Raw genomic sequence first — 57303 nt, 5'->3', positions numbered from 1 at the left:
GATTCCGCACATTGCCTCGCTGTTCACCGTGTATTTCACGGAAGCGCCTCTCATGGACTTTGCGAGCGTGCAGACCACGGATCAGAAACTTTTCGAGACCTTCTACAAGCAGATGCGCGAGCAGGGCATCTTCATGGCGCCTTCGGCCTTTGAAGCCAACATGCTTTCCTTTGCGCACAGCGACGAGGATTTCGCCAGGGCGCTGGACGCGGCCCGCAACGTGAAGTTCTAGTCGTCAGACGCTTCAACAAAAAAACGCGGAGTTCCGTTGCGGAGCTCCGCGTTTTTTTGTCGCTGCTGAGAAGTGCTGTTCGGTCGGGCCGAGTGTGACAGAAAGGGGAAAACGCGCGGGAGCTCGGAGCAGAATTTTTTGAGCGCGGCGTCTGTTTCCAGAGCGAGAGGCCGGGGCGACGGCGGGGAATGCGGTTTCGTTCCCGGCGTGGTCGGCGTCGCGGTAACGGCGGAAGCGCAAAAAACACGCTCCGGCGGACTGTCGGAGCGTGTTTGGCAACATGCGCGGGGAAATGCGGGGCGCGGTCGTTTCGGGCGGGAGAAGGTCAGCGGGAGGTCTTCTTTCGCGCGGACTGGCGCTGCGCGGCCGCGGCGGATTTCCGGGAAGGACGTTTTTTCTGCACCTTGCGCGGCGGGGAATAGCTGGTGGATTTTTTGAGCTGCCGGGCCTGCTTGGCCGAGACGCCGAGCTCGGCGATGGCGGTGCTTTTCTTTTTGGCCACGGCGGCGAATCCGGCGTTGAGCAGGCGGCGTGCTTCTGCGGCGCGCACGCCCGTGTTGGGCGCTCCGAGAATGACGGCAATGAGCTTGTGGCCGCGCTGGCGCGCCGTGACGATGATGTTGTAGCCTGCGGCGGTGACCCAGCCGGTTTTCAGACCGTCGAGACCGGCGTAGTGGCCGACGAGGGGGTTGTGGTTGGGTTCCGTGCGGCCGCGGTGCGTGACGGAGCGGGCAAGATGATACTTTCGGGCTCTGGGATAGTGAGCCTGATAGGCTCTGGCAAGCTTGAGCATGTCCCGCGCCGTGGTGATCTGCCCTTTGGCGGGCAGACCGTGCACGTTGACGAAGCGGGTGTTTTTCATGCCCAGGCGTCTGGCCAGCGAGTTCATTCGGGAAACAAAGGCGGAGGTGGAGCCCGCCACGTGTTCGGCCACGGCCACGCTGGCGTCGTTGCCCGAAGCCACGGCCATGCCGTAGAACAGCTTGTCGAGCGTCACCCGTTCTCCGGCCCGCAGGCCGAAGCGGGAACCGCCGGTGCGGGCGGCCGCGGCGCTGATTTTAACCTTGTCGTGATAATCGACCTTGCGGCTGCTGATGGCGTTCATGGCCACGTACATGGAAATGACCTTGGTGAGCGAGGCCGGGGGAATCTTCATGTCGGCGCGCTGTTCGTAGAGAATGCGGCCGGTGGTCACGTCCATGAGAATGGCGCTTTTGGCGTTGATGGGCCGGGCCAGCGCGCTGGAGGCGCAGAGCAGACAGAAGGCGACAGCGAGGGCAAGGATGCGGCGGAAGCCGTAAAACGGGTGTTGGCTGGGCATGATGATTCCTGATTCAGCTCATGAAATTGCGCCTTCCAGACTGCGGCTTCCGAAGAAACGGAGATGGGCGGCACGTTCCGGAAACGTTTTTCGGAACAGGATGCGCGAGCTCCATGTGAATTTTTTAGACAATTTTTTCCTGAGCGGCAAGCCTGCAACGCCTTTTGTAACAATTTAGTTCCGTGACCTCAGGAAGATTTTTTTGTGATGGAAAAGAAAAATATTCAGGAAAATCAGGAGAAAAAAAGAGAGGTCGCAGCGAGGTTCAGATGAACTCGCTTCCTGGCGCCGTCACGGCGGGGAGTTTCGGCTCGTAGGGCGAGCGTCCGGCGCAGGCCGGGCAGAGCGCGCCCATGCGGGCGGGGTGCGGTTCGCCGCAGCTTATGCAGGCGGTCATGGGTTCCGGGGGCGTTTCGCGCAGGAAGGCGGCGCGCACCTGCACCGAGGATGTCGAGAGCACGGCAATGCCGGCCTTGCGTATTTCGCTCTCCAGCCGCACGAGGGAGCGCTCGTCGGCCATCGGTTCCTGGAGGGCCCAGCGGCGGATGTGGGGCCAGCCCGCCGTTTTGACGAGGTCGAGGTACACGCGCACGCCTTTGCCGCCGGGCGTGCGGAAGAGCGTGAGGGCAAAGCGTCCGAGATCGAGCACGTGCAGGCGTCCGTTGCCCGCGGTGCAGGGCGTGAGCAGCTGAACGGCGTCGGGAAGGTCGCGGTCGGTTTCGCAAAGGGCGTGAAAGTGCTTTGTTCTGCCCATGGAATGCAGGGCAAGTTCGGTCATGAAGGCGGCAAGCATCATGCCGGGAGTGGCCGCGCCGTGGAAGCTGCGGGCGGTGTCCATGAAGTCGTCGAAGGAAGTGAAGGGAATCATGAGAGTTGCGCTCGTGGTTGACGTTGGCCGCAGACGATGCGTACCGGGCCTTTTTTCTTTTTTAGAGCGCAACGTCGCCGTTGGGTATGATAAGATGCGCGTAAAAAAGGCCGCTTCCTTGCGGAAGCGGCCTCTGAAAGCCGGTTGAGAGCGGAATTATTCCATGCCCATGGCTTTTTTGACCTTGTCGAAAATGCCGGGCTTGTTCTGTTCTTCGGTAAGCTTTTCAAATTCCCTGAGGAGCTTTTCCTGTTCGGCGGTGAGCTTGGTGGGGGTTTTCACCACCACGCGCACCAGAAGGTCGCCCGTGCGCTTTTCGCCGGGATATTTGAGACCCTTGCCGCGGATCTGGAAAATCTTGCCGTTCTGCGTGCCCTTGGGAATGTCGAGATCGAGCGTTTCCCCTTCGTTCAGGCTGGGAATCTGGATGCGGGTTCCGAGCGCCGCCTGCGGGAAGGTGATGGTGGCGGTGTACACGAGATTCTGTTCGTCGCGCTCGAAGACGTCGTCGTCCTCCACGTGGAGCACCACGTAAAGATCGCCGGGAGGGCCTCCGTGGACGCCCATTTCGCCTTCGCCGCGCAGGCGCAGGCGCGCGCCGTCGTACACGCCGGCGGGAATGCGCACGGACAGTTCGCGCACGGTTTCCACAATGCCTTCGCCCTTGCACTTGGGGCAGGGCTTGGGAATGGTGAAGCCGCGGCCGTGGCAGGCGGGGCAGGGCTGCACGAACTGCATGAAGCCCTGACGGATGGCCACCTGACCGGAACCGCCGCACTTTTTGCAGGTTTCGCGCGAAGAGCCTTTGGCCGCGCCGGAGCCGTTGCACTCGGGGCAGGTGACGTGGCGGGGAATCTTGATGGCCTTTTCCGTGCCCTTGGCGGCTTCGCGGAAAGAGATGGTCATGTTGTAGCGCAGATCATCGCCCTGCTGGGGACGGGGCCCGCGGGAACGGGAACCGCCGAAGCCGAACAGATCGCCGAACACGTCGCCGAACTGCGCGAAGATGTCCTCGGCGCTGTTGAACGAGGAGCCGCCCATGCCGGGATCGGCGGTGCCGAAGCGGTCATAGTTGGCGCGACGCTCGGGATTGCGCAGTACGTCGTAGGCTTCCGCGGCTTCCTTGAACTTCTGTTCCGCCTCGGGATTGTTCGGATTGTGGTCGGGATGATACTTGAGCGCCAGCTTTCGGTAGGCGTGCTTTATCTCGTCGTCCGAAGCATCTCTGGAGACGCCCAGAATTTCATAATAATCGCGCTTGCTCATGAAAATGTTCCGTACAACAGGGCTTAGTCGTCAAGATCGGGCGTGGTTTCGCCTTCCACGGGGGTGTAGAAGCGCTTGTCTTCAGGCAGCACCTTGCCCGCGGCGATTTCGCGCAGGGCCGTGACGACTTCCTTGTTTTTGCTGTCAACCAGAGGTTCGTAGCCTTCGCGGAACTGACGTACACGCTTGATGGCCATCTGCACGAGAAGAAAACGGTTGTCTACGCGGCGCTGGCAATCTTCAACGGTAATACGGGCCATGAAATGCCTCCAGAAAGTTTATCCGGGCGATCCGGGTGATATCAGAAACAGGTGATGACCCGCGCCGGAAGGCGCAGGGAAAATACGACTTGCGGCATGATGCCGAACCATTTTTTTTATCTGGAGCGGCAAATGTTGTCAAGTATTTGAATGCGAGTCCAGACCCGGGAAAGCACGTCTTTCCCGGGTCTGGAGATGCCGGATGCGAGATCGGCATGCCGCCGCAGCTACTTTTTGCGGCGACCGAAACGATGCGTCGGCGCTTCCGGCTCCGTTTTGATGGCGAAAAAGTCGTCGGGCGCGCCGTGGAAGCCGTCATGATCGCGGTGAGCGCGGCCCTTGCCGGGACGGAAGCTGTGATCGCGGAATCCGCGCTCTTCGCGGCGACCGTCGAAGCGGCGTTCCCGGTTCTCGTCGTCACGGGAACGGAAGGAACGGCGGTCTTCATGGAAGGAGCGTTCTTCGTCGTCGCGGTCGCGGCGCTTCGGGAAGGGACGACGCGCGCGGTCGAAGGGCTTGTCGAAGCGTCCGCTTCTGCGACCGTGTTCGTCTTCGCCCCGTCCAGAGCGGAAGAAGCGGCCTTCTTCCCGCTCTTCCCCTTCCTCGTGGAAGCGGCGGCGGGGACGGAAGGAACGGCGTTCCTCATCGCCGCGGCGGAACGAACGTTCCTCGTCGCGGAAGGGGCGTTCTTCACGGCGTCCGTCGAAGCGGCGTTCGCCGTGCTGCTCGCCGTCGGCAAAGCGATCCTCGTCCCTGCGGAACGAAGGCTTTCTGCCGAACGGCTTGCGTCCGGCGCGAAAATCGCGTTCGTCGTCTCCGTTTTCGCGGCGGCGATCCCTGTTCCAGGGCTTGCGGGGGGCGCGTTCGCGGAAGGATTCTTCGCGCGGGCTCTCTTCGTCCCAGGAGTCGGAGGCGTAGCGGCGCTGACGCTTCAGTTCCTCGTCGTCGCGGCGCGGGCGGAAGCCCTTTCTGTCGGCAAAGGCGCGGCGGCCGGAACGGTGTTCCCGGCCATCCCTGTCTTCAAAGCGGTCCTTGCGGGACGCGTTTCCGTCACGGCGACGGAACGGACGGCGTCCTTCTTCATCTTTCTGATATTCCAAGTCTATCTCCAGTCGGCCGACGTGTACGCCGGTCAGTTTCACGGTCACTTTCTGTCCGAGGCGGAACGCTTCGCCGCTGTGCTCGCCGCGCAGCTCCTGCCTTTCCTCATCAAATATGTAGTAGTCCCGGCCCAGCGTCTCCACCCGCACCATGCCTTCCACCGGCATGCCGTCGAGCTCCACGAAAAAGCCGAAATTCATGACGCCGCTGATGACGCCTGCAAACGTTTCGCCCGTGCGGCCCGTCAGCAGCAGGCAGCCCATGCGCCTGTCGATTTCCCGCTCGGCGTCGGTGGCGACGCGTTCGCGGCTGTTGCACTGTTCGGCGGTTTCCAGCAGCTTGTGTCCCGCGGGCAGGGGGCCGCCCGTATCGAGGCCGAGAACATAGCGCAAGGCGCGGTGGTTCACAAGGTCGGCGTAGCGCCGTATGGGCGAGGTGAAATGACAGTAGCACGCCGAGCCGAGGCCGAAGTGCCCGTCTTCCTCGGGCGAGTAGCGGGCCTGCATCATGGAGCGCAGGGCAAGGCGGCTCACCACGAAGGCCTGATCCGTGCCTGCGGCCGCATCCAGCACATGGGTGAGCCAGCCGGGAACCGTGGCCTTGGCCGCCTTCGGCAGGGGCAGATCGGCGTCGGTGGCGCGCAGGGTGTGATAGAGTTCCTCCAGCCTGTCCGGGCCGGGCGCGGGGTGTACGCGGTAGAGCAGAGGCGCGTTCTTACGGGTGAGAAATTCCGCCACGGCCTCGTTGGCGCGCACCATGAAGGCTTCGATGAGCCGGTGACTGAACAGCCGCTCCCTGTTGCGGATGCCCGTCACGCAGGAAACGCCGTTCTTTTCTTCCACCACGAACTCCGCTTCGGGAATGTCGAAGTCCAGTCCGCCCTGACGGTGACGCCGCTCCATGAGCACGGCGGCAAGTTCCGCGGCCTCCCGGAGCATGGCGGTCACGCCGGGGGCCCGGCGCTCGATGCTTGCGGCGGCTTCACCCTGCGGATCGTCCAGCGCGGCCTGTACTTCGCGGTAGGTCAGGCGGGCGCGGGAAATCATGAGGCCGTTGCAGAAACGGGAATCCGTCAGATTGCCGTTTTCGTCGAGGCGCATGTCCACTGCCATGCAGCGGCGCTCCTCGTTTGGACGCAGACTGCACACGCCGTTGCACAGCGATTCCGGCAGCATGGGCTCCACGGACATGGGAAAATAGTACGAGTTGCCGCGGTCGCGCGCTTCCTTGTCCAGCGCCGTTCTCGGGCGCACGTAGTGGGAGACGTCCGCAATGGCCACGAGAAGACGCCAGCCCTCCGCCGTGCGGCAGGCGCACACGGCATCGTCGAAGTCGCGGGCGTCCTCGCCGTCGATGGTGACCAGCATTTCCCCGCGCAGATCTTCAAGAGATGCCTTGTCGCTCCACGGCGCGGCGGCCGCCGCTTCCGCTTCGGCCACCACGTTGTCGGGAAATTCCGTGGGAATGCCGTTGTTCAGCTTGGTGAAGCGCTCCTGCACCGCGGCGTCGTTTTCCATGCCGAGATCGGCCACGGCCCGCCCCGACCAGAGATGTCGTTCGCCGTGCTCTTCCAGCTTGTCCGCGATGCTCACGCGGAGCAGTTCGCCTTCCTCGGGCGTCTTTTCCAGCGCGGACACGTCGGCCAGCACGTCGAAGGTCAGGCGCGAATCCGCAGGACGACAGAGTGCCGTGCCTTCGGTCTTTCCCCTGCGCAGCACGCGCGCCACCACGTCGGTCTGACCGCGGCGCACCACGGCGATGACCCGTCCTTCCTGCTTTTTGAAGGCTCCGCGCTTGCGGGGCAGCAGCATGACGTCCACCAGATCGCCGTTCCAGGCGTCGCCCACGTCGTCGGGCGCAATGTAGATGTCCTGTCCGGAGCGGGCCTCGGCGTCTTCGGGCGTCACGAAGGCCGCGCCGGAACGCTGTGTGGCAAGAATGCCGCGGCGTCGTTTGAGCGCGTCGGCCATGACCCAGCTTCCGCCTTCCAGACGGACGATCTCGCCGTTGCGGGCCAGATCGTGCAGGGCTTCCAGAATGTCCCGCTTGAGCTTGCGGGAAAAGGCTCCGATGCGGAGAATGTCGTCGAGACGCAGGGGGCGTCCGGCTTTTTCGAGAATGTCGAACAAGAGCTGTTCGTCGAAATCTTCTTGTTTTTTCATGATATTTCCAGAGGCATTTCAGGAATGCCGCAATGATGCGCCGCAAAAGGGCGCGTTCAGCCGAGGTGTTTGCGCAGCCAGGCGCTCCACCAGGTTTCAAAATCCGGCCCGGGCGCGGCGCAGTCGCCGGTCAGCGCGTCGGCGCTCAGGGAGGCGAAGAACCGGGCCGAGACTTCCAGCGAAAAGCAGGGAACGGAAAGCCCCAGCGGACGCAGTTTGACGGCGTCCTTGGCGGTGCAGACGACGGGCAGGCGCAGGGCTTCAAGACGGGATTTTTCCCCGGAAAAGTCGTGGTGATCGGGGAAGGTCAGCATGCGTTCCGGGCTTTTGCCGAGAAAGGCGGAAACCGTGTGCAGAGCCTGGGAAGGATCGCCGATGCCGCAGGCAAAGACGTAGGCTCCGGGCACGGCGGACGCGTCGGAAAGCGGCGCGGCGTCCGCGTTCAGGGGGCGAAGACCCGCAGGCTCCATGCGGAAGGCGAAGACCGGGCGGGGATACTGCCGGAGGCGCTGTTTCAGCGCCGGAACAAGTTCCGGCCACTCTTCCGGTTCGGCCTTGATGAGATAGGCTCCGGCGTCGCGCAGGCCGGATTCCGGTTCGCGCCAGCTTCCCGCGGGAATGACGCGGTTCCAGTTGGAGGGGGGGCGGCCCGGAGCGGGGGTGAGGCGCACGTCGTCCTTGTCGAGGAGCACGAGATCGAGATCGCGCCCCGTGGAGAGGTGCTGAAAGCCGTCGTCGAGCAGGTAGAAGTCGGGAGAGAATTCGGATTCCACGCGCTCTCCCGCGCGGTTGCGGTCGGGATCGACCATGATCACGGCGTCGGGATGGCGCGTGGCCAGCATGAGCGGTTCGTCGCCGCATTCGGCAGGGGGCACGCCGGGGGCCGCCCGCAGGGGCAGAGACGAGGGATGCGCGCCGTAGCCGCGCGTGAGCACGGCGGCGCGAAGGCTGTGACGCGAGGCGTGATCGAGCAGCCAGTCCGTGACCGGCGTTTTGCCCGTGCCGCCCCAGGAAATGTTTCCCACGGAGGCGCAGGGCCGGGGCGGTTTCCACTGACGGAGCAGTCCGCGGCGCGTCATGCGGCGGCGGAGGCTGCCCCCGAAGCCGTAGAGCAGGGAGAGGGGCAGCAGAATCGGCGCGAGAATGTTTTGCAGGGGGTGGCGTTCTGCCATGGCGGCACCGGGCGGAAAGACGTTCAAGCCCAGACGGATTCCGTGGGCAGGCATCCGTCGGTATGCGGGTTATTCGTGCCGGACGGGCGTGTAGTCGATGACGGCCTCTTCGTCCGTGCGTTCCAGCTTGAAGATGACGGGGCGCAGACCGTCGTTGCAGCTCACGATGGCCACGCCCGGCGTTTTTATCCAGTCGCCGTAGTAGAAGAGTTCGTCGCCCGTGCCGTGGGCCAGCGCGAACACGTACTGATAGACGGCCTTCCACGCTTCATCGCAGAAGTGCGCGGGCTTGGCGTAGTCGGCGTAAAAGACCTGTCCGGCCTTGAGCATGGGGCAGGGGCCGAGGCCTTCGACGCCGTATTCTCTGGCAAGGGGTTCGTCGAAGGTGGTTTTCAGAACGGTGATGCGCACGCGTTTCATGTCGGAAGCCCCGTTGCGGTCAATGGATGGCGTACATGCGAACGGCCGGCGAAAAGCCGGCCTGAGAAAAGAGGGAAGAGGAAGGCCGCGACGTTCAGCCGCGGCCTTCCATAAGCGTCAGCTGTTGCGGTTGCCGAGAAGGCGGAGCAGCATGAGGAACATGTTGATGAAGTCGAGGTACAGGGTGAGCGCGCCGAGCAGCGCGCCGCGGCGCATGGCAAGGCTGTCGTCCACGGGAGCGCTTTCGCCCATCATGCGGAGCTTCTGCGTATCGTAGGCGGTGAGGCCGGTGAAGATGATGACGCCGAGCACGCTGATGGTGAGGTCAACGGCGGAGTTGCCGATGAAGGCGTTCACGAGGCTGGCGAGCAGGATGCCCCACAGGCCCATGATCATGAAGCTGCCCATGCCGGAAAGATCACGCTTGGTGACCATGCCGAACACGCTCATGCCGCCGAACATGCCCGCGGTGACGATGAAGGCCTGAGCCACGGAAGAGCCGGTGTACACCAGAAGCACCGGGCCGAGGAACACGCCCATGAGCACGGAATACAGCAGGAACAGGCCGGTGGCCGTGCCTGCGGAGAGCACGTGCATTCTGGCGGTGATGAACATGGAAAGACCGATGACGGCCACCATGAGCAGAATCATCATGATGGTGTTGGTGAACAGAAACTGCATGATGGCCATGTTGGAGGCCGTGAACACGGCGGCGAGCGCAGTGACGCCGAGAGCCGCCGTCATCCAGAGATAGACCTGCTGCATGTAAACGGCAACGCTGGAGCGTCCGTAGCTCTGCACCTGGTCGCGAGACGTGTTATTCATGAATGTTTCCTCCCGAAGGGGTAAATGGCGAGGTTTGCCGCAATAATTCTGCGAATTCAGGATAACAATAAGGCTTCTTGCCCCTTAATGCAAGGCGCTGAGGGAAAAGAAAATTTCCGAGCTTGACGCAAGGTGTCGTTTTTTTTATGTTCGCTGGCGGAGGCGTCTCGTAACCGGTGTTGCGCCTGGTCTTCAAAACCAGTGTCAGGCTGAGAGGTCTGAGGTAGGTTCGACTCCTATACGCTTCCGCCAAAAGACGCGCATAAAGCCTCATGAAGCTTCAACGGCTTCGTGGGGCTTTCCTTTTTCTGCGCTGCCTTGCGCGCTCTTATGGCGTTTCTTTGCCGAAGTGGGCGGCATGCGGCGGCAGCGTCGGGCAGCTCGCGGGCGGCGTTTTTCTGGATCATGCCGGATGAGAGGCGACTATGACGGAAGAAGAAAAGATTTTTGCAGGAAGGCTTTTTGATGCGAGATGTCGGGAACTCAAGGACATCAAGCATGTGGCGCACGAGCTGTGCCGGAAGTTCAACGCCATGGATGAATATGATCCTGAAAGGCTGCCGCTCATACGAAAATTCATAGGAAGCATCGGCAGCAATTATTACTTTCAGGGGCCCATCCAGTTTAATTACGGCTGCCACACGTTCATCGGCGACAACTTTTTCGCGAACTTCAATCTGCTCATCTTTGACGACGGGAAAGTCGTCATCGGCAACAATGTGATGTTCGGGCCCAACGTCAGCCTTCTTTGTTCCAACCATCCCCTCATTGCGGATGAACGCATACGCATGACCTATCCTGACGGCCACGTGTCCACGTCGGAGTTCGCGGGAGAAATTCATATTGAAGACGACGTCTGGCTGGCGGCCAATGTTGCCGTCATCGACGGAGTGACCATAGGAAAGGGCGCGGTCGTGGGCGCAGGCAGCGTGGTCACGCACGACATTCCCGCCGGATGGCTGGCCCTCGGCGTTCCTGCAAAGCCGGTCAGGAAGATTTCCGAGCGGGATTCCAGGATGCACCTGCTGAGCTAGGCGTCTCTCCCCGCGCTGCCGTCCTTGTCCCGCAGGGAAGGAAACGTTTTTTTGCCGACGCCGTCCGGGCCCGCTGCCGTGAAAGGCGGCGGGCTTCTGTGTTAAATGCTCCGGCGGTTCGCGTCCAAGGAACGGCGCATCCGCGGGACGGATATGTTTTGATGAAAAGAGGCCCGGGGCTTGCGCCGGGGCCTCTTTCGTCGTCTCTGCGGCCGGGCAGAGGGGGCCGGGCTTGATTTCCCCGGACGGCTGCTCCTTGTCAGGGAAGCGAGATGCGCGAGCCGCAGGCAAGGTAATGGAGCCTGTCGCCGAGCGTCTGTTTCAGATAGTCAAACGGGCCTCGCCCCGTGCAGTGGCAGGTGTAATACTCGGTCGGAAACGCCGCCAGATGCCGGGCGGCGAAATCGAGCGTTGCGCGGCCCTGCTGATCGGGCTTCAGCGACCTGAAGTGGAATCCGCCCACGAGCACGTCGGGCCGCAGCCATTGCACGATGTTCAGTATGCCCTTGTGGGAACAGCCGCTGATGACCACGAGTCGTCCGCGTTCCCGGAGGCAGAGATACTGCTCGTGCGTGAAGTCGTCGGGCTCGGGATGCCCGTTGCGCACCATGAGCAGATCCTGACTGTACGAGGGAAAGGGCCGCGCTTCTTCGTTGCAGGAGCACAGCCGCATGTCGTCGTCCAGAGACAGCACGTCGTCCGTCGGCACGATGCGGGGATTGCCGGCCAGCGAGGGATCCATGCCTATTTCCCGGCCGTCTGCGGCGAGGTGGCGTTCAAAGGCACGGCGATGCACATAGACGGGCGCGTGATCGTTCACGGCGAGGAAGCGGGCCAGACCTCCGGTGTGATCGTAGTGCCCGTGGGACACGACGGCCATGTCCACAAGGCGCAGATCCACGCCCAGACGTTCGGCGTTGCGGGCAAAGGCGTCCGTCTGTCCTGTGTCGAAGAGGATGCGGTGCCTTTCCGTTTCGATGTAGAGGCTCAGACCGTGCTCGGCGATGAGACTTTCGTCGGACGCGGTGTTTTCCAGAAGCGTGACGATGTGCATGTCGGACTCCTTGTTGCGGGCTTGCGTTTCGACAGTAAGCCGCGCCGCAGGCGCTGTCCATCGGGAGAGCCGTGCATGGAGCCGGGAAGGATGAGTTTCCCGTGCATCGGTGCCGTCCAGAGGAAAAACGGCATTCCGATGCACGGGACGGCTCTGCACTTCGTCCGAAGTGTTCGGCCGGAAAATATCAGAAGGAACGGCAGGCCCGGATCAGCAGGATGACGGCAATCATGATGAGGATGAGAAGGATCAGCTTGCGGAACATTTCCTGATCGATTTTCTGCCCGAGATACACGCCGATTTTCGTTCCCACGTAGCAGCTGATGACGCCGGCGGCCGCCAGCTTCAGGATCGGTACGGTATAAAATCCCGACAGAGCCTGAAAAAATACGCTTCCGTAATTGGGGAACATCAGAAATACGTTGATGTTTCCCCGTGATCTGTCCGGCGACCAGTGCTTCAGCAGAGCGTAGATTCCCAGAGGCGCTCCGACCATGGCCACGGAGGCGTTGACCGCTCCGCAGATGACGCCGGTGGCTATGCCCGTGAAGACGGAATCGGGAAGCCTGTAGCGGCAGATAGTCCTGCACGACTGCATGAACACGAACGCGAAGAGCACGATGCACAGAACAAGCTGAAGCACGGCCATGGAAGCGGAACGCAGCAGAAGAACACCGAGGAAGCACCCCGGAGCGGCTCCGAGAATCAGATATTTGATGTCGCTCCACCGGCAGGCGTGGCGGTAGTTCAGGGCCAGCTGCGTGGAGGCGAATATGCATATGAGGCAGGAGATGAGAATGGAGTTTTCCGTGGACAGGGAAATCATCATGATGGGAATGGCGATCATGGCTCCGCCGATGCCCGTTACGCCTCCGGCTATGCCTCCGAGAAACCATCCGATGGCCACCATAAGAAAACTCAAGGGAGCCTCCTTGGAAAAAGCTCTTGCAAAGAGCCTCCGTCGCGATGCGCTGATCGCGGCGGAGGCTCTTCATCTCCGATTATTTCGTGATCTCAAAGACGGCGCAGCAGTCCTTGTCTCCCAGACCCTGACTGCTTGCCTCCGTGTAATAGCGGCAGGCCTGTTCCATGAGCCTGGGCTCATAGCCCCAGTTTTTGGCCATGGCGCAGCCGAGCTTCACGTCCTTGAGCGCCAGATCCACGCCGAAGCGGGCCGCGTAGTCTCCTTCCGCAATCCACGGGCCGCGCACATCCAGCTGGAAACTGCGGGCTCCGGTGTCCTGAAGCAGTTCCACGAGCAGCTTGGGATCCATGCCGGCCAGACGGCCGATGCGCATGCCTTCGGCCAGAACGGCGAGGTTGGTCATGCCCACAAGATTGCTCAGCAGTTTTACCGCACAGGAGGCGTCCACCGTTCCCACATCCCGGGGCTGTCCTATTTTCGAGAACAGAGGCATGAGTCGTTCAACGGCCTTGCGGTCGCCGCCGATGAACAGGGGTTCCTGGCAGTGTGCGGCCATCTGCGGGGTTTTGCCTACCGTGGCCTGCACGTAGGCTATGCCCTTCTCGGCGGCTGCGGCCGCCAGCTTTCCGGCGGTTCCGGGGTCGATGGTGCTGAATTCCACATGGACGGAGCCGGCTTTCATATGGGCATAAAGGCCGTTTTCTCCGAGCACCGTTCCGGCAACGTGCTCGGGCAGCGGAAGGCAGGTGCAGAGAACGTCGCAGACCGCGAGATCCGATATTTCGGCGGCTACCTGGGCGCCTGCCTCACGGAAAGGTTCGAGCCGTTGCGGCGTGCGTCCGTACACCATGAGCGACTCGCCTGCCGCCATGATGTTCTTTGCCAGCGGAGCTCCCATATTGCCGAGACCGATAAACGAAACCAGCATGATATGCCTCTCTCTTTCCAGGGTTTTTATTAATGTTGAAGCTTAAGAAGGCCGTTATCCCTGATAGGCGTCCAGTTTGGCCCGAAGCTCTTTCATGAAGGCTTCGTCGGCCTTGGCGCCTTCGAGAAGATACGGGCGTCCCAGATAGCCGTACTTGGGCTGACCCATGCGGTGATAGGTGAGCGCTTCGTATTTGATGTTGGGACGCAGAGGAATCATGCGGCGGATGGCCATGATTTCCTCTTCCGTATCATTGAAGCCGGGAATGACGGGGGTGCGGATCAGAATGGGCAGAGAGGGGAAATGTTCAAAGACATGCTGGATGTTCTGGAGAATCTGCTTGTTGCTGCTGCCGGTGAACTTCTTGTGCTTTTCGTCGTCCAGAGATTTTACGTCGAAAATAAGCTGATCGAGATAGTGACAGGCTTCGTCCAGCACTTCGGTCGGATAGCAGCCGCAGGTTTCGATGGCGGTGGAGAGTCTGTGATATTTGGCTTCCCGCAGCATGGCGAGCGCAAATTCGGGCTGAGCCAGGGCTTCGCCGCCGGAGAGCGTGAGACCTCCGCCGGATCTCGTGTAGAACACGTCGTCCTCTTCCACCTTTTTGATGACCTCTTCCACCGTGGTTTCATATCCGTAGAAGGACTGGGCGCCGGAAGGACAGGCGTTTACGCAGGCTCCGCAGGAGGTGCACAGGGCCCGGTTGTAGCAGTTCATGCCGTCGACGACGGTGATGGCTCCCGTGGGGCAGGCTCTGGAGCAGCGACCGCAGACGGCGGCCGTCAGACATCTGGTGGGGTTGAAGGCCCGCTCAGGAGTAAAAAGCTGGGATTCGGGATTGCTGCACCAGCGGCAGCGCAGGGGGCAGCCCTTGAAGAATACGATGGTACGTATGCCCGCACCGTCATGAACGCTGAACTTCTGGATGTTGAAGATTATTCCTTTTTGTTTGCTGTCCTGCATGACGTTCTCCTGGCGAAGTTGGGAGACTGAGGGTGGCGGAAAAGAGAATGTTCACACTGTGCCGGGACGGCTGCATTCCGACGCCGGAGCCGGAATGCGCGGCGGGAATATCTGTTTTGTCTCCGAAGGAAAACAGAAGCTGTACGAACACAGCGCGGGCGCAGAAAAAAAACGCAGGATAAAGCTCCTGCGTGTTGCCGGGGAGGAACCCCTCCCCGGCAGGCTGTTTTACTCCATCAGACTACACTTCGGAGTGTTCGGTACGTTCGATGACGTCGTTCTGCAGGTCGCGGGACATGTCGCAGAAGAAGGCGCTGTAGCCGGCGACGCGGACGATCAGGTTGCGGTAGTTGCTGGGATCCTTCTGGGCGGCTTCAAGCGTGGCGCGGTTGATGATGTTGAACTGCAGATGCCACAGCTTCAGGTCGCACCAGGTGCGGATGAGGTTCATGATCTTGTGGGTGCCTTCCTCACCGGCCACGGCCTTGGGCGAAAGCTTGATGTTCAGGAGGCGGGACGCACGGTTGATCATGCCGTAGTTCTTGGAATGGAAGTTGGAGAGCAGGTCGCCGGTCGGGCCCTGATGGTCGGCGCCGTGAGAGGCGGAGGAACCGTCGGACAGAGCGGTGCCGGCCTTGCGGCCGTTGGGCGTGGCGCCGATGATCTTGCCGAAGGGCACATGGGAGGTGATGGGCACATAGCGCACGTCCACATGGATGCCGCGTTCACGGCTGCTCTTTTCAGCTTCGACCTGGGTGAATCTGTCGATGTCCTTGGCGATGCTGTCGGCATAGGGATCGTTGTTGCCGTAGGCGGGAGCGCTCTTCAGCATCTGCTGGATGGGTTCGTAACCCACGAAGTCGGCCTTCAGGGCTTCCAGCAGTTCCTTCATGGTAAGCTTCTTTTCTTCAAAGACGAGCTTCTTGATGGCGGCCAGGGAGTCGGTGACGGTGCCGTAGCCGAGGAATTCAAAGTAGGAGAAGTCCACGCCGCCGGGGATCTTCTGGGTGTGCAGATCGAGGGCGTTTTCCATGCAGAGGTTGTGGAGCACGGAAGAGAGCGGAGCGGCGAAGTGCTGGGGACGCAGGCAGTCAACGATGTGCTGCTGCTGGAAGGCCTTGTGCAGCAGGTTGATGTGCTGCTTCTTGTAGGCTTCGTAGAATTCTTCCCAGGTCTTGAATTCGCAGGGATCGCCGGTTTCCAGACCGAGCAGCTCGTCGCCGTAGTGCAGCATGCGGCCGTTGTAGAGCAGCATTTCGAGGGCGGCGCCGAAGTTGATGTACACGCAGCCGGAGGTGTAGGTGTCGCGGTTGGGATGACGGGTTTCGGTGCAGCCGGAGATGGCGTAGTCCAGAGCTTCATTGACCGGAACGCCCTTGACGGTGTTCAGGAACACGACTTCTTCGTCGTTGATGAGCTTGGGGAAGCCGGAACCGTCCTTGATGGTAAGGGCGATTTCGTACATGAAGCGCTCAGGCGTGCGGGCATGGATGCGGGTGGCCAGGTCGGGGTAGTTCAGCGGGAATTCTCTCTTGGATTCCAGGAACAGGTAGGACAGATCGTTGGTGGCGTCTTCGCCGTCGGGGGTCTGTCCGCCGATGGTCACGGCTTCCCAGTGAGCGTAGCCTTCCTGGAATTCGTTGCCGGTGGGGTTGATGTACAGGTCGATGAACTGCGCCATGTCGACCCACATGCATTCCAGAAGTTCCTTGGCCTGTTCGCGGGTGATGCGGCCTTCTTCGATGTCCTTCTTGTAGTAAGGATAGAAGTACTGGTCCATACGACCGTTGGAGATGATGGCGCTGGCCTTCTGTTCAATGCGGGAGAACATCTGCACGAACCACTGGCACTGCACGGCTTCGCGGAAGGTGCGGGCGGGGTAGGCGGGAACGCGTTCGCAGATTTCGGCGATTTCAAGCAGTTCGGCCTTGCGCTTGGGATCGGCTTCGGTGGCGGCCAGGCTGCGGGCCAGTTCCACATGACGATGAGCCCAGATCATGATGGCGTCGCACACGATGATCATGGCTTCGTAGAAGGGCTTCTTTTCCCACAGATCCACGGAGTTGGTGAGGTCGAGCTTGCTCAGGCGTTCCTTGGCTTCGTTCTGAATGTCGATGAAGCCGCGCTTGATGACCTTTTCATAGTCCGGCACCCACTGAAGGGCGGAACGATAGGAGGAAGTTTCGGAAACGATGAACTTGGACTTCAGGCCGCGTTCGTCGTCGTAGGTCACTTCGCGGATTTCTGCGGGAATGACCTTGTTCAGATGTTCATGATAGGTCTTTCCTTCCCAGTAGGGCGCAATCTCTTCCATGACGATGCGCTTGTCTTCGGGAGAAATGATGAAGGGGCTCTTTTCACGATGATCAAGGTCGGCCAGCACTTCACGGTAGAAGTCGCCGTCGATTTCAGGATACAGAATGCCGTAGCGGCCGAGCTGACCGACGCGGCCGGCAAGAAGCTGATCGGGGGTGATGTAGACGGTGATCTTTTCCGCGACGTTCTTCAGAGCCTTGGCCCAGCGGAGGGTGAGCAGTTCGCCCTCGGTGGTCTTCATGGATTCAGTGAAGTACTTGGCGCGTTCGACGTCCACGTGGGGAACGGTGAACTGAATGCGGTCGAGAATCTTGTAGACGCGTTCGCGTCCCTTGCGGTTGACCGTCTTGCTGTTGAGGCGTTCTTCCTGGGGAGAAAGGCAAGCGCAGCACTGGGACATGGTATCCTCCAAAATTGTATGTTTGAAAGGCGTCGCGCCTTTCGTGTTTGCTTGCCTCTCACTATGCATGAATCGTGCCAAAAAATTATCTTGTTGTTTTTATTGATAATTTCTATTTTTCGAGGTTTTTGTTTCTGATTTGTTTGCGAAAAACAGTGTGCATTTTTGCGACTTTTATATTCAATATACTGTTTTTATTTGTATTTTAAAATGAGTAAAAAAACACAAAATCAGGAAAGGAAGCCTTTATCGTGCATTTTTGCACAACAAGGCTTTTCCGGGGTGCTGCCGAAGAGGCGGACCGCCGGCAGGAGATAAAAAAATTCATTTTTTAAATTCGCGCTGTTAGAGGAAAAAGGACGGTGCCTGACCTGCGCATGGATGGGGGCAAAACCGCTGAAAAGATGGCATGTTTTTTGCATATATTTAGGAAGGGAAAGATTTTTTCCTTATGACGGCGCGCCGGACGAATGATCCGATGCCGGAGCTTGTGGGCCGAAGGCAGAAGATCGGGCCGTCCCTGCACCTTGCGCCCGGAAATTGTTTTTGAAGGACTTTTTTATGGTTATCGAAGAAGAAAAGGAAAGTCTTATTAAGGAAATCGTCGAACGGGAACTGAACATGTTCCTCGCCACTCCCAATGAAGGCGGCACCAGTCCCTGCCAGACCCGTCCGCAGTCCTTCCGCCTCATGCGTCGCATGAACCACTGCACTCATGACAAGGCTACGCTTGAATCGTATCTTCAGGATCTGCGCGAGGCCGAAGAGGCGGGACGCAATGTCATGATCGAGAAATACGCCCGCATGGACGACCGCATTCCTCCTCTTTCCGAGAGTCCTTTTCTGGATGCGATTGCCGACATGGAACTCGAGTTTCTCATTGAGGCCGCCGAGCGGTATCCTCATGCGATAACGGTGGGCGATCACACCTTTTTCCGTAAATATATGCGTTGCGAGCTGGAGACGCTGTCTGACCGCACGCTGGAACTGTATGCCGGAGAGCTGAAAAAGGCCCGCGAGGAGTCCAGAAATCCTGTTCTGGAGCGCTACGACTATCTGTGGTCCACGCTCGGCGAGGGCTCCTTGGCCGAGTATGAAAACAGGCTGGCCGCAAAGCGGTAGGCCAAACAAAGGAGTATGCCAATCATGAGCTCATTTTCTACCATAGCCTGCTGCATCGATCTGACCGAGAACAACGAGGATATTGTTTCGTACTGCCGCGAAATGGCCGAACTGACCGGGGCGAAAATTATTCTTGTCCATGTGCTTCCTCCTGTCGGCAGTTTTTCCAACTACGGCTCCGGCTACGACAAGCTCAAGAAGGTTGCGGAAGACAGCCGCAGCGAAACGGAAAAGCATGTGCGTGAGTTTGCGGCCAAATACTTCTCCGATCTGCCCTGTTCCCCGCTGGTGCTGACCGGCCGGATTGATGAGGCCATCAACGAACTGGTGGATAAAAAGTGCGCCGATCTCGTCATCATGGGCAGCCTCAATACCCACGGTCTGTTCAACTTTTCCGGCAAGACGTCCGCCCGTCTCATAAACAGAAGCCGTGTGCCCGTCATGATCATTCCCAATGATCTCAGCCTCGAATGTTCGCCTGAAGAAGATTTCTAGCCGTTTCTGATACCGCAATTTTTACTGTTCCATATCGGAGAAAGTTCCATGATATTCGATTTTCGTCTTCGTCCTCCCTACAAGGGATTCAAGAATCTCGGCATTTTCAGCCCCATCTGCAACGAATCTGCCCCTCAGAAGTATCACGGCATTCCCAGCGAAGCCGCGCGCAAGAAGGATCTGGACCTGTTCTGGAAGGAAATGGCGGACGCGGGCATTTCCAAGGGCGTCATCATAGGAAGACAGGTGCCCAATGATGCCGCTTCCGTTCCCAATGACGATATCCTGGCCATGGCGCGCGAGTTTCCCGACAAGATCATTCCTTTCGGCAGCCTCGACATTACCCGCGGCGTTTCCGCCACCATGGACGAGCTTGAGCGCTGCATCGAAGGCGGCATCAAGGGTGTTGCCATGGAACCCGCCTATGCCATGCCGCCCAGAAAGGCCGACGCCAACGTGCTTTATCCTCTTTACGCGCGTTGCGAAAAGGCCGGCATTCCCATGGTGCTGACCATGAGCTTCTTCCAGGGCACGCTGGAATATTCCGATCCCAGCGCCGTGCAGCATGTGGCCAACGACTTCCCGAATCTGCAGATCGTCGTTGCCCACGGCTGCTATCCGTGGATTCCCATGATCTTCCAGGTGGCCATCACCAACAAGAACGTGTGGCTGCTGCCCGACATCTACATGCTGAACCCCACGGCTCCCGGCAACCAGATGTTCGGCGAAGCCATGAAGTGGCTCGACGGCGAGCGCATTCTCTACGGTTCCGCCTGGCCCTGCTACAACATGAAGCAGGCCATTCAGGATCTGGAACGCTTCAACTTCTCTCAGGAACACAAGGAAAAGTTTTTCTATAAGAACGCCGAACGTCTCCTTAATATAAAGCTGGCCTGATAGCGCATCTTCCGTCCTGTCAGTCTGTGGCGACCGGCGGTCATGACGTCATTGAGAACGTTGTGACCGCCGGTCTTGTTTTATCGAGAGAGGCGCGGCCGCTTGAAATGCACAGTAGGGCGATTGTGTAAGGAAAGCCCCTGGTCGGCGGTTGTTTCGGAAAGCGGAGGCGGGTGTCGGAGATGATTTGTGATGTATTGCACATGAAGGGGGCCGGTTCAACCGGAGGGGGGAACGGTTCCCGGTTCGTCTGCGATTTCGTGAAGGCGAGGCCCTCTGCCTCTGGTGAAACCGCATGCGTTTCAGTACGTATTTTTGTAGAAAAAATAATATGTTGCCGATGAGAAACCGGAAAAGCGCATTTTCAGGGGAAAAAGTGCACATTTTCCGCCTTACGGAAACGTGTAGTGCAAAAATGCACACTAAAAAATTATATATAGAATAAAAACAATGGGTTGATTTATATTTTTGATATGTGCAAAAAAGCTCAATATTGTATTTTTACACAAATAGCCGTGCAGAAGGAGCGTTTTTCGGGGAAAAAGGCGTGTTGCACGCCCAAGTTCGGGAGGGGGAAATTGTCAACAATAATGTGTAAATGTGAAGAATATAATAAGTTTAAAGAAGTTGACGAAAAAGCCGCTGGAAAGGCCTTGCCTGTAAAATGTTGGTACGGTTTTTGCAGAGATAAAGAAGAATCCGAAAATTTGTGAAAAATTCATACATGTCTTTGCAACGGGGTATGACCTGTGCCGGGTATGAACAGAATGTTTCAATGAGTTTTCGTGATTTTCCATCAGAAAGCATAGTTGTTTTTCCATTGCCCTCGCGTCAGGGATATTCACAGGTTGTCATGCTTGTGATGCTATTATAGAAGTGTAAATTCTATAACAAATTAATGGAGGAGGAGTTTATGAAAGGTTTGATTTGCGGACTGACTGTGCTGGCCCTGCTTGGGATGGTGAGCACGGGCGAGGCTGTCGAATACAAGAAGATGAATATTCGCGTGGCTACGGCCAATCCGCAGGGAAGCCATCATGTAACGGCACTGGAGAAGTTCAAGGAAATTATTGAACGTGAATCCAACGGCGCCATCAAGGTGCAGACGTTCTACGGCGGCTCCCTCGGCGACGAGCAGGCCAACGTCAAGCAGTGCCGCGACGGCGAACTCGACATTACCGTTACTGCCTGCGGCAACTTCACGCCTGCTGCTCCTTCTGCCGGTGTTCTTTACATGCCTTATATGTTCCCCACGCCCGAAGATGCCAAGAAGCTGCTTTCCAATGAAGCCTTCATGAACAAGCTGACCGACATCATCGTCAAGGAAAGCCGCACCCGTCCTCTCGGCTGGCTCATCGGCGGTTATCGTCACATTACCAACTCCAAGCATCCCATCACCAAGCTGGACGATCTCAAGGGCCTGAAGATCCGTGTGCCCGGCGTGACGCTTCAGCTTGAAACCTTCCGCGCCTGGGGCGTGGAACCGCATCCTCTTGCCTGGTCCGAAACCTTCAACGGCCTGCAGCAGGGCGTTGTGGACGGTCAGGAAAACCCCCACACCATCAACCGCGACCAGAAGTTCTGGGAAGTTCAGAAGTATGTGACGGAAGTTCACTACCTGTACTGGGTCGGACCGTTCCTTGCCAGCGAAAGATGGTATCGCAAACTTGATCCTCAGACCAAGGAACTCGTGAACAAGGCCGTCAAGGAAGCCGTCGCTTATGAATGGCAGTGGTCTGAAGAACAGGATTCCATTGCCCGTCAGGAATGCATCGATCACGGCATGGTCGTGAATCAGCTGACCGATGAGCCCAAGTGGATCGAAGCCGCCCGCTCCGTGTGGCCCCAGCTCTACGATTCCGTCGGCGGAAAGGCCCTTGTGGATGAAGCCGTGGCCATCATCTCGGCCAAGTAACGGATTTCCCCGGAAGGGGGGCTCTCGGGCTTCCCTTCCGAAAGTTTCCTGATTTTATGTGCATTTTTCAGCTTTGACGGAACTACGATGAGCATACTGAAAAAAGTCTATGACTATTTTGAGGAAGGGCTGTGCTGCATCATGTTGAGCGCCATGATTCTGTGTCTCATGGCGCAGGTTGCAGCCAGAATGACTCTGGGAACGTCCATCGCCTGGACCGAGGAACTTTCCCGCTACACCTTTCTCTGGTCGGTGTTTCTGGGAGCGGCGCTGGTTGCCAAGCGCGGAGCCCACGTACGCGTTACTGCCCAGTTCCTGTGGATGGGCGACAAGGCGCGCATGTTCTTCCGTGTGATCGGCGACATCATCTGGGTCTGCTTTCTTATTTTCATTGCATTCAGCAGCCTCCCTGTCATCGAAGAAGGCTTTGAATTTCCCGAAATTTCTCCCACCATGGGATTTGCCAAGGCCTGGGTGGAATCCATCATTCCCTTCAGCTTCGTGCTTGTGGCCTGGCGCATCGTGGCAGACTACTACATCCGCTGGAAGAACGGAACGTTGAACGGTCTCGTCCGCTTTGAGGAGGATGTCTGATGTCTACGCTGGAAATTGCACTCTGCACCCTGTTCCTCATGCTCCTTATGGGGCTGCCCATCTTCATGTCGCTCATTATCGCCTCTTCGGCGGCCCTGCTTCTGGGCGACAGCATGCTTCCGCTTTCCGTCATTCACAACTCGCTTTTTGAAGGCATCAACATCTTCACGCTGTTGGCCATTCCCTGCTTCGTTGTCGCCGGCGCGCTCATGGAGTACGGGAACATAACACAACAAATTATCAACGTGGCGAAAATGCTGGTCGGCCGCATGTACGGCGGACTCGGCATCACCACCATTCTTGCCTGCACGTTCTTTGCCGCCATTTCCGGTTCCGGCCCGGGCACCGTGGCCGCCGTGGGCACCATCATGGTTCCCGCCATGGTCAGATGCGGCTATTCCAAGGACTACGCAGCCGCAGCCGCTTCGTCCGGCGGCACCATCGGCATCATGATTCCGCCGTCCAACCCCATGATCATCTACGCCATTCTGGGCAACCTTTCCGTGACGGCCATGTTCACCGCCGGCTTTATTCCCGGCTTCCTCGTGGCCATGTCCATGATGACTACGGCGTACATCATCGCCCGCCGCAAGGGCTTCAAGGGCGACGACAACCCCGAACCCTTCAATTTCAAGGTATTCTGCCGCACCTGCGGAAAGAGTACCTTTGCCCTGATGACTCCCGTCATCATTCTGGGCTCCATCTACTCCGGCTATGCCACGCCCGTTGAAGCCTCCGTGGTGGCCATTGCCTACTCGCTGTTCGTCGGCTTCGTGATCAACCGCTCCCTCAAGCCCCGTCATATTTATCTCGCCCTCATCGAAGGCGTCATGACCTGCGGCGCGGTGCTCATCATTGTCGGTTCCTCCACGCTGTTCGGCAAGATCCTTACCTATGAACAGGCTCCTCAGAAGCTTGCCCAGCTGATCTTCGACTTCACCAGCAACCCGACCGTCGTGCTGCTGCTGATCATCGTGGTTCTCTATATCCTCGGCATGTTCATGGAGACGCTGTCCACCCTGATCATTCTGGTGCCGGTGCTCCTTCCCGTCATTGTGCAGCTTGGAATCGATCCCATCCACTTCGGCATCATTCTGGTTCTTACCAATGAAACGGCTCTGCTGACGCCGCCTCTGGGCGTAAACATCTTCGTCTCTTCACGAATAGCGGGCATTTCCGTGGAAAGAAACGCCGTGGCCGTTCTGCCCTATGTGGGAACGCTTACCATCTGCGTGCTTCTCATAACCTTCTTCCCCGGCATTGCCACATGGCTTCCCCGCTTCCTCGGATACGGCGTCTAGCTGAACTTTTCTGAACCTTTTCGCAGCCCGGAACATCACAATGTTCCGGGCTGTCTTTTATGTAACACAGTTGCGTCTGCTAATTTTTCGTGCCATGCCTGAAAGTCGTGCGTTGGCCTCTGAAATCGGCGGCGCAGCACGATGCAGTTGCGTCGTTTTTGCAGATCGGCATATGTCGTATTTTTTCGACATGTGCCGATTACTTTTCGGCTTTTAATGTTCGACATGTATTTCCATGTATTGAAATAATGTCTTGTCATCATGTATGAGATATATATTTTTTTAAAATGTTTTACAATTATGTAAATGTGTTTCAATTATTAAAGTTTTTTGTTTTTTTTTAAACTTTTCTGAGATGTCATGCTATTATATGATAAGAAATGGAATGCTTATGTTTTTTTTGTTTTGATATTAAATACAAGTAATAGAAAAAAATTCAATAAAAAAAGAAAAATTTGACTCAAAAAATCAAGTGTCCTATCATAACTGAAATAATTTTTGAAACTGTAGGAAAGTTTTTCATTTTATTTTGCGGGAATCGCATGTTGAGCATATTCATATATTGAATATTGTTTTTGCGGATGCGTATTATATAAAATATTCATAATTAATGTATTTTATTTATATTTAATTATATTATTAATACTTTTTTAATATATTGATAACGTATTATATATAAATTGAATTAATAAAAGTTATTATATGTTTGTTTGTGTAATTATAAATGTGGATTTATCAAGAGTTGTTGCTGGTAAAAAGATCAGGGTGAAGTCACAATGAACTACATTCAGGTGCTGGTATGACGTCTGATATTAATGAACTTACTATGCTGAGAGATTATCTTGCTCAGGTCCTGGATGTGTTCAGTGACGGTGTTTGCGTCACTGATGCGCAGGGTAAGGTGCTGTTCCTGAATGCCATGCATGAAAGCATGACCGGCGTGCAGCATGACAGCATGATAGGACATGATGTTCATGAATTTACCAGCAAGGGCGTATTTGATGTAGTTCTGAATCCTGAAGTCTTCCGCACGGGAAAAATGGTGACCCGTGTGCAGACGTTGTCCAATGGGCGCAGACTGGTGCTTGAAGGGCATCCCATTTTCGACAGTCATCATAATGTCGTTTTCTGTGTGACGTTGCTTCGGGACGAGAGTTCTCTCCAGGAGCTTCAGAGTCGGCTGCTGTTTCAGAAGGAGCTGCTGGATGTGTTTTCCAAGCTCAGCAACTCCCCGCAGAATTCGGCCTTTACCCAGATGCCGGAAATCGTGCAGAGTTCTGTCATGACCCGGTTGAGAAACAAGGTGAGCGTTATTGCCAAGACGGATGCTCCCGTACTGATTTTGGGAGAAACCGGGGTGGGCAAGGATGTGCTGGCCCGAAGAATTCATACCGAGAGCGGTCGGGCCGAAAACGCGTTCATCAAGGTGGACTGCGGCAGCATTTCTCCTCAGCTCATTGAAACGGAACTGTTCGGTTATGTGGGGGGAACGTTTTCCGGCGCAAACAGAAACGGCAAGGTGGGGCTCATAGAGGCAGCCAACAACGGCACCATGTTTCTTGACGAAATAGGTGAACTGCCCATAGCCATGCAGACGCGTCTTCTGCGTTTTCTGCAGGACGGCGAGGTCTTGAGAGTCGGCGCCACCACGCCGAAGAGACTGGACGTGCGCATTATTGCGGCCACCAACAAGGATTTGGAAAAGGCCATTGCCAACGGTGAATTCCGAAGTGATCTGTATTATCGTCTGAAGATTGCCGTGCTGACCATTCCTCCGCTGAGGGATCGCAGGGACGACATTCTTCCCATGGCGCATTTCTTTTTGGATTTTTTTGCGCACAAGTACGGACGCAAACTGGAATTTTCTCCTGAAGCGGAAAAAGCTCTGCAGAACTATCCCTGGCCGGGCAATGTGCGGGAGCTCAAAAACATGGTGCAGGGGATTGCCGTCACCTGTTCGGACGGCGTCATTCATCCTTCGCAGCTGCCGCTGGGAAATTCGCTGGCCGCGGGCAGAAGACAGGAAGGCGGAGCGCAGCCTGCCGTCAACTTCGACGGGCGCAGCTATAAGGAAATCATGAAGGAGATGGAGGGCATTGTTCTTCAGGCCGCCATGCACAAGTACGGCAGCATTGCGAATATCGCAAAGGAACTTAACGTGGACAGGAGCACGATATTCCGCAAGGTGAAGGAACTGGAGAAAAGAGGCGTCAAGTTCAGCTGAGCTTTTCACCCTTCGGCAGGAGCGCAGCTTGCGCCGTCGGCATACCGGCGGAGCGGGGGCCATGAATATATGACGACGGAGCATGTCCCGTCGTCTTTTTTTATGAATTTTTTCGGTGAGGCGGCGTGAAGACGCAGCGCGCCCCGTCGATGTCCTGCCTGCCAGAATCGGTAATTTTTTGAGAATGTTCGATGAGTATTCGACACAGGCCAGAAGCCTGCGCCTGTTTTTCCCGAAGGGAAAACGGCTTTGCACGGGTTAGAGACGCTTCGCGACCGTGCTTTGAGAAAACACGGTCGCGAAGGACAATTTCATGCGGATCAGGGCGCTGCGGATTACTTGTTCAGATCATTCTGCAGCATGTCGCGGATACGAAGCGCCAGCACTTCGTCTTCCGCCGCCGTGCGTCCGCTCACGCCTATGCCGAGCAGGATGCCGCCTTCTTTGTCGATCAGAGGCACGCCGCCGGGCATGGAGGTCATGCCCGGATCCATGAAGTCGGCCAGCGTGATGTTTTCCCGGACCAGTCGGTCATGAAGAGCCGAGGTGGTGCATCCCATTTTGACCGAGGTATAGGCTTTGCCCTTGGCCATGTGTTCGATGCGGCCGGGAACTCCCGGCATGCGGAGCAGCGCGGCCAGCGCCCCATCGTTGTGCATGATGGCCAGGCAGACGGGCGCTCCGTCTGCCGCGAGTTCGTCGAGGCTGTTCAGAATGTTGCGGATGCTGTGATACAGAGTGACATCGACCATGGAAACCTCCTGAAGACAAGAAACGGTGAAAAAGACGCTTCGAGCGGTACGGACTGCTCCTTTGGACATGAAAGTACGGCAATGCGATGTGTTCGGAATCTCCGACTGCCTGTTCGGCAACATGCTGCGGGTTCTGTATATCGATCTTGGCAGGTATGAAGCGGGAATCAGTGTACGTTGTGAAGATGATGATGCCCGGTGTCCATAATTAATAAATGGTATGGGACCAATAATCAAATGAAATATGGATTGCCGAACGGATCCGGCATGGCGTTCCGGGAAGAATTTTTTCAGGAACCGGCAGGCTGCGTTGCGAAGCGGATCTGACGCACCGGACGGCGCGGAGGCGGATGCGGAGCGACATGCGGCAGAAGTGACGGCGGGAATGACCCTGAGAGCGGGCGGAGGCCGCTTTCCGGGACGGGACCTGTCGGGGGAGCGGGGCGGAAGGACTACAGTTCCCGGATCTTCAGAATATTGTAGGAAATATCCGTGTCGTAGGCGTCCGATTCTTCGATCTTCTTGAGGAAGTTCACCACGCGGATGGTGACCGGCAGCACGACGATTTCATACGCCGTTTTGGCGAAGATCTGAATGGCCATCATCTTGATAAGTTCCTGAACGGGCACGAGACCGCCGAAGGCCAGAGGAAAGAAGATGAGCGAGTCCGCGCTTTCTCCCGCGAGGGTGGAGAGCACGGCGCGGGCGGAAAAGTGTTTGCCGCGGCTGGCGATTTTCATGCGGCTCATGACGTAGGCGTTGAGAAAGGAGCCGAGAAGAAAGGCGGCGAGGCTGGCGGCGGCGATGCGCGGCGCCAGACCGAAGATGAAGCGGAAGGCGGCGTCGCCTTCCCAGAAGGGGGCGGCGGGCAGGGCCACGGCCAGCTGAAACAGGGCGACCATGGCGAAGTTGACGGCAAAGCCCAGCCAGATGATGAGCCGCGCCTTGCGGAAGCCCCAGACTTCGGCAATGCAGTCGTTGATGATGTAGGAGATGGGAAAGACCAGGAATCCGGCGGTGATGGTGACGGGGCCGAACTGGAGGATTTTGGTTTCCAGAAGATTGGAGGCAACGAGACAGGCGCAGAACACGACGCCGAGCAGCATGAACGAGAGGGAGACGGTAGCTTTCATGACTTGTTTTTTACGTGGTTTTCAAGCACACGGTTGAAGGAAAGGGCCGACGCCGGAAGTAACCTTTTGAGGCGGAGGGCGTCAAGCGGCGCGGGCCGGAGCGAAAGTGCGGCGTGTTTCTGAATGTTGCGGCGTCGCGGAAAGGCGAGTCCCCGCGTCGGCCGCGCCTTCGGCGCGGCTTCAGGGGAATTTCAGAAGCTGCTGCACAGCTTTTTTGCGGACACGGGAAGCGTCGCCGCGCCCGGGAGCATGTTCCCGAGCGCGGCGGCGCGCTTTGCTTTCTGCGGTGTCTGACGGCTGTCAGGTCCGCGCCTGATCAGCGATGCTCGCGGATGAGCGCAGCGATGCGTTCGATGCCTGTTTTTACCACGTCGCGGGAGGGGCCGTAGGAGAAGCGCACCCAGGAGCGGTAGGGTTCTTCGGCGGGACGGGTCCGGTAGGGGCGCACGTCGAAGAAGCGGCCGGGCACGGTCATGACCTTGCGGGCGAGGCAGGCGTGGAAGAAGGCGTCGGCGTCGTTGAGGGGTGCGGGCAGGTCGCGGATGCAGGCCCACACGTAGAAGGTGCCGCGGGGCTCGGCCGCCGGGCGGATGCCGAGTTCGGCGAGGCCGTCGAGCATGAGCTTGCGCTTGTAGGCGAATTCGGCGCGCAGGGCGGTGGTTTCCTGCTCCACGCGGGAAGGTTCGAGGGCCGCGAGGGTGGCGCGCTGGGAGAGCATGGAAGGGCCGCCGTCCACGGCGCTGGCCGCACGGTTCAGCATTTCAATGATGTGCTTCGGGCCCACGGCCCAGCCGGCGCGCCAGCCGGGATAGCGGTGACTCTTGGTGAGGCCGTCGAAAATGACGACGGGATCCTTGTCCACGTCTTCCACGAATTCCGCCGCGGAAACGGGGCCGGACGCGGGAGAGCCGTCGGGATTGTAGATGAAGTGGGAATAGAATTCGTCGCTGCCGATGAGGCAGTTTTCCCTGCGGGCCGTGGCCACGTAGCTGTCCAGGGTTTCGCCGGAAATGATTTCGCCCGTGGGGTTGCAGGGATTGGAAAACACAAAGACGTCGGCGCGTTCCTGATGAATGAAGCTTTCCAGCGTTTCTGCGGGAATGGAGAAGGCGTCTTCCTCCCTGGCGCGGATGGGAAGCAGCACGCAGCGGTTGCGGAGGCTGTAGAGATAGTCCTCGTAGGCGGTGTAGTCGGGATTCTTGTAGGCTATGCGCGCGCCGTCGGCCAGAATGGTGTAGAGGCGGGTGAGGGCCAGACGGCCGCCGCTTGCGAAGCTGACGTTGTCCGCCGTGTACTTCGACTTGCCGCGGCGATAGGTTCTGTTGACCATGTCGGCAATGGCTTCGCGCACTTCGCCGGTGCCGCCCACCGGGCCGTAGGCGTGATCGGCGGGATCAATGTCGATGTGATTGATGCGTTCTGGCGCGCCGGGCATGTCGCCGACTTCGGGCTGTCCCTGACCGAGGTTGCACCAGTCGGGATTTCCGTTCCAGAAGCCGAGTTTCGATGCCTCGTGAACAACCCAGATGACGCCCATGTAGGGAACGTCCCTGACCATGGGGAAGGTGGAGGATATCTCCGTATCCATGTTGATAATCTCCTTGAATTATTGGATATTATTCAAAACATAGCGTAAGCGTGAAGAGTGCGTCCGCTTTCGGAACTCGAAAGGGAGCGCGAGGGTGCAGGTGCGGAAGTCGGCGTTTCAGGAAGCCGGGCGGAGCGTTGCGACGACCGCCCTGCGAGGCGGGAAAGGGGAGTTGTTGCCGGACGGCCGCCCGGAGAGGCGGACGGAAAAGCTGTGCAGGTTGTCCGCGCTGCGGGCGGCCGTCGAAAGAGAGAACGCTAGTCGAGCTTGTCGATGGGGGTGTAGGTACCGTCGGGATTGGGACGGAAGACGTAGTGTTCCTTGAGATAAATGATGTCCTTGCGGTGGACGGACTGCAGTTCGGCCAGAATGGCGGCGCGGGCCACCACCTCGGCGCCGGCGGTGCGGGCCAGGGATTCGATGGCTTCGATGGATTCGCCGGTGGCGATGACGTCGTCGATGAGCGCCACGCGCTTGCCGCGGATTTTATCGGCTTCGCAGCCGTCGAGCCAGAGGGTCTGTTCCTTCTGGGTGGTCACGGAGAAGACGGAGTGGGAAATGGGGTTCTGCATGTAGGGCTTGCGGCTCTTGCGGGCCACCACGAAGTCCTTCATGCCCATGAGGCGGCTGATTTCGTAGGTGAGGCAGATGCCCTTGGCTTCGGCGGTCATGAGCACGTCCACCTCGGGCAGACGCTTCATGAGCTCGGGGGCGACGGTCTGGATGAGTTCGGTGTCGGAAAGTACGACGAAGCTGGCAAGAGCAAGATTTTCTCCGATCTGGACGAAGGGAAGCTTGCGCTTGAGTCCCATGATTTCAAAGTCGAAGTATTTCACATGGCCTCCTGAGTTGATTTTGACGAAACGTGTCGGAAACGCGGGAGCCGTCGGCGGGAACGCGGTTCTGCGCCGGACGGCGAACATGCGAATCCCTCCTTCGCGGACGATCGTACAACGTTATCCGCAAAGGAGGGAAGGGGTGATCTACAGGAAAACGGGAGCGCCGGGGCCGAGGGGCAGATCCATTTCCATCCAGAAGATGAGGAAGAGGCCCCAGAAGAACAGGATGCCGAGCGCGTAGGGAAGCATGAGCGAGATGATGGTGCCGAGGCCTACGTTTTTGGCGTACTTCTGCGCCACGCCGATGATGAAGGCCATGAAGGGTTCAAGCGGAGAGATGGCGTTGGTGGTGGAGTCGGCCACGCGGTAGGCGGCCTGCACGAAGTAGGGCGAGAGCTGCGTCTGCATGAGCATGGGCACGAAGATGGGGGCGAGCAGGGCCCACTTGGCCATGGCGCTGCCGATGAAGAAGTTGATGCAGGCGGTGAGAATGAGGAAGCTCACCACGAGCGGAATGCCGGAGAAGCCGGTGTTGTTGAGGAAGGCCGCGCCCTGAATGGACAGATACATGTCCAGATGCGTGTAGGCGAAGCTGGAAACGAACTGACCGGCCGCGAAGCAGAGCACGATGAAGGAGGAGAATTCCTTCATGGCCTTGCCCATGAAGCGGACCACGTCCTTGTCGTTGCGGATGACCTTGGTGCTCACGCCGTAGGGGATGGACACGGCGAGGAAGAAAACCAGCAGGATGGGCACGAGGGAGTCGAGGAAGGGGGAGGGGACGATGCTGAACGTCTTGGGATTGCGCAGAATGCCGTGTTCGGGCACCACGGTGAGCAGAATGAGGCAGATGTAGACGATGCCGCCGATGAGGGCGGCGCGCAGACCGCGGCGTTCTTCGGGGCTGACGGTCATGTCTTCGCTGCCCAGCGCGCCATCGTGCATGGCCACGCCTTCGAGACGGGGTTCGACGAATTTTTCCGTAAGGAAGACGATGACGGCCGTCACGATGAAGGTGGAAGCCGACATGAAGTACCAGTTGACGGCGGGATGCACGGTGAAGTTGGGATCGATGATCTGAGCGGCCTGCTGGGTGATGGCGGCAAGGCCCACGTCGGTGCCCACGACCAGCAGGTTGGCGTTGAGGCCGGCGGCGCAGCCGGCAAAGCCCGTGGCGAGACCGGCCAGCGGATTGCGGCCGAGGCCCTTGAAGATCATGGCGCCGAGGGGCGGCACCACCACGAAGGCCGCGCTGGAGGCCATGTTGCCCATGACGCCGCAGAAGGCGATGATGGCGGTCACCATGCTGCGGGGAGCGCTGAGAATGGTGGCGCGCAGCACGGCGGAGAGCAGGCCGACTTCTTCGGCCACGCCGAGGCCGAGCATCATGACGAGCACGAGGCCCAGGGGCTTGAAGCGGACGAAGTTGTCCACGCAGTTCTTGAGGAACCAGGTCAGGCCGTCCACGGAGGCGAGGCTCTGCACGACCAGGGTTTTGCCTTTGGGATCCACCATGGTGATGCCCTGCAGCAGGTAGGAAAGCACCATGACGACCAGCGTGAGGATCAGAAATATGGTGACGGGATGCGGCAGTCTGTTGCCGGCTCGTTCGATGAAGCCGAGAACGCCGGAGAGGTTTTCAATCTGTTCTTTAGCCATTGGCTCAAGCTCCTTGGGCGTGTTGCGGATGGGTGATGGCCTTTATACGCAGCATCACGGCGCGGAGGCGTCCGCGCCGTGATGCACGGGGGAATTACTGGATAGGGGTATTAGTTAAGATCGTCAAGGTTTTCAAAGGCCTGACGGACCTCTTTGCGCAGCGCTTCGTTGGTGAGCACGTCGTAGCCGGTGAGGCACATCGAGCGGGCCGCAAGAAGCATGCCCTTGAAGCCGCCTTCTCCGTTGCAGGCTTCGGCAAAGGCGGGGGTGTGTCCGACGAGGTGCGCGCCCCCGATGGAGATGTAGGGATGGATGGACGGCGCCTTGAAGCTGACGTTGCCCATGTCGGTGGAGTAGCTGCTGGACACTTCGTCGATGTAGCTTTCCCCGAGCAGATCGAGGTTGGAGGCAAAGGCGTGCAGCAGGGGCATGTTGTGGCGCATGGTGTAGTAGGGATGCGCGGAATGGCGGTAGGAGAACTGGCAGCCGAGGGCCATGGCGCAGCAGCGGGCGCAGTTGACCACGCGTTCAATGGCGTTGTCGAGGGTTTCGGGCTTGCGGGCGCGCACGCCGTAGCGCAGGCGGGCGAATTCGGGAATGGTGTTGATGGAGGTGCCGGTGTCGGTGAGCAGGCCGTGAATGCGCACGTCGGGAGTCATGTGCTGGCGCAGGCTGTTGATGCCCATGACGGCAAGCGCGGCGGCGTCCATGGCGTTGATGCCCTTTTCAGGCGCACCGGCGGCGTGAGCGGCCTTGCCCTTGAAGTCCATTTCCAGGTTGGCGCGGGAAATGAGCTGCTGCTTGAGAATGGTGCGGCCTTCGGCGTGGGCGGCAATGACGGCGTCCATGTGATCGAAGAGGCCCGCGTCGGCCATGGGCACCTTGCCGCCGGCGTCCCGCACGTTGCCTTCTTCGGCGGGCGTGCCGAACACGTGAACGGTTCCTGCGGGAAGATGGCGGGCCAGCGCTATGCCGGCGGCGCAGGCCGCCGTGCCGAAGAGGTTGTGTCCGCAGGCGTGGCCGAGCCCGGGCAGGGCGTCGAATTCGGCGAGGAAGGCCACCTGCGGGCCTTCGCCGGAGCCGTACACGGCATGGAAGGCCGTGGGCATGTCGAGCAGATTGCGTTCCACCTTGAAGCCGTTGGATTCAAGAAAATCGGCAAGACGGGCGGAAGACTTGAATTCCTGATAGCCCAGTTCGGGTTCGGCGAAAATGGCGGAGGCAATTTCCTTCATCTGGGCGGAAAGATTATTGACTTCATCCAGTAACTGGCTTTTTTCACGAGAGATTTCAGGCATGTTGCCTCCTTTGAAGTTCACAGAAACTTGCGCGTTCTCCGCACCTTACCTGTTATTGCAGGGGGAAGCAAGAAAAAGCGCAAACAAAATGGGGAGTTAAAATGAAAAGTCCGGCTAATTCCCTGTGCCGCAGGCGTTTTCGCCGGATGCGGACTGCCGGCATTATTTTTTGCCGTGCTTTTTGCCGTCGGATTTTTTGAGCGCCTTTTTCAGCGCGTCGCGATAGGCGCGCAGCACGGTGAGACGGGCGTGCTTTTTGTCTTCGGCGGCCACGATGCGCCAGGGCGCATACTCCGTGCTGGTGCGCAGGAACATTTCATCCGCGGCGCGCACGTATTCGGGCCACTTTTCCCGATTGCGCCAGTCGTCGGGCGTGATCTTGTACTGTTTCCACGGGGTGACTTCCCGCTCCCTGAAACGGCGCAGCTGTTCCTCGGGGGAAATGTGCAGCCAGAACTTCATCAGCACGTTGTTGCCGTTTGTGAGCTGCTCCTCGAAGAGATTGATTTCCGCAAAGGCGCGGCTCCAGTCTTCGCGGGGCGTGAGCTTCTCCACCCGCTCCACGAGCACGCGGCCGTACCACGAACGGTCGTACACGGTGATGAATCCGGCGCGGGGCACGTGCCTCCAGAAGCGCCACAGATAGTGATGCGCCAGCTCTTCGTCCGTGGGCACGCCGATGGGAATCGCGCGGCTGATGCGGGCGTCGATGCCGTCCATGAGGCGGCGGATGCATCCGCCCTTGCCGGCCGCGTCCCAGCCCTCGAAGACGAGCGTGCTGGAAATCCCCCGGCGCCAGGCGTGATAGGTGAGTTCGTGCAGTTCCTGCTGCAGGTCGGCCAGTTCCTTTTTGTAGGCGTCGGGATCGGCTTTGGCGCTCAGGTCGATGGCGTCCAGCGTGGAGACCACGTTTTCCTGTTCCGCGTCGTTCTGATTCTTCAGGCGCGCGGCCCTGGCGTCCTGTTCGGCGACGGTGCGCTCCACGGCGGCGATCACGGCGCGGGCCACGGCAAGGTTGCGATAGTTCGCGTCCGCGGCGTCCACGATGGTCCAGGGCGCGAAGGCCCGGTCGGTCAGGGTGATGGCGCGCGAGGCGGCTTCGGCCAGACCGTCGTAGTTTTCGGAAACCTTCTTGTCGTAGGGCGTGAAGTGGAGCAGCTCCTTGTGCGCCAGCCGCTTCTTGAGTCGTTCGTCGTGCTCCTTTTTGTCCAGATGCAGCCAGATCTTGACGATGGCCATGCCCGACGCGGCCAGACTTTCCTCCAGACCGCGGCAGTGATGCATGTGGGCGGTGAATTCCGCTTCGCTCATGTCCTTTGTGCAGAAACGGCGCAGCTCAAGGCCGTACCAGCCGCCGAAGAACACGCCGGTGGAGCCTGCCGCCGGCAGCCGACGCCAGAAGCGCCAGTCGAGCGGGCGTTCGCGCTCTTCGTCGGTTTCCATCCAGAACACGTGGTTGTGAACGTGCTTGCTGTCCATCCACTCCGACAGCAGGTTGATGACGGCTCCGCGCCCTGCGCCGTTGACGCCGTCGACGATGACGAGCAGGGGAATCTTGCGGTCGATGCACTGCCGCTGCGCGTCAAAGAGCTTCATGCGCAGTTCGGGGGCCTGCGTCCGGAAGTCCTTGTCGCTGCAGCGTCTGCCGAGAACAACGTTTTCAAACATGCGAGCCTCGCTTTTTATCGGAAATGAGAAGGGCCGCGCCCGAAAGCGCAGGCCTCGCCGTACCGGTACAATGTAGGCTTCCGCAGGAAAAAGGCAAGTTGTTCAACAAATTAGATAAGGTACGGAATTGTTTCGCTGCTGAGGCGTGAAAACGGAAAAGGCGGCGGAGCTCGGAGGCGTCGCGCGGCTCCCGGAAAAGACTGAATGCGCCCGGCCTCATGCCAGGATGCCGAAGGCGGGCGTGCGAAGCATGGCGCGGTGAAACAATAATGAATCGCTGCGGCGTTGCGCGGAGCCGCTTTACCGGCAAACGGGGATATGGCATATTCGTCACAAGCGTGCCCAAGGAGTCTTCCATGTCCGCAGTCATTGTTCCCGAGCATTCCCGGCGTCTTCTGGAGGCCATTTCGGCAGGTCGCTCTTTCGAGCTGGACAGCTTCATTTTCGTGACGGCCGACGACTGGCTCATGGCCATAGGTTATCCGCAGGAAGGGGAGTTTTCCGTAAGTCGCTTTGAATCCGCGCTGGATGAAGCCGTCCGCAAGGTGAAGCCTTCCGACTGCTTTGCCATTGCGCCCCAGATGCCGGAGCGGCTGGAAAGTCATGTGGAGGATCGGGACGTGTACTACACGCTGGATGCGTCGTCTCCGGTGCCGTCCAAACTTCGCGGCCCGGTGCGGCACGCCCGCGAACGCCTTTTAGTGGACGAAACGCGCGAGTTCACGCCGGAGCATCGTCGGCTCTGGGCGGAGTTCATGGGACGCATGCCGCTGCCGCCGCGCATCCGTCAGCTGTATTCGGGCACGGCCGCCGCGCTTCAGGGCCCGGCGGATCTGCGCCTTCTGAACGCCTGGGACGCCGAGGGGCAGCTTGCGGCCTGTCTGCTCATGGACTATTCCCTGCCGCATCATGTGAGCTACGTGCTCGGCGCGCATTCCAAAACGCATTACGTGCCTCATGCGCCCGATCTGCTTTTTGCCGAAATGCTGGAGCGCGCCCGGGCGGAAGACAAGCAGACCGTGCTGCTCGGTCTCGGCGTGAACGAGGGCATCACCCGCTTCAAGAAAAAATGGGGCGGGGTGCAGAGTGCGCCCTACGAGCTCGCGGTGTGGCAGGAATCTTCGGGAGCGGGCGGATTTTTCGACATGGCGGCGTACCTTGCCATCAGCATAGGCACGTCGTCGGGCAACTACGAGATGTCGCGCTGGAAGTTCTTCGATTCTCTGCCCGAGCAGCGGCCGTGCGCCATGCTCTGGCGTCTCGACAAGAACGGACGCACGTCGTGGATAGGCGGCTCGGCGCACTTTTTCTGCTATTCCTTCGAGCATTCGCTGCGTCGTCTTTTTGAAAACGTGGACACCGTGCTTCTGGAAGGCCCCATCGACTCGGACAGCATGGACGAGGTGGCGCGCATCGGCCGTTCCCCGGAGCCGGACGCCCCGCGCGTGGCGCAGTTTCTTTCGGAAGAGGACGTGCGTCGCCTTGAGCGCATGGTGTACGGTCCCGAGGGCTTCTGGGCAAGGCTTGTGGGCGCACAGCAGGAACGCAGCATCGACGTGCGTCAGGTGCTGGCCGAAAGCCGCCAGTGGTACGCGTTCTTCTCGCTCTGGACGTCGTATCTCGAACGCAACGGCTGGACGAATTCCGTGGATCTCGAAGTGTGGAACATTGCGCTCGACATGGGCAAGTCGGTCATGGGCATGGAGAGTCTCGCCGAGCAGATAGCCTCGCTGGAGTCGGCGCCCATGACGCGCATCGTGAAGTTCATGAAGGAGTGCTCCTTCTGGCCGAAGCTCATGAAGAGCAATCGTTCGCGGTATCTGGCGGGCGATCTCATGGGCATGATGGGCACGAGCGCCGAATTTCCCACGCGCACGGGCACCATCATCAGCGTGCGCGATCAGCGCTTCCGCGAGCGCATGCGGCCGTACATCGAGCGGGGCGGAACGGCGGTATTCGTGGGTTCCGCCCACATGATCAATCTGCGGCACATGCTCGCCGAAGACGGCTTTACCGTGACGCGCGTGCTGCCCACGTGGAAGCATCGCTTTTCCGCCTGGATACGGCGCGACGATTCCGTGGTGCTGCCCGGCAATCCCGATGCGCCTACGTGGGAAAAGGCTCCGGAAAACATTCGCTCCTCCGCGCTGCGCAACGAGCCTTCCGGTCATGCTGCGCGATCTTCCTCCCGCGGCCCGTCTTCGGGCAGGGCGCTCGCCGATCTCGGCGCGCGGGCCGTCGTGCCGGAACAGATTCCCGCCTACGTGCGCGCGGTTTCCGGCCGCACGCTGCGCTCCTGCGAGGGCTTTGCCGCCTGGACCACGGCCGACAGCTGCACGCTGGTGGCCTTCCCTGCGCAGGACGAGCTCGCCTCCTGCGGCCTGCACAGCGCGGCCTACGCGGACAGGCTGGAGAGCGCCGTGGCCTGTGCGCTGGCCATGCCGAATCTGCGGCGCATCACGGTGCTGGCTCCCGTGGTTCCGGCGTGTGCGCCGGACAAGGCCGTGGTGGAGCGCGACGCCTGGTGGTGCGTGAACGTGCCGCACGCTCCGGGGCAGAAGCTGCGCAACATGCTGAACCGCGCGCGGCGCGAGGCTGTGGTGGGCGTGGAAGAGTGGGGGCCGGAACACGACGCGCTCGTGGATCACTATCTCAAGGTGCGCACGCTCGCTCCGGGCACGAGGCATATTTTCGGCAAAGTGGGGGCGTACGTGAAGGCGTCGCCCGAGGCCGTGCTCTTCGGTGCGCGGTCGGCGTCGGGAAGGCTGCTGGCGCTGGCCGTGGGCGATTACAGCGCGCTCAGCACGGCGTTCTACATGTTCGCCTTCCGGCAGGACGACTGTCCTCCGGGCGTGAGCGACGCGCTGGTGCAGGCGCTGGCCGACGAAGCCGTGCGCCGGGGGCAGAGCGTGCTGAATCTGGGCCTCGGCATAGACGGAGGCATTGCCTTCTTCAAGAAGAAGTGGGGAGCCTTCGAGGCCATGCCGCATCTGGAAACGAGCTGGATGGTCTAAAAGTTCGAGCGGATTTTCGCGGCGCGGAGACGAAAAAACGGCGTTTCCGGCGGCCGGTGTTCCAAAACAAAACGCCTTTTGGGGAGAAACGGCATGACTTCTGACGTCGAACGGCTTTTCGCGCAGTTTCGCGCGCCCGGATTCCTCCAGGAATTTCGGGAGATGTTTCAGCCCCGGGCGCTGGAATGCCTGCAGGTGGAAGTGACTTCCTGCTGCACGGGCAAATGCACCTACTGCCCGCACACCACGCGCGCCGACGTGTGGAAGAGTCGGCACATGAAGCCCGAGACCTTTGCGGCGCTCTGGCCGGTCATGGTCAAGACCGGGCGCGTGCATCTTCAGGGCTGGGGCGAGCCTTTTCTGAACCCGCACTTCATGGATTTTGCGGAGCTGGCCAGAAGGGCCGGATGCGCGGTGTCCACCACGACCTACGGGCTCGGCATGACCGAGGATCTGGCGGAGCGCATTGTGGCGAGCGGCATGGACATCGTGGCCTTTTCCCTGGTCGGCACGGACGAAGCCAGCAACGGCGCTCGGGCGGCCGTGCCCTTTTCCCGCGTGAAGGAAGCGGTGCGTCTGCTTCAGCAGGCGCGGCGGAAGAGAAACGCCGTGCATCTGGAAATTCATCTGGCCTATCTCATGCTGGCCTCCAATGTGGATGCGGTGCGGAACCTGCCGCAGCTCATGGACGAGTGGGGCGTGCATGCGGCCGTCATCAGCACCATGGATTACATTCCCTCGCCGGACATGGCGAAGGAGGCCTTTGCGCCTCATGAGCGGGAGAAGATAGAGGCCGCCCGCGCGGTGCTGGAGGACGTGGGCGCGAAGGTGCGCGCCGCGGGACGGGATTTTTATGCGTCGCTCCCTGCGCCGGAGCCTGCGCCTTTTTGTCGCGAACGGGCGCACAAGACCCTTTACGTGGACGCGGAAGGATATATTTCTCCCTGCGTGTATCTCAACGTGCCGCTTCGCGAGCCTCAGCCGAACCGCACGGTGTTCGGCAACGTGCTGGAAGAGAGTCCGCTTGCCATATGGACAAAGCCCGGGTATGCGGAGTTCCGCGCCGCGGTGCAGACGGCGGATCCGCCGTCCGCCTGCGTTTCGTGCGCCAAACGTTTCGAGGCTCCCTGCGCGCAGTAGCGGAGCCCGCGCCTCAGGCCCGTGTCCTTTTGGGAAACAGGCGGGCTTCTGCGGCGATGCCGGAGGATTCATGCTCATAAGAAATGCGACCCTGGCCGATCTTGCGGCCGTGGCCGAGGTGGAAAGGCGCTGCTTCCCTGCCAGTGAGGCAGCCACGGAGGAGGAATTCCGGGAGCGTCTGGCGGCGTATGCCGACTGCTTCTGGCTGCTTTTTGAGGACGGGCGTCTGGCGTCGTTCATCGACGGCATGGCCACGGACGAAGCCGATCTGCGCGATGAAATGTACGCGGACGCCTCGCTGCACAGGCCGGATGGCCGCTGGCAGATGATTTTCGGACTCAACACGCTGCCCGAGTATCGCAGAAGGGGCTATGCCGCCATGCTGGTGCGTCATTTGACGGAAGAGTCGCGGAAGCGGGGAAAGCTCGGCGTGGTGCTTACCTGCAAGGAGAGGCTCGTGCCCTATTACGCCTCGCTCGGCTTTGAGAACGAAGGACTTTCCTCGTCCACGCACGGCGACGTTTCCTGGTATCAGATGCGTCTGACCTTCCGTTGAGGCTGAATTTTTTGTCGGCAGAAGGAGGCCTTCGGTCGGGCGCGGCCTTTTCAGGCCCGAAAGGAAGGGAGGGGCTCTTGTCCGGCGTTCGGCGCAAAAGGCGTCTCGGACGCGAATCGTCTTTCTGCATCGGGCCGGGCGCGCGTGTTTGTTGTGCTTCAAGGCGAGCCAACGACGCCGCAGCGCGATTTTCGGCCTGTGCGGAGGATTCGGAAGAACGTCTTGTGCCCGGACGACGGCCTTCAAAAAAACATATTAAATAAAGATATGTGATATGGCCCGATTAGAGCTTTTTTTCTCAAAAAGCTCAAGGGTCGGTCAATGTATCGCCTTGCATAAATTTGTCAAGTGGAATACTTGCCTTCTAGAATCTTCGGCGCCTTCCCTGCATGAGGGATGCATGGAGAGGACGCCGACACTTGAGAGGTTGTTTGTATGGTTAGTTTCTTTCTGTGCCTGGCTCTTCTGATCATAGGCTACTTTACCTACGGCAAGATGGTAGAGAACACCTTTGGTCCGGACGACCGGGAAACTCCCGCCGTCGTCATCAACGACGGCGTTGACTATGTGGTGCTTCCCCAGTGGAAGCTGTTCCTCATTCAGCTGCTGAACATCGCCGGTCTCGGACCCATCTTCGGCGCGCTGCAGGGCGCGCTCTGGGGCCCCGTGGTGTTCCTGTGGATCACCTTCGGCACCATCTTCGCCGGCGGCGTCCACGACTTCTTCTCCGGCATGACCAGTGAGCGAAACAACGGCGCTTCGGTCTCCGAAATCACCGGCATCTACCTCGGCTCCACCATGAAGACCGTCATGCGCGTCTTCTCCGTGGTGCTGCTCGTCATGGTCGGCACCGTGTTCGCCGTTGGTCCCGCCGGCCTCATCGTCAAGCTGTGCAGCGAAGCCGGCGCTTCCGGCATTCTGCTGAACGCTTCCTTCTGGCTGACCGTGGTGCTGGTGTACTACTTCATCGCCACCTTCATTTCCATCGACAAGATCATCGGCAAGATCTATCCCGTCTTCGGCATCTGCCTCATCATCATGGCCGTGGGCGTGGGCGCCGGCATTGTGATCAATCCCGCCTATCAGATTCCCGAACTCTGGGATCACTTCACCAACATGCATCCCAAGGGCACGCCCATCTGGGCCTTCATGTTCATCACCGTGGCCTGCGGCGCCATTTCCGGCTTCCACGCCACGCAGTCGCCCCTCATGGCCCGCTGCATGAAGAGTGAACATCAGGGCCGCTTCGTGTTCTACGGCGCCATGGTGTGCGAAGGCATCATCGCCCTCATCTGGGCCGCCGCCGGCTGCACCATCTATGAAGTCACCAACGGTCAGACCACCGGTCTGCTCGCCAGCCTCGGCGCCGGTCAGTCCGCCGCCATCTACGACGTGTGCAGCAAGACCATGGGCGGCATAGGCATCGGCCTTGCCATGGTCGGCGTCATCGCCTGCCCCATCACCTCCGGCGACACGGCCTTCCGTTCCGCCCGTCTGGTGCTGGCCGACTGGTTCAAGGTCTCCCAGACCAGCTACAAGAACCGTCTCCTCTTCTGCGTGCCGCTGCTCGGCGCGGGCGCGCTCATCAGCCAGCTCGACTACACCATCGTGTGGCGCTACTTCAGCTGGACCAACCAGACCCTGGCCATGATCGTGCTCTGGGCCGCCTCCATGTACCTCTTCCTGAACAAGAAGAACTACTGGATCACCGCCGTGCCCGCCACCTTCATGAGCGCCGTGTCGAGCACCTACTTCTGCATGGCCCCCGAATGCCTCGGCCTTGTGGTGAAGCTGCCCACCGCCGTGGCCTATGTGATCGGCGTGGTCGTGGCCGCGCTGTTCCTCAGCCTGTTCCTGCGCGCCACCCGCAGGCACGCGTAACGCTGCGGCCGCTTTTCAAAGGCGGCGCGGAAAAACTTCTGAAAGAGGCTGCTGCCTTCTTTTGAACATGCAGTGACGGAACGCCGAGGCGCTCCAGATCCCTCTGTTTCAGAGTGCGAGGGGGCCGTCCGCAGAGACGGCCCCCTTTTTCTTTGTTCTGCGCCTGGCGCATGAACCAAACTTCATCTCTCCGGGAGTTGTGATGCTGTATTTCAAACCGGCCAGACTCGGCAGCGCAGGGCTGAACGACAAGGATTTGAAGGAGGATAGAAAGTCCTGCCTTGTCTTCGGTCCCTGCGGCGTCGGGCAGAAGGCGCTGTACCTGAACAGTATTTTCATGGAGCGCCGCTTCTACATTCCCGCGTCCAACATTCAGCGCGCCTACAAGCGCGTGGCCATGAGCAAGGGCGGCTTCACCGGCAAGGGCATCTTCGGCTCCATTCCCTATCTTGTGGTGGAATACGACAACGGGGAGCATGTGCAGTGTACCTTCAAGCATGAAAGCCATGTGGACATGATGCTTGCGGAGATTCAGCATCGCTTTCCGCACATCAAGACCATGTCCGAGGCGGCGGCCCGAAAGCTCGCCGAGGCCAGGGCCGCGGAAGAGGCCAGATATGTGAAGCATCTTTCTCCCGCGGCGGAGAAAAGCCTCAATGAGCTGCGCCAGGCCCGGGAATTTCTTGAAAAGCGCCCCGATCTGACCACGCGGCTTGCCGCGGCGAGCAAGGCCAGACGCGTGGATCAGCTCACCAATCCCGCGCACAAGTGGGTGGCGCTCGCCATTTTCTGCCTGGCGCTCGCGGCGTCCGTCTACGGCGCCTACACGTGGCTGACCGGGTCGGGCGATTACGGCATGTACGTGACGCTCATCGGTCTTGCCGCGCTGTTCTTTTTTGCCAGCGCTCACGTGCTGCCCACGGCGCGCAACAACAGTCGCGCCATTGCGGCCGCGCTGGACAGCGCCCGGGCCGATCTGGATGCCTACCTGCGCGACTATCCCGACTTCCCGCTGCCCGCCCGCTACGCGCATCCGGCCACGCTGACGCGCATGATGCGCTCCATACGCGAAGGCCGTTCCGAAACCATTCCCGAAGCGTATGAGGATATGAAGGCCGTGCTTCGTTCGCTGAATTCGGACGTGAAGGTCAACCAGACGGAATACGACGAGGTGGTGGCCATCAAGCCCATGTTTCTGCTGGAAAATTATCGGTAGAACCGTCGAGCGGTCATAGTCCGCGGCATTTGCTCGCAAAGATTTTTAGGTGTGGTTGCAGAAAGAGTGCGGCGGAAATTCTCCTGACGGCACGAAAGAAGAGAGATGATTTGCCGGGATTGGACGTCCGGCGCAGAACATGTTGTTCATGCAGAAAAAGGGCTCCGTTCTGTGCAGGACGGGGCCCTTTTCTTGCAGGCTGAGCTGTTTTCGGCGATTGTGCCCCGGGCGCGGAGTCTCTGACGGCGGGGGGCGGGAAGGGAAAACGCGGCTTCGGCGCTCAGGCTCCGGCCTTGGCCAGTTCCTGCTTCAGCCGGGCGGCGGCTCCCTCGTTGAGCTTCTTCAGGCGATTCAGGTAGGCGGCGCGGTTGACGAGAGGATGAGGATCGGAAGGCTTCAGGCTGCGCAGCGCGGGAATGAGATCCGCAAGCCCGGAGGAGAAGGGATGGGCCGCGAGGTCCACTTCAATGTTCAGTGAAGGCTGACCGAGGCGTTCCATGCTTTTGATGTAGGCTCGGACCTGGTCGGGCCCTTCAATGGCGTTCAGCCCCTGTCCGCCCACGGTGACGGCCTTGTAGCTCTTGTCGCCCCGGCGCACGTCGTACATGTACGAAGCCGTGCCCCAGGTGTGTCCCGGCGTTTCAAGCACGGTGAACACGCTGTCGCCGCAGCGCAGCTGATCGCCGTCCTTGGCCACGACGTCCTTTTCTTCGAGCATCTTCCATTCCTTGGGAGTTCCCCTGCTTTCGCCTGCGTAGCGGAAGGCTTCGTTCCAGCCGCGTTCCGTCATGACGAAGCGGGCGTTTTTCAGCAGCGGCTTAAGACGGTAGTAGCCGCCCACGTGATCGAAATGCCCGTGCGTCATGAGCACCAGTTTGACGTCCTCATGAGCAATGCCCACGGTGCGGAGATTCTCGATGAGAAAATCCACAAAGGGCTCGTGCGTGGTGTCGATGAGCACCCAGCCGTCGCTGGTTTTGACGGCCCAGGAGGACACCCAGGCGATGCCTACCTGCCAGACGTTGTCGAAAGCCTGATAGGGAGCGATTTTCTGGGCGGCGGGGTCATGAATCCATGCGTCCAGTTCCTTGGGAGCCTTCTTTTCGGCTCCGAGCTTCTGGAAGAGACGGTTGACTTCGGCCGTGCTGAGCGTTGCGGCCTGCGCCGGGGAGACAAGGGCGGGAAAAAGGGAGGCTCCGGCCGCGCAGCAGCTCAGGGCCAGAAAACGGCGACGAGAAATATTGTTCATAATACCTTCTGTGACATGAGGTTGATTGCAGACGCAGTATAGCGGAAAAGGCGCGTGCTCAACAAGATGGTGCAACACTTTGGCAGAATTGTAAGATAACGTAACACAAAGGCGTTGCTTCTGTGCAGGGCGCACAGGCGGAAGCTGCTCGGCGCGAAGCCGGGGCGTGGAGAGGCGGAGGTGGAAAAGGAAAACGGCGGAGGGGAGTGCACGTTCGGCGCGTGCGAGGGATTGGAGCGCTTCGCCCGGCGCGCAGGCGCTTTGCCGGCAAAAGAAAAGGCCGTCGCTCTGGAAGCGACGGCCTTTTCGGCAGCAAAACATGCAAAGGCTATTCTGCGGCCTTTTCGGAAGCCGTTTCGGCCTTGGCTGCGGCCCTGGCGGCGTCCGCGGCTTCGGGATCAAGCTGACGGCCTCTGCGGCGCAGAATGTAGGTGTAGGCCGGGCCGGAAATGACGTAGCCTATGAGAATGAGGAAGCAGAACAGGCGCGGCAGCGAGAACACCATGCTGAGCACGATGAGCGTGGCGACCATGGTCTGGAAGGGATGGGCCTTGATGAAGCCGAATTCCTTGAAGGAAAAATAGCGCACGCGGCTCACCATGAGCAGCGGCACAATGACGGAGAGAATCAGCGTCAGCCCGGGCAGGACGGGCATGAGAAAGTCGGGATAGTAGGGCATGAACAGCACGAACGTGGCCATGACGCAGGCGCAGGCGGGGCTGGGCAGTCCCACGAAGAAGCGCTTGGACGTGGTGGACACGCCCACGTTGAAGCGGGCCAGGCGCAGGGCGGCGCAGCCGCAGAACAGGAAGGCCACGGCGAGGCCGAGACGGCCGAAGTTGTGCAGCTGCCAGGCGTAGGCAAGCAGACCGGGTGCCACGCCGAAGGTCACGTCGTCGGCGAGGGAGTCGTATTCGATGCCGAACTGGCTGGCCGTGCCGGTGAGTCGCGCCACCTTGCCGTCGAGTCCGTCCATGGCGGCGCCCACGAGAATGGCCCAGGCCGCGAGGTCGAACTGATCCTTGAATGCGAGAATGATGCTGAAGAAGCCGGCAAAGAGGCTGGCCGTGGTGAACAGATTGGGCAGAATATAGACGCCGCGGGGAACGGGCTTGTTGGGATCGCGCATGAGAGCCTCTCTTACGCTTCTTCGGAAGCGGACTTCTTGGCCAGAACAGTCTGACCGGCAAAGACGTTTTCGCCGATGGAAACTGCAGAAGTATAGTCGGCGGGCAGATAGACGTCAACGCGGGAACCGAAACGTATCATGCCGAAACGCTGTCCTCTTTTGAAGGAATCGCCCTGTTCGGCGTGGGGCACGATGCGGCGGGCGATGAGTCCGGCGATCTGCACGAAGGTCCAGGAGTCGCCGTTGTCGTCGCGCATCTGCCAGAGGCACTGCTCGTTGTCGGTGGAAGCCTTGTCCAGCGCGGCGTTGAAGAACTTGCCGGGCAGATAGCGTATGGCGGTGACGGTTCCGCCGACGGGAACGCGGTTCACGTGTACGCTGAAGATGTTCATGAAGATGGAGATGCACAGTCTGCTTTCGCCGCTCATGGGATCCACGCGGGATTCCATGCGGACGACGCGACCGTCGGCAGGGCTCACGGCGATGTTTTCCTCCTGCGGCACCACACGTTCGGGATCGCGGAAGAAATGGACGGAAAACCACAGCAGGATAAGGGCCGCAATCGTGACGGGCCACCAGTCCAGAATGGCGGAGCAGAGGGAAAGGACCGTCAGCAGGCCGATGATGGGCGCCCCTTCGGGGGCAAGGCCGATGCTTGGCTTGTTCATCAGAAACTCCTTTTTAAGAGTGCTTTCCCGTGCGGAGAACGATGCGGCGTGCTGTCGGGAAAAGGCGCGCGGCGTTGGAGCGTGGCCGCCCCGGAGCGCGTGAACCGGAGCGGAAGGGGGGTACGAAAGCGCCCGGCAAACTCGTTGTCTGCCGGGCGCATCATGTTAGTCCTTGCGGCGCAGGATGACAACGTGTTTGAGCGCCCCTTCGCCGGAACTGCGCGTCTGCACGTCGGGATCGTCCTGAAGGGCCAGATGGATGACTCTTCGCTGATAGGCGCTGAGCGGACGGGTGGTCTGCACCTTGCCGGTGGCCTTCACCTTTTCGGCGAGGGCGAGGGCGAGTTCCTGCAGGCGGGAGTCCTGGCGGACGTGATAGTCGCCGGCATCGACCTGCAGACGCACCTGCGAGCCGATGGCGCGCGTGATCATGCGGGAGGCGAGATACTGCACGGCGGCGAGGTTCTGTCCGTCGCGGCCGATGAGCAGACCCGTGTCTTCGCTCTTCACGGAAATCTGAACGCGGTCTTCGCCGATGTCCACCGAGAGGTCCACGTTTTCCGGAGCCATGTCCAGAATGGGGGCCACCAGGCGGCTGACGATGTTCTTCGTGACTTCCGTGAGGCGTTCCTGATCCAGTTCGGCCAGGGGAACGCGGGGCAGGGAGCTTTCCAGGCCGTCGTTCTCTTCGCTCTTCTGCGCGGATTCCTTGCGGGCGCCGCGGCTCTGGCGGGAACGGCGGGAGCGGGGAGCGTCTTCCGCGTCTTCGGCCTTGTCCTGCGCGTCGGCTTCGACGCCGGCGTCGGTGTCGGCCTGAGTCAGGGCGGGCACGCCTGCCGTGCGTATGGCGGGCAGCACGCGTTCGGATTTTTCTTCCTGATTTTCCCGTTCCGCGTCCTGGCGTTTTTCCTTGCGTTCTTTTTGTTCTTCTTTCTGAGCGTCCGAAGCGTCGGTCTTTTCGCGGCGGCGTTCGTTGCGTCCGCGGCGGCGGCCTTCCTGGCGTTCGGATTTTTCCTGGGCGGACGATCCCTGCATGAAGTCGGGGAGCGTTGCCAGGCGGGCGCGTATTTTTGCCTTGCGGGCGCCTACGATGCCGAAGATGCCCGTTTTTGCGTCTTCAATGATTTCTATTTCCAGTTTTTCTCTGGGCACATCGTAGTAGGAGCACGCCTCCGCGATGGCCGCATCCAGTGTTTTGCCAAGGAATTCTTTGGATTCGCTCATATCTTTCCCCTGCTACTTGGTTTTGTGCAGGGTCCAGGACTGCTGGATGATGGACAGAATGTTGTTGCAGAGCCAGTACAGCACCAGACCGGAGGGGAAGTTGATGAACATGACCGTGAACACCACGGGCATGATGAGCATGATCTTGCGCTGCTGCGGATCGCCCATGGCGGGGCTGAGCCACTGCTGCAGGAACATGGTGGCGCCCATGACGAGCGGCGTGATGTAGAGCGGATCCTTCACGGACAGGTCGGCGAGCCAGAAGATGTCGGTGCCGGGCAGGTAGGTGATGAAGGAGGCGTGACGCAGTTCGATGCAGTTGAGCAGGGCCTGATAGAGGGCGATGAACACGGGCAGCTGAATGAGAATGGGAAGGCAGCCGCCCATGGGGTTGACGCCGTAGGTCTTGTAGAGCTGCATCATTTCGCGGCTGAGGGCTTCCTTGTCGTTCTTGTACTTCTCCTGCAGCTGCTTCATCATGGGCTGGAGTCTCTTCATCTGCTCCATGGACTTGAAGCTCTTGCGGGAGAGAGGCCAGAACACGATCTTGATGAGAATGGTCAGCAGAATGATGGCGAAGCCCCAGTTGCCGAGGAATTCTTCAAAGATGGTGAGCAGCTTGAGCAGGGGCACGGCGAGGAAGGTGAAGATGCCCATGTCGATGGAGGACTTCAGCTTGTTGGGGGCGGCGTCGAGCAGATCGCGGCTCTTGGGGCCGATCCACCAGGAGGTCTTGAGCTCGGAAGGCTGACCGGCGACGAGGTTCACGTCCTGCAGTTCCACGGCGGCGCGCCAGACGCCTCCGTCGGTGATGCGGCCCTTGAACACGCTGTTCTGACCCATTTCGGGCAGCACGGCGGAAAGGAAATAGTTGGTCATCACGCCGGCCCAGTAGATTTCTCCGGAGCTCATCACGCCTTCCTTGGTGAGGTCGTCCACGTCGGTGTCGCGCTTGAGGGAGCCCTTGAGATCCCAGGCCATGCTCATGGTGTCGTAGGTGCTCTTGCCGCTGAAGTCCGTGGCGCCCAGGTTGTAGGACACGCGGGTGGCGGGAGCGTTTTCTGCGGCGGTGAGGGTCACCTTTTCATCCATGAGATAGGTGTCGGCGTGGAAGGTGATGGCGCGGTTGATGCGCACGCCGTTCAGCTCGCCCACGAAGGTGAGGGTGGCGTCGCCGCTTTCAAGATTGACGTCGGAACCGTCAAAGCTCCACTGACCCATGTTCCAGGAGGGCTGACCGTTGACGAGCAGACCCATGGGAGCCACCGTGGCGGCGGCGGGGGAAACCATGTTGAACAGCGGGGAGTCGGGATCGATGGTGGCCTTGTAGGTCTTCAGCCGGAACGACTGGAGCACGCCGCCGCCGGAATGGAAGACGGCCTCGTACAGGGGGGTGTTCACGCGGACTTCGCGGCCTTCGGAAGGCACGAACTTGGCCACGGGAACCACGGGAGCGGCGGGCGCGGGAGCCGGAGCCTGGGCAGCGGCCTGTTCTTCGGCCGTGGGCTGAGCGGGTTCAGGAATCCAGCCCATGTAGGAGGAAAAGGCCTGCCAGCCGAAAAGCAGGACAATGCAGATGACGACGGAGATGATGAGGCGACGGTTATCCATGACGTTCCTGAGAGTCTGCGTCGGGCGCAGAGGGATGATCGTTTGAGAGGGGGGGCACAGGATCGAAGCCGCCCGGGTTGCCGGGATGGCAGCGCAGGATGCGCCTTACGGCCAGCCAGAGGCCCTTGACGGGGCCGTGCATTTCAATGGCCTGGATGGCGTAGGTGGAACAGGAGGGATAGAAGCGGCAGCAGGGAGGATACAGCGGCGAGATGCATCGCTTGTAGAACCGGATGGGCAGAATGAGAAGCCGCTGGGCGAGAGTCATGCCGGATCTCCCGAGGGCGTGGGAACGTCGACGCTTGCGGCCGACGCTGAAGAGAGTTCGGCGAGCAGAGGCAGAAGTTCGGCTTCCGCGAGGCCGAGACCGAACTTGTCGGCACGCAGATGCTTTTTGGGCGTGACGACAATGTCCATGGGGGGCATTTCATCCTGATGCAGGCGGAAGAAGGCGCGAAGAACGCGCTTGATGCGGTTCCTCGCCACGGCGTTGCCGCATTTTTTTGTGACAGCAAGCCCGAGACGCCCGGCTCCGGACGTGCCGGAGCTACGGGCGAACACAACGAAGTATTTTGTGAACAGACGCTCTCCCCCGTTGTAGCAGGCGGTGTATTCCGCCCTGCGGGTGATGCGTCGTTCTCTGGGCCAGGTCAGTGACATGGAAGGAATCCATGCTGCGCTTGAGCAGAGTTAAACGCAAAATGTGGGCGTGGCGAAACGCCGCGCCCGAAACATTTGCATGGTCTGCCCGGAACTTTCCTGAGGGAAGAGATCCGGGAAGCGCATCGCTTGCTTAGGCGGACAGAGTCTTGCGGCCCTTGGCACGACGGCGGCTGATGACGGCACGACCGTTGGGGGTGCTCATGCGGGCGCGGAAGCCGTGAGTACGCTTTCTGCTGATCTTGCTGGGCTGATACGTTCTTTTCATGACGCGCGGTCTCCTTACTGAGATTGGAACTTGCAGGTATAACGCGCCTTTCTTCCCCCGTCAAGTCGGACGGTTCAGGGCGCGACGAAAGCCTCCCCCCGAAAGGGGCGCGGCAAGCTCTATGTGTAAGCCGAGAGCCGTTTCCGGGCAAGCATTAAAACGCGCGTTTCGGGGAAAAGTCGCGCTTTCCTGCCGGGGCTCCGGCCTGAGGCGGGGAAATGTTGGTGACAAAACGGGTAGTTGCGCTTAGACTCCCCTCACAAGTTCTGCCGCCTCGGCGGTAAAGGAGCAGTCATGCAGGGAGTTCCCGTTCTCCGCGTTGCGGCCATACACGATCTTTCCGGCTTCGGCCGGGCGTCTCTCACCGTGGCCATTCCCATTCTGGCCACCATGGGCATTCAGGTCTGCCCTCTGCCGACGGCCGTGCTCTCTTCGCAGACTTCGGGCGTGGACGACTTCACCTTCCTTGATCTGACCGACCAGATGGGCCCCATGATGGATCACTGGGCGCGCCTCGGCCTCAAGTTCGATGCGGTGTATTCCGGCTTTCTCGGCAGTCCGGATCAGTCGGGGCTCGCCGAGCGCTGCATCCGGGAATTCCGCGCGCCGGGCGGCCTTGCCGTGGTGGATCCCGTGCTCGGCGACAACGGCGCGCTCGATCCCACGCAGACGCCGGAAATGGTGGAGGCCATGCGCAGACTCGTGCGCCGGGCCGACGTCATCACGCCCAATCTCACGGAAGCGGCCTTCCTTCTGGGCGAAGACTTCCGGCCCGACATCAGCCGCGACGGCCTGCGCGATCAGCTCTGCGCGCTGGCGGACATGGGGCCTTCGGGCGTGGTCATCACGAGCGCGCCCGCGTCCTGCGCGGCGAACACGTCCACCGTGGCCTTTGACGGGCGGCGGTTTTGGCAGGTGGAGGTGCCGCATCTCAACGCCTTCTACCCCGGCACCGGCGACGCCTTTGCCAGCGTGCTCACGGGGAGCCTGCTGCTCGGCGATTCCCTTCCCGTGGCCGTGGATCGTGCCGTGCACTTCGTGTACCTCGGCATTCAGGCCACCTACGGCTACGACACGCCGCACCGCGACGGCGTGCTGCTTGAACGCACGCTCCCTTCCCTGCGCATGCCCTTCACCGGCGGCAGCTACACGGAATTCTGAACATCCGCGCATGTTTCATCGCCAGCAATGATAAAAAAACGGGCCTCCTCGTCGGAAGCCCGTTTTTTTTTGACTGCCTCTGCGCTCCGCCCGGAAGGCGGAAGCGCGGCGAGGCTTAGTAGCGGTACATGTCGTTCTTGAAGGGGCCGTCCACGGGAACGCCGATGTAGTCGGCCTGCTTCTGGGTGAGTTTGGAGAGCTTCACGCCGAGGCGGTCGAGGTGGAGTCTCGCCACTTCTTCGTCGAGCTTCTTGGGCAGGGTATAGACGCGCACTTCGTGCTTGTTGGCGGCAAGATCCATCTGGGCGAGCACCTGATTGGTGAAGGAATTGGACATCACGAAGCTCGCGTGGCCGGTGGCGCAGCCGAGGTTCACGAGGCGGCCTTCGGCCAGTACGATGATGGAACGGCCGGAAGGCAGGAACCACTTGTCCACCTGCGGCTTGATTTCCATCTTGCGGCATTCGGGATTGGATTCGAGCCAGGACATCTGAATTTCGCTGTCGAAGTGACCGATGTTGCACACGATGGCTTCATCCTTCATGCCCATCATGTGTTCGCCGGTGATGACGTCGCAGTTGCCGGTGCAGGTGACGTAGATGTCGCCGTAGGGCAGGGCGTCTTCCATGGTGACCACCTGATAGCCTTCCATGGCGGCCTGAAGGGCGCAGATGGGGTCGATTTCCGTGACGAGCACGCGGGCGCCGAAGCCGCGCATGGAGGCGGCGCAGCCCTTGCCCACGTCGCCGAAGCCGCAGATCACCACGACCTTGCCGGCCACCATGACGTCGGTGGCGCGCTTGATGCCGTCGGCCAGGGATTCGCGGCAGCCGTAGAGGTTGTCGAACTTGGACTTGGTGACGGAGTCGTTCACGTTGATGGCGGGGAAGAGCAGCTTGCCTTCCTTTTCCATCTGATAGAGGCGATGCACGCCGGTGGTGGTTTCTTCGGACACGCCGCGGACGGCGGCGGCCACGCGGTGCCAGCGGTAGGGATCATTGGTGAGGGAGAGGGCGATGCGCTCCATGATGATGGCTTCTTCCTTGCAGGAAGGCTCGCGGTTCAGCACGGAAGGATCGTTCTCCGCTTCCACGCCCTTGTGGATGAGCAGGGTGGCGTCGCCGCCGTCGTCCACGATGAGGTCGGGGCCGGAGCCGTCGGGCCAGGTGAGGGCCATTTCGGTGCACCACCAGTAGTCTTCCAGAGATTCGCCCTTCCAGGCGAACACCTTGGCCATGCCCTGTTCGGCGATGGCCGCGGCGGCGTGATCCTGGGTGGAGAAGATGTTGCAGGAAGCCCAGCGGATGTCTGCGCCGAGCTCGTAGAGCGTGCGGATGAGCATGGCCGTCTGAATGGTCATGTGCAAAGAGCCGCTGATTTTCAGGCCCTTGAGGGGCTTTTTGTCGCCGTAGCGGCGGATGAGCTCCATGAGGCCGGGCATTTCGCGCTCGGAGAGCTGGATTTCCTTCTTGCCGAAGTCGGCAAGGTTGATGTCGGCGATTTTGTAGTCCAGGGACAGATCGAGATTCTTGGCGGACATGATTGCTCCGTGGAAGGGTTAGAAAAGATTACAGCGCGGCGGAGGACGCCGCAGGCTTGCGGGCCAGAATGAGATGAAGCGCCAGATTTTTTTTCACCGGCTGACGGCGGTAGTCCACAATGGAGAGCCCCGTTCTGGTCAGCGCGGAAGAAAGTTCGTCGAGAGAGAAGCCGAGCCAGCGGTCGCCGTACATGGTGCGCATGGACTCCTGCGTGTGCTGATCGAAATCGGTGACCAGCACGAGCCCGCCGGGATGGAGCACCCGGGCGATTTCTCCCAGCGAGGTGGACGGACGAGAAAGATGATGCAGCACAAGATTGATGCAGATGAAATCCGCTTCGCCGTCGCGCAGGGGCAGATAGTCGAGTTCGCCGATGCGCAGGGAAATGCCGTTCATGTTGTCGCCGAAGCGGCGGCGGGCCAGTTCCAGCATGCGCGGAGAATCGTCCACGCCGATGAGTTCCCGGCAGCTTCCGCGCAGATGCTCCAGCACCTCGCCCGTGCCGCAGCCGAGGTCGGCGGCCACGCCGCAGTTCTCCGGCACGGCGCGCAGAATCACGTCCGGCAGGGAAAAGTCGCCGAGGATCTCGCGGTTCATTTCGTCCCAGTCGTCGGCGATTTCGTTGAAGAACTGCCGTGTTTTCAGGGCGCGTTCCTCAATGATGCGCGAAGCCATGTCGAGATCGGCGCGGCAGGCCTCGTCGTCCTGCGCGAAGGCAACGACGCTGCTCAGAAAATCGTGCCCCGGTCCCTCCGGCTCGGCGGAGTAAAAGACCCACAGGCCGTCGCGACGCGACTGGAGCAGGCCCGCTTCCGTGAGAATCTTGAGGTGTCGCGAAATGCGCGACTGCCCCATGTTGAGAAGCGACACCAGCTCGTTCACGGACAGCTCGTAGTGGAAAAGAACCAGCGCCAGACGCAGGCGGGTTTCATCCGAAAGGGCTTTGAGATACCGGAGAACTTTCATAACCTTCTGAAATATAACAAATATCAAGTTTTATCAATGTAATATATCCGCTTATCTTCATATAGTCAAGAAGGACGCGTCCGGCGTTGTTTGCCGGGCAGGGCAAACGCGTCGCGTGGTCAGGAGCCTTGACCGGGGAAGGCGTTTTCCGGCGTGCGGGGGCCGTCGCTCGTCGGGGAAGTGTGGCCGATTCGGCGGAACAGGGGGGCTGATCGGGGAGGCGGAGTTCTGAGGGCGGCGCATGGTCTGGGGTGAGAGATTTGCCGAGGTGCTCGGGGATGCGGGGAGGTTGTCGGGGAAGGCTGAGGGGCTCGGCTTCGGCAAAGGCCGGCGCGTTCTGCGGAAATCCGGCAGCAAAAAAGGGTTCCGTCGAAATCGGCGGAACCCCTGACGCCCGACGTCGTCGGGAAACGTTTCGGTGAGGGAGAATCAGGCCGCGCCCGCCATGAAGGCGGGAATCTGCGAGACCAGGGCGAATTCCAGAATGTACAGGGGCAGCAGCGCAAGCAGGGTTCGCATCCAGGAAAGATTCAGGGCGAACTTGCAGCCGATGAAGGCCGCGGCCACGAACCAGATGGACGCAATGAGGCTGCCCACCATGGGCACGATGCACAGTACGAGCGGCGCGGCGCTGTAGCACACCACGCGCAGGGTGGTGGAGAAGTCCGCCCTGTCCGGCTGCACCATGCGTATCATCAGATGATAGAGACCGGCCAGAATCACCGCCTGAAAAATGGAGAAGAACGGCGTCACGAGCAGCATGAGCGGCAGGTTCATGGTCTTCATGAGCGTTTCGGCCATGGCCAGAGTCTGCGGATCCGTGGCCGTGGCGGTGAGTTCCCGCAGGGCCTTCATGGACCACAGGCGCGATGCGAGCATCTGGAAGAGGCTCAGCAGCACGTAGAAGAGGATGGGCCGGATCACCGAAAAGTTGCAGCGCACATGCCGGAAGAAGTCCGGCGCATGAAAGAGAACGCCGAGCAGCGTGCGGGAAAAGCTGCCCCAGAAGCCGTAGTATTCCGGGCTTTCCCAGGGCGCGCCGTCGGGGCGGCCGTCGTTGCGGGAGGCGGATTCCTCCTGTCCTTCGTCGTACTGGCGCACGTGTTCGCGCATGCTCTGCCAGCGTTCCCAGAGTCCGGCGCTCTTGTGCGGCTCGGGGGTCTTTTCCTCGGGCTTTTCCTCTTCCTTCTTTTCAGGCGCGGGCTCCTCGCGGTTGAACTGCGGAATCTGCGCTCCGGGAGGAAGCGGATCGTCGCCTTCCTGCTCCGTGGAAAGATGAGGCACCGCGGGTTTCTGTTCGGCGGCGGGGGCTTCGGAAGGCTGCGGCGCGGCGGCGTTTTGCGGCTCGGTCTGCGCGGGCGTTTCCTCTTCCGGCAGAGAGAAATGGAACACGGCGGAGCAGCGCGGACAGGTCACCTTGTATTTCTTTCCGGGCCGGATGGAAGCCGTGGGCACGTCGCGCCTGAAGCGGCAGGAAGGACATTCGATAATCATGACAACCTCACAACAGATTTGCTGGCGTCAGTATAGCCCGTCGGGCTTCCGCGGACAAGACGCGAAGCCGGTATTTATCCTTTCAGCATCATCTCCTCGTCCGTCATGCCGAGCGAGCGCAGATGCAGATAGATGTTGGCCGCAGCCATGGCGTCGGAAGCCGCGTTGTGATGATCCAGCTCCAGGCCGAGGTAGGCGCACACGTCGTTCAGGCGATGGTGCGGAAGATGCAAACCCCGCCGCGAGCCCTTCACCGTGCAGGCGAAGGGAATGTTCGGCGCATCCAGTCCGAAGGACCGGCAGCAGCCGAAAAGCACGCGCCTGTCGAAGGTGGCGTTGTGCGCCACAAGCAGACGCGCGTTTCGCAGAAAGGCGGAGATTTCCGGCCACAGTTCGGGGAAGGTGCGCTGATTCTTGAGCATGTCCCAGGTGAGCCCGTGAATTTCGGTAAAGTACACCGTGGAACGCGGCGGGCGGATGAGGCTGTACCAGTTGTCCGTCACCCGACCGCCCTCGATGCGGGACATGCCCAGAGCGCAGGCGCTGTCGGCGTATTTGTCGGACGTTTCAAAGTCCAGAGCCACCACGCAGGCCATGCTAGGCGCTCCTGCCGCGCAGCACGCGCTTGTCGCCCACGCGCATGGTGAGCTGCTCCTTGTCGAAGTGTTCGAGCAGCGCTATGCCGTTCTTGCGCGAAATGCCCGAAATGTCGCGAAAATCGCCGGGCGTGATTTCGCCGTGTTCCAGCAGGAACTGTTTCACCTTTTCCCGCAGGTCGTCCATCACGGAGGAAAGGTAGTAGAGATCTTCCTTAATCTTCACCAGCGCGCCTTCGGAGACCAGAATCTTGAATATGGGCTGCGCCTGACGCGCGGTGATGCCGAGTTCGGCGAAGAGTTCCGTGTGATTGGGCGGCATGAGCGGCGAGTCGAGATGCGCCTTGAGCAGGGCTTCCTTGAGCGCCTGCTGATCGTCGGCCAGCGAAACCTTGTGTTCCGGGAGTCTGAGCAGTTCGCCTTCGACCGCGAGGCGGCCGGAACGGATGAGCCGCTCAAGCGCAAAGTGCGCGAGCTTGGGCGGAACGCCCGCGCCCATGCCCGCAAGAATGACGCCCTTGGCCATGCCGTGTTCCAGCGGATTCTTCTCGTGGAAGGCCCGCGTGGCGGCGAGCGCGCGATCCAGGAGCTTGTCCAGCCACAGCGAGGAAATCCAGCACTTCGCGTCCTTGTCCCAGCACAGGGCGCTGCCCTTGCCGGACATGGCCTGCAGATGCTTTTCCAGCGACTTTCTGCTGAGGTCGGTCAGGATGGAAAGATCCGCAAGCGTTGCGCCGAAGCGTCCGGCAAGTTCCAGCTGCACGCCGATGCGCGTCTGATCGTCGGCGTCCGGCAGCGAGAGAAGCCTCGCCTGCATGGCGGCGTCGATGTGACTGCGGCGCGGCGCGGTATCCAGAGGATAGAGGATGGAGCCGCCGGCCACGGTGCGCAGCGGAGAAAAGGCGCGCACGATGCAGCGGTCGCCGAAGATGCCGGCCACGGGTTCGGAAAAATGCACTTCGACCAGCGCGGTGTCGCCCGGTTCCAGACGGTCGCGATCGTAGAAGTAGAGGCGGGCGGCAAGCTCGCGGGCGCTGTGATGGAAATGAATCTCGCCGCGATGGCGCAGTCCGCGGGGCGAGGATTTGAGACAGGTCAGCTCCACGATCCAGCGTCTGGAGTTCTTCATGGTGCCCACGTGTGTCACCACGTCGCCGCGGCTGACGTCCTCCACGGAGAGGCCGTGCAGATTCAGGGAAATGCGGTGCCCGGCCTCGGCCTTTTCCTGCCCCTGCCCGTGGCTCTGAATGCTGCGGATGTGCGAACGGCGGCCGCTGGGCAGAAGTTCCACTTCGTCGCCGCAGGCGGCGGAGCCGGAAACCAGCGTGCCGGTGACCACGGTGCCGTGCCCCTTGAGCGAGAACACGCGGTCCACGGGCAGACGGAACAGGTCGGAACGGCGGCGGGGCTGACGGCGGCTTTCCTCCACGATGGCGGCGCGCAGCGCGTCGAGGCCTTCGCCGGTCACGGAAGAGACAGGGAAGATGGGCGCGCCTTCCAGAAAGGTGCCCTTGAGGAAGTCGCGGATGTCCTCCATGGCGAGTTCCCGCATTTCTTCGTCCACCATGTCTGTCTTGGTGAGGGCCACGATGCCGTGACGCACGCCGAGCAGCGTGCAGATTTCCAGATGCTCGCGGGTCTGCGGCATGACGCCCTCGTCGGCGGAGATGACCAGCAGCACGAAGTCGATGCCGGAGGCCCCGGCCACCATGGTGCGCACGAAGCGTTCGTGACCGGGCATGTCCACAATGCCCATGCGTTCTCCGCCGGGAAGATCGGCGTAGGCAAAACCCAGTTCAATGGTGATGCCGCGGCGCTTTTCCTCGCCGAGACGGTCGCAGTCTATTCCCGTAAGCGCCCTGATGAGCGACGTCTTTCCGTGGTCGATATGACCGGCGGTTCCCATGATGACAGACATGACATCTCCTGAATTTCTGTTTCCCGAGGGGGAGACAAGAATACCCGCCGCGGCCGGGGAGAGCAAGAGGCAAGACGCCCCGGCGGAACGCTCAACGCGCATCTTCCGCGCGCGGAACATGTTTGACTTGACTTGCAGGAAAAAGTTGCGTAACGGTTCTTAGTTCCAAGTCATAAGAACAGGAAAAACGATGTTTGAAAGCCTGACAGACCGACTCTCCGGCGTGTTCCGCAATCTCAGCGGCCGCGCTCAGCTCACGGAATCCAATATCCAGGACGC

Annotated in this window: 49 protein-coding genes and 1 tRNA gene (1 of these 50 only partly in view); 16 read left to right on the top strand and 34 right to left on the bottom strand. The window is 60.0% G+C overall.

The features are described 5' to 3' along the window. Positions 1 to 232: the 3' end of a glutamate-1-semialdehyde 2,1-aminomutase gene (gene hemL / locus Q0K02_RS08730; protein ID WP_294487524.1), read on the top strand. 1043 nt of this gene lie to the left of the window's left edge; the window shows 232 of its 1275 coding nt (coding positions 1044–1275); its start codon lies off the left edge, out of view; it ends in the stop codon at positions 230 to 232. Positions 233 to 557: 325 nt separating this feature from the next. On the opposite strand, the gene Q0K02_RS08725 is transcribed toward hemL, so the two are convergent. The 8 genes from Q0K02_RS08725 to Q0K02_RS08690 form a co-directional block, all read right to left on the bottom strand. Further along, a complete protein-coding gene (locus Q0K02_RS08725) occupies positions 558 to 1553 on the bottom strand; it encodes a D-alanyl-D-alanine carboxypeptidase family protein (RefSeq protein ID WP_294487522.1) in 996 nt (331 codons plus the stop codon). A gap of 265 nt (positions 1554 to 1818) precedes the next feature. Further along, complete coding sequence (locus tag Q0K02_RS08720) at positions 1819 to 2421, bottom strand: FmdE family protein (protein ID WP_294487519.1); 603 nt, start codon at positions 2419 to 2421, stop codon at positions 1819 to 1821. A gap of 156 nt (positions 2422 to 2577) precedes the next feature. Then, positions 2578 to 3687 carry a molecular chaperone DnaJ gene (gene dnaJ, locus Q0K02_RS08715; protein ID WP_294487516.1) on the bottom strand — a complete coding sequence of 370 codons (1110 nt, stop codon included), beginning with the start codon at positions 3685 to 3687 and terminating at the stop codon, positions 2578 to 2580. 23 nt (positions 3688 to 3710) lie between these two features. Beyond that, a complete protein-coding gene (gene rpoZ / locus Q0K02_RS08710) occupies positions 3711 to 3947 on the bottom strand; it encodes a DNA-directed RNA polymerase subunit omega (protein ID WP_077072023.1) in 237 nt (78 codons plus the stop codon). A gap of 227 nt (positions 3948 to 4174) precedes the next feature. After that, positions 4175 to 7210, bottom strand: a complete 3036-nt coding sequence (gene rnr, locus Q0K02_RS08705; protein ID WP_294487513.1) for a ribonuclease R — start codon at positions 7208 to 7210, stop codon at positions 4175 to 4177. A gap of 56 nt (positions 7211 to 7266) precedes the next feature. Then, a complete protein-coding gene (gene lpxK, locus Q0K02_RS08700; RefSeq protein WP_294487511.1) occupies positions 7267 to 8382 on the bottom strand; it encodes a tetraacyldisaccharide 4'-kinase in 1116 nt (371 codons plus the stop codon). A 69-nt stretch (positions 8383 to 8451) separates the two neighbouring features. Beyond that, on the bottom strand, positions 8452 to 8802 hold the full coding sequence (locus tag Q0K02_RS08695; RefSeq protein ID WP_294487508.1) for a TIGR04076 family protein: 351 nt from the start codon (positions 8800 to 8802) through the stop codon (positions 8452 to 8454). 117 nt (positions 8803 to 8919) lie between these two features. Next, complete coding sequence (locus tag Q0K02_RS08690) at positions 8920 to 9627, bottom strand: Bax inhibitor-1/YccA family protein (protein WP_294487505.1); 708 nt, start codon at positions 9625 to 9627, stop codon at positions 8920 to 8922. Positions 9628 to 9785: 158 nt separating this feature from the next. Between Q0K02_RS08690 and Q0K02_RS08685 the strand changes: the two genes are divergently transcribed. After that, positions 9786 to 9879 (top strand) — tRNA-Sec (locus tag Q0K02_RS08685). A gap of 173 nt (positions 9880 to 10052) precedes the next feature. Beyond that, entirely contained in the window at positions 10053 to 10661 is a 609-nt protein-coding gene (locus Q0K02_RS08680) for a sugar O-acetyltransferase (RefSeq protein ID WP_294487502.1), read from the top strand. A gap of 259 nt (positions 10662 to 10920) precedes the next feature. Here the strand turns inward: Q0K02_RS08680 and Q0K02_RS08675 are convergent, their stop codons facing one another. From Q0K02_RS08675 to Q0K02_RS08655, 5 genes are all read right to left on the bottom strand, one after another. Then, positions 10921 to 11715, bottom strand: coding sequence for an MBL fold metallo-hydrolase (locus tag Q0K02_RS08675; RefSeq protein ID WP_294487499.1), 795 nt, complete (start codon positions 11713 to 11715; stop codon positions 10921 to 10923). A gap of 187 nt (positions 11716 to 11902) precedes the next feature. Further along, the gene (locus Q0K02_RS08670; RefSeq protein WP_294487496.1) at positions 11903 to 12637 is read right to left on the bottom strand and encodes a sulfite exporter TauE/SafE family protein; all 735 of its coding nucleotides are present in this window, start codon (positions 12635 to 12637) and stop codon (positions 11903 to 11905) included. 79 nt (positions 12638 to 12716) lie between these two features. After that, on the bottom strand, positions 12717 to 13568 hold the full coding sequence (locus Q0K02_RS08665) for an NAD(P)-dependent oxidoreductase (RefSeq protein ID WP_294487494.1): 852 nt from the start codon (positions 13566 to 13568) through the stop codon (positions 12717 to 12719). A gap of 54 nt (positions 13569 to 13622) precedes the next feature. Next, complete coding sequence (locus tag Q0K02_RS08660; RefSeq protein ID WP_294487491.1) at positions 13623 to 14531, bottom strand: glycyl-radical enzyme activating protein; 909 nt, start codon at positions 14529 to 14531, stop codon at positions 13623 to 13625. Positions 14532 to 14772: 241 nt separating this feature from the next. Beyond that, complete coding sequence (locus tag Q0K02_RS08655; protein ID WP_294487488.1) at positions 14773 to 17247, bottom strand: glycyl radical protein; 2475 nt, start codon at positions 17245 to 17247, stop codon at positions 14773 to 14775. 561 nt (positions 17248 to 17808) lie between these two features. Here Q0K02_RS08655 and Q0K02_RS08650 point away from each other — a divergent pair. The 7 genes from Q0K02_RS08650 to Q0K02_RS08620 all read left to right on the top strand — a co-directional run bounded on the left by Q0K02_RS08650 (position 17809) and on the right by Q0K02_RS08620 (position 25795). Then, complete coding sequence (locus tag Q0K02_RS08650) at positions 17809 to 18369, top strand: DUF4125 family protein (protein ID WP_294487485.1); 561 nt, start codon at positions 17809 to 17811, stop codon at positions 18367 to 18369. Positions 18370 to 18393: 24 nt separating this feature from the next. Next, positions 18394 to 18864, top strand: coding sequence for a universal stress protein (locus tag Q0K02_RS08645; protein ID WP_294487482.1), 471 nt, complete (start codon positions 18394 to 18396; stop codon positions 18862 to 18864). A gap of 48 nt (positions 18865 to 18912) precedes the next feature. Continuing rightward, positions 18913 to 19761, top strand: coding sequence for an amidohydrolase family protein (locus Q0K02_RS08640; RefSeq protein WP_294487479.1), 849 nt, complete (start codon positions 18913 to 18915; stop codon positions 19759 to 19761). A 913-nt stretch (positions 19762 to 20674) separates the two neighbouring features. Beyond that, a complete protein-coding gene (locus Q0K02_RS08635) occupies positions 20675 to 21676 on the top strand; it encodes a TRAP transporter substrate-binding protein (protein ID WP_294487477.1) in 1002 nt (333 codons plus the stop codon). Positions 21677 to 21763: 87 nt separating this feature from the next. After that, positions 21764 to 22270 (top strand): TRAP transporter small permease, encoded by a 507-nt coding sequence (locus Q0K02_RS08630; protein WP_294487474.1) that lies wholly within the window; start codon positions 21764 to 21766, stop codon positions 22268 to 22270. After that, a complete protein-coding gene (locus Q0K02_RS08625; protein ID WP_294487471.1) occupies positions 22270 to 23571 on the top strand; it encodes a TRAP transporter large permease in 1302 nt (433 codons plus the stop codon). The genes Q0K02_RS08630 and Q0K02_RS08625 overlap by 1 nt, the downstream gene beginning before the upstream one ends. Positions 23572 to 24397: 826 nt before the next feature. After that, the gene (locus tag Q0K02_RS08620) at positions 24398 to 25795 is read left to right on the top strand and encodes a sigma 54-interacting transcriptional regulator (RefSeq protein WP_294487469.1); all 1398 of its coding nucleotides are present in this window, start codon (positions 24398 to 24400) and stop codon (positions 25793 to 25795) included. A gap of 335 nt (positions 25796 to 26130) precedes the next feature. On the opposite strand, the gene Q0K02_RS08615 is transcribed toward Q0K02_RS08620, so the two are convergent. The 7 genes from Q0K02_RS08615 to pap form a co-directional block, all read right to left on the bottom strand. Further along, positions 26131 to 26547, bottom strand: a complete 417-nt coding sequence (locus Q0K02_RS08615) for a heme-binding protein (RefSeq protein ID WP_294487467.1) — start codon at positions 26545 to 26547, stop codon at positions 26131 to 26133. Positions 26548 to 26999: 452 nt separating this feature from the next. After that, positions 27000 to 27680, bottom strand: coding sequence for a queuosine precursor transporter (locus Q0K02_RS08610; protein ID WP_294487464.1), 681 nt, complete (start codon positions 27678 to 27680; stop codon positions 27000 to 27002). A gap of 316 nt (positions 27681 to 27996) precedes the next feature. Then, the gene (locus tag Q0K02_RS08605; protein ID WP_294487462.1) at positions 27997 to 29268 is read right to left on the bottom strand and encodes a pyridoxal phosphate-dependent aminotransferase; all 1272 of its coding nucleotides are present in this window, start codon (positions 29266 to 29268) and stop codon (positions 27997 to 27999) included. Between the two features lie 257 nt (positions 29269 to 29525). Continuing rightward, positions 29526 to 30104, bottom strand: coding sequence for a phosphoribosyltransferase family protein (locus Q0K02_RS08600; protein WP_294487460.1), 579 nt, complete (start codon positions 30102 to 30104; stop codon positions 29526 to 29528). Positions 30105 to 30251: 147 nt separating this feature from the next. Next, a complete protein-coding gene (locus Q0K02_RS08595; protein WP_294487457.1) occupies positions 30252 to 31766 on the bottom strand; it encodes an AbgT family transporter in 1515 nt (504 codons plus the stop codon). A gap of 110 nt (positions 31767 to 31876) precedes the next feature. After that, positions 31877 to 33064, bottom strand: a complete 1188-nt coding sequence (locus Q0K02_RS08590; RefSeq protein WP_294487452.1) for an amidohydrolase — start codon at positions 33062 to 33064, stop codon at positions 31877 to 31879. Between the two features lie 162 nt (positions 33065 to 33226). After that, the gene (gene pap, locus Q0K02_RS08585) at positions 33227 to 34732 is read right to left on the bottom strand and encodes a polyphosphate:AMP phosphotransferase (RefSeq protein ID WP_294487449.1); all 1506 of its coding nucleotides are present in this window, start codon (positions 34730 to 34732) and stop codon (positions 33227 to 33229) included. A 356-nt stretch (positions 34733 to 35088) separates the two neighbouring features. Here pap and Q0K02_RS08580 point away from each other — a divergent pair, with 356 nt between their 5' ends. The 5 genes from Q0K02_RS08580 to Q0K02_RS08560 all read left to right on the top strand — a co-directional run bounded on the left by Q0K02_RS08580 (position 35089) and on the right by Q0K02_RS08560 (position 42539). Then, a complete protein-coding gene (locus Q0K02_RS08580) occupies positions 35089 to 37746 on the top strand; it encodes a TraB/GumN family protein (RefSeq protein WP_294487446.1) in 2658 nt (885 codons plus the stop codon). Between the two features lie 93 nt (positions 37747 to 37839). Further along, positions 37840 to 38886: a radical SAM/SPASM domain-containing protein gene (locus Q0K02_RS08575; RefSeq protein WP_294487443.1), complete on the top strand. Its 1047-nt coding sequence runs from the start codon at positions 37840 to 37842 to the stop codon at positions 38884 to 38886. Positions 38887 to 38956: 70 nt separating this feature from the next. After that, positions 38957 to 39442 carry a GNAT family N-acetyltransferase gene (locus Q0K02_RS08570; protein ID WP_294487440.1) on the top strand — a complete coding sequence of 162 codons (486 nt, stop codon included), beginning with the start codon at positions 38957 to 38959 and terminating at the stop codon, positions 39440 to 39442. Positions 39443 to 39877: 435 nt separating this feature from the next. Next, positions 39878 to 41323 (top strand): carbon starvation CstA family protein, encoded by a 1446-nt coding sequence (locus tag Q0K02_RS08565; RefSeq protein ID WP_294487436.1) that lies wholly within the window; start codon positions 39878 to 39880, stop codon positions 41321 to 41323. A gap of 202 nt (positions 41324 to 41525) precedes the next feature. Next, on the top strand, positions 41526 to 42539 hold the full coding sequence (locus tag Q0K02_RS08560; protein ID WP_294487432.1) for a hypothetical protein: 1014 nt from the start codon (positions 41526 to 41528) through the stop codon (positions 42537 to 42539). Between the two features lie 280 nt (positions 42540 to 42819). Here the strand turns inward: Q0K02_RS08560 and Q0K02_RS08555 are convergent, their stop codons facing one another. The 8 genes from Q0K02_RS08555 to rpmH form a co-directional block, all read right to left on the bottom strand. Next, positions 42820 to 43788, bottom strand: a complete 969-nt coding sequence (locus tag Q0K02_RS08555; RefSeq protein WP_294487429.1) for an MBL fold metallo-hydrolase — start codon at positions 43786 to 43788, stop codon at positions 42820 to 42822. A 328-nt stretch (positions 43789 to 44116) separates the two neighbouring features. After that, a complete protein-coding gene (pssA, locus tag Q0K02_RS08550; protein WP_294487426.1) occupies positions 44117 to 44917 on the bottom strand; it encodes a CDP-diacylglycerol--serine O-phosphatidyltransferase in 801 nt (266 codons plus the stop codon). 11 nt (positions 44918 to 44928) lie between these two features. Beyond that, positions 44929 to 45585, bottom strand: coding sequence for a phosphatidylserine decarboxylase family protein (locus tag Q0K02_RS08545; RefSeq protein WP_294487422.1), 657 nt, complete (start codon positions 45583 to 45585; stop codon positions 44929 to 44931). A gap of 165 nt (positions 45586 to 45750) precedes the next feature. After that, positions 45751 to 46809: a protein jag gene (locus Q0K02_RS08540; protein WP_294487419.1), complete on the bottom strand. Its 1059-nt coding sequence runs from the start codon at positions 46807 to 46809 to the stop codon at positions 45751 to 45753. Between the two features lie 12 nt (positions 46810 to 46821). After that, positions 46822 to 48420 carry a membrane protein insertase YidC gene (gene yidC / locus Q0K02_RS08535; RefSeq protein ID WP_294487416.1) on the bottom strand — a complete coding sequence of 533 codons (1599 nt, stop codon included), beginning with the start codon at positions 48418 to 48420 and terminating at the stop codon, positions 46822 to 46824. Beyond that, complete coding sequence (gene yidD, locus Q0K02_RS08530; RefSeq protein ID WP_294487412.1) at positions 48413 to 48688, bottom strand: membrane protein insertion efficiency factor YidD; 276 nt, start codon at positions 48686 to 48688, stop codon at positions 48413 to 48415. The genes yidC and yidD overlap by 8 nt, the downstream gene beginning before the upstream one ends. After that, positions 48685 to 49080, bottom strand: a complete 396-nt coding sequence (gene rnpA / locus Q0K02_RS08525; protein ID WP_294487410.1) for a ribonuclease P protein component — start codon at positions 49078 to 49080, stop codon at positions 48685 to 48687. Before rnpA ends, yidD begins: the two co-directional genes overlap by 4 nt. Positions 49081 to 49213: 133 nt before the next feature. Then, complete coding sequence (gene rpmH, locus Q0K02_RS08520; RefSeq protein WP_294445518.1) at positions 49214 to 49348, bottom strand: 50S ribosomal protein L34; 135 nt, start codon at positions 49346 to 49348, stop codon at positions 49214 to 49216. A gap of 294 nt (positions 49349 to 49642) precedes the next feature. On the opposite strand from rpmH, the gene Q0K02_RS08515 reads away from it, so the two are divergent. Further along, on the top strand, positions 49643 to 50509 hold the full coding sequence (locus Q0K02_RS08515) for a pyridoxamine kinase (RefSeq protein ID WP_294487405.1): 867 nt from the start codon (positions 49643 to 49645) through the stop codon (positions 50507 to 50509). Positions 50510 to 50624: 115 nt separating this feature from the next. Here Q0K02_RS08515 and ahcY read toward each other — a convergent pair whose 3' ends face one another. The 6 genes from ahcY to Q0K02_RS08485 all read right to left on the bottom strand — a co-directional run. Then, positions 50625 to 52049, bottom strand: coding sequence for an adenosylhomocysteinase (gene ahcY / locus Q0K02_RS08510; RefSeq protein ID WP_294487403.1), 1425 nt, complete (start codon positions 52047 to 52049; stop codon positions 50625 to 50627). Between the two features lie 28 nt (positions 52050 to 52077). Next, positions 52078 to 53016, bottom strand: coding sequence for a metalloregulator ArsR/SmtB family transcription factor (locus Q0K02_RS08505; RefSeq protein WP_294487401.1), 939 nt, complete (start codon positions 53014 to 53016; stop codon positions 52078 to 52080). A 429-nt stretch (positions 53017 to 53445) separates the two neighbouring features. Continuing rightward, entirely contained in the window at positions 53446 to 54510 is a 1065-nt protein-coding gene (locus Q0K02_RS08500) for a YIP1 family protein (RefSeq protein WP_294487399.1), read from the bottom strand. 74 nt (positions 54511 to 54584) lie between these two features. After that, on the bottom strand, positions 54585 to 55106 hold the full coding sequence (locus Q0K02_RS08495; protein ID WP_294487397.1) for an exonuclease domain-containing protein: 522 nt from the start codon (positions 55104 to 55106) through the stop codon (positions 54585 to 54587). A gap of 1 nt (position 55107) precedes the next feature. After that, a complete protein-coding gene (selB, locus tag Q0K02_RS08490; protein WP_294487393.1) occupies positions 55108 to 57024 on the bottom strand; it encodes a selenocysteine-specific translation elongation factor in 1917 nt (638 codons plus the stop codon). A gap of 91 nt (positions 57025 to 57115) precedes the next feature. Then, on the bottom strand, positions 57116 to 57303 hold a 188-nt coding region (locus Q0K02_RS08485), incomplete at its 5' end, for a hypothetical protein (RefSeq protein ID WP_294487388.1).

The organism is uncultured Mailhella sp., assembly GCF_944324995.1.
Lineage (GTDB): Bacteria > Desulfobacterota > Desulfovibrionia > Desulfovibrionales > Desulfovibrionaceae > Mailhella.
Note: the sequence above shows the minus strand (reverse complement) of the source record. Positions and strands in the feature narration are given on the sequence as shown.

Bases quoted from the DNA above. Each gene is read 5' to 3' on its own strand.
- Q0K02_RS08725 (WP_294487522.1), bottom strand. From the start codon at position 1,553: ATGCCCAGCCAACACCCGTTTTACGGCTTCCGCCGCATCCTTGCCCTC.
- Q0K02_RS08720 (WP_294487519.1), bottom strand. From the start codon at position 2,421: ATGATTCCCTTCACTTCCTTCGACGACTTCATGGACACCGCCCGCAGC.
- dnaJ (WP_294487516.1), bottom strand. From the start codon at position 3,687: ATGAGCAAGCGCGATTATTATGAAATTCTGGGCGTCTCCAGAGATGCT.
- rpoZ (WP_077072023.1), bottom strand. From the start codon at position 3,947: ATGGCCCGTATTACCGTTGAAGATTGCCAGCGCCGCGTAGACAACCGT.
- rnr (WP_294487513.1), bottom strand. From the start codon at position 7,210: ATGAAAAAACAAGAAGATTTCGACGAACAGCTCTTGTTCGACATTCTC.
- lpxK (WP_294487511.1), bottom strand. From the start codon at position 8,382: ATGGCAGAACGCCACCCCCTGCAAAACATTCTCGCGCCGATTCTGCTG.
- Q0K02_RS08695 (WP_294487508.1), bottom strand. From the start codon at position 8,802: ATGAAACGCGTGCGCATCACCGTTCTGAAAACCACCTTCGACGAACCC.
- Q0K02_RS08690 (WP_294487505.1), bottom strand. From the start codon at position 9,627: ATGAATAACACGTCTCGCGACCAGGTGCAGAGCTACGGACGCTCCAGC.
- Q0K02_RS08680 (WP_294487502.1), top strand. From the start codon at position 10,053: ATGACGGAAGAAGAAAAGATTTTTGCAGGAAGGCTTTTTGATGCGAGA.
- Q0K02_RS08675 (WP_294487499.1), bottom strand. From the start codon at position 11,715: ATGCACATCGTCACGCTTCTGGAAAACACCGCGTCCGACGAAAGTCTC.
- Q0K02_RS08665 (WP_294487494.1), bottom strand. From the start codon at position 13,568: ATGCTGGTTTCGTTTATCGGTCTCGGCAATATGGGAGCTCCGCTGGCA.
- Q0K02_RS08660 (WP_294487491.1), bottom strand. From the start codon at position 14,531: ATGCAGGACAGCAAACAAAAAGGAATAATCTTCAACATCCAGAAGTTC.
- Q0K02_RS08655 (WP_294487488.1), bottom strand. From the start codon at position 17,247: ATGTCCCAGTGCTGCGCTTGCCTTTCTCCCCAGGAAGAACGCCTCAAC.
- Q0K02_RS08650 (WP_294487485.1), top strand. From the start codon at position 17,809: ATGGTTATCGAAGAAGAAAAGGAAAGTCTTATTAAGGAAATCGTCGAA.
- Q0K02_RS08645 (WP_294487482.1), top strand. From the start codon at position 18,394: ATGAGCTCATTTTCTACCATAGCCTGCTGCATCGATCTGACCGAGAAC.
- Q0K02_RS08640 (WP_294487479.1), top strand. From the start codon at position 18,913: ATGATATTCGATTTTCGTCTTCGTCCTCCCTACAAGGGATTCAAGAAT.
- Q0K02_RS08635 (WP_294487477.1), top strand. From the start codon at position 20,675: ATGAAAGGTTTGATTTGCGGACTGACTGTGCTGGCCCTGCTTGGGATG.
- Q0K02_RS08630 (WP_294487474.1), top strand. From the start codon at position 21,764: ATGAGCATACTGAAAAAAGTCTATGACTATTTTGAGGAAGGGCTGTGC.
- Q0K02_RS08625 (WP_294487471.1), top strand. From the start codon at position 22,270: ATGTCTACGCTGGAAATTGCACTCTGCACCCTGTTCCTCATGCTCCTT.
- Q0K02_RS08620 (WP_294487469.1), top strand. From the start codon at position 24,398: ATGCTGAGAGATTATCTTGCTCAGGTCCTGGATGTGTTCAGTGACGGT.
- Q0K02_RS08615 (WP_294487467.1), bottom strand. From the start codon at position 26,547: ATGGTCGATGTCACTCTGTATCACAGCATCCGCAACATTCTGAACAGC.
- Q0K02_RS08610 (WP_294487464.1), bottom strand. From the start codon at position 27,680: ATGAAAGCTACCGTCTCCCTCTCGTTCATGCTGCTCGGCGTCGTGTTC.
- Q0K02_RS08605 (WP_294487462.1), bottom strand. From the start codon at position 29,268: ATGGATACGGAGATATCCTCCACCTTCCCCATGGTCAGGGACGTTCCC.
- Q0K02_RS08595 (WP_294487457.1), bottom strand. From the start codon at position 31,766: ATGGCTAAAGAACAGATTGAAAACCTCTCCGGCGTTCTCGGCTTCATC.
- Q0K02_RS08590 (WP_294487452.1), bottom strand. From the start codon at position 33,064: ATGCCTGAAATCTCTCGTGAAAAAAGCCAGTTACTGGATGAAGTCAAT.
- pap (WP_294487449.1), bottom strand. From the start codon at position 34,732: ATGTTTGAAAACGTTGTTCTCGGCAGACGCTGCAGCGACAAGGACTTC.
- Q0K02_RS08580 (WP_294487446.1), top strand. From the start codon at position 35,089: ATGTCCGCAGTCATTGTTCCCGAGCATTCCCGGCGTCTTCTGGAGGCC.
- Q0K02_RS08575 (WP_294487443.1), top strand. From the start codon at position 37,840: ATGACTTCTGACGTCGAACGGCTTTTCGCGCAGTTTCGCGCGCCCGGA.
- Q0K02_RS08570 (WP_294487440.1), top strand. From the start codon at position 38,957: ATGCTCATAAGAAATGCGACCCTGGCCGATCTTGCGGCCGTGGCCGAG.
- Q0K02_RS08565 (WP_294487436.1), top strand. From the start codon at position 39,878: ATGGTTAGTTTCTTTCTGTGCCTGGCTCTTCTGATCATAGGCTACTTT.
- Q0K02_RS08560 (WP_294487432.1), top strand. From the start codon at position 41,526: ATGCTGTATTTCAAACCGGCCAGACTCGGCAGCGCAGGGCTGAACGAC.
- Q0K02_RS08555 (WP_294487429.1), bottom strand. From the start codon at position 43,788: ATGAACAATATTTCTCGTCGCCGTTTTCTGGCCCTGAGCTGCTGCGCG.
- pssA (WP_294487426.1), bottom strand. From the start codon at position 44,917: ATGCGCGATCCCAACAAGCCCGTTCCCCGCGGCGTCTATATTCTGCCC.
- Q0K02_RS08545 (WP_294487422.1), bottom strand. From the start codon at position 45,585: ATGAACAAGCCAAGCATCGGCCTTGCCCCCGAAGGGGCGCCCATCATC.
- Q0K02_RS08540 (WP_294487419.1), bottom strand. From the start codon at position 46,809: ATGAGCGAATCCAAAGAATTCCTTGGCAAAACACTGGATGCGGCCATC.
- yidC (WP_294487416.1), bottom strand. From the start codon at position 48,420: ATGGATAACCGTCGCCTCATCATCTCCGTCGTCATCTGCATTGTCCTG.
- yidD (WP_294487412.1), bottom strand. From the start codon at position 48,688: ATGACTCTCGCCCAGCGGCTTCTCATTCTGCCCATCCGGTTCTACAAG.
- rnpA (WP_294487410.1), bottom strand. From the start codon at position 49,080: ATGTCACTGACCTGGCCCAGAGAACGACGCATCACCCGCAGGGCGGAA.
- rpmH (WP_294445518.1), bottom strand. From the start codon at position 49,348: ATGAAAAGAACGTATCAGCCCAGCAAGATCAGCAGAAAGCGTACTCAC.
- Q0K02_RS08515 (WP_294487405.1), top strand. From the start codon at position 49,643: ATGCAGGGAGTTCCCGTTCTCCGCGTTGCGGCCATACACGATCTTTCC.
- ahcY (WP_294487403.1), bottom strand. From the start codon at position 52,049: ATGTCCGCCAAGAATCTCGATCTGTCCCTGGACTACAAAATCGCCGAC.
- Q0K02_RS08505 (WP_294487401.1), bottom strand. From the start codon at position 53,016: ATGAAAGTTCTCCGGTATCTCAAAGCCCTTTCGGATGAAACCCGCCTG.
- Q0K02_RS08500 (WP_294487399.1), bottom strand. From the start codon at position 54,510: ATGATTATCGAATGTCCTTCCTGCCGCTTCAGGCGCGACGTGCCCACG.
- Q0K02_RS08495 (WP_294487397.1), bottom strand. From the start codon at position 55,106: ATGGCCTGCGTGGTGGCTCTGGACTTTGAAACGTCCGACAAATACGCC.
- selB (WP_294487393.1), bottom strand. From the start codon at position 57,024: ATGTCTGTCATCATGGGAACCGCCGGTCATATCGACCACGGAAAGACG.